50 protein-coding genes and 1 pseudogene (2 of these 51 cut by a window edge) are annotated in these 57,671 nt (G+C 59.0%); 16 read left to right on the top strand and 35 right to left on the bottom strand.

The window, feature by feature from the left end; all coding sequences use genetic code 11:
• From DLM86_RS24520 to DLM86_RS24505, 4 genes are all read right to left on the bottom strand, one after another.
• Window positions 1–178 carry the start of a response regulator gene (locus DLM86_RS24520; RefSeq protein WP_110842702.1) on the bottom strand. 1,415 nt of this gene lie to the left of the window's left edge, so only the first 178 of its 1,593 coding nucleotides appear in the window; its start codon is at window positions 176–178; its stop codon lies beyond the left edge, outside the window.
• Between the two features lie 120 nt (window positions 179–298).
• A complete protein-coding gene (locus DLM86_RS24515) occupies window positions 299–1,198 on the bottom strand; it encodes a carbohydrate ABC transporter permease (protein WP_110842701.1) in 900 nt (299 codons plus the stop codon).
• A complete protein-coding gene (locus DLM86_RS24510; RefSeq protein WP_110842700.1) occupies window positions 1,198–2,160 on the bottom strand; it encodes an ABC transporter permease in 963 nt (320 codons plus the stop codon). Before DLM86_RS24510 ends, DLM86_RS24515 begins: the two co-directional genes overlap by 1 nt.
• Before the next feature lie 218 nt (window positions 2,161–2,378).
• Window positions 2,379–6,623, bottom strand: a complete 4,245-nt coding sequence (locus tag DLM86_RS24505; RefSeq protein WP_158289648.1) for an Ig-like domain-containing protein — start codon at window positions 6,621–6,623, stop codon at window positions 2,379–2,381.
• 218 nt (window positions 6,624–6,841) lie between these two features.
• On the opposite strand from DLM86_RS24505, the gene DLM86_RS24500 reads away from it, so the two are divergent.
• The gene (locus DLM86_RS24500) at window positions 6,842–7,924 is read left to right on the top strand and encodes a DNA alkylation repair protein (protein ID WP_110842698.1); all 1,083 of its coding nucleotides are present in this window, start codon (window positions 6,842–6,844) and stop codon (window positions 7,922–7,924) included.
• 37 nt (window positions 7,925–7,961) lie between these two features.
• On the opposite strand, the gene DLM86_RS24495 is transcribed toward DLM86_RS24500, so the two are convergent.
• Window positions 7,962–9,188, bottom strand: a complete 1,227-nt coding sequence (locus DLM86_RS24495; RefSeq protein WP_110842697.1) for an amidohydrolase — start codon at window positions 9,186–9,188, stop codon at window positions 7,962–7,964.
• A gap of 136 nt (window positions 9,189–9,324) precedes the next feature.
• Entirely contained in the window at window positions 9,325–10,125 is an 801-nt protein-coding gene (locus DLM86_RS24490) for a class I SAM-dependent methyltransferase (RefSeq protein WP_245954896.1), read from the bottom strand.
• Between the two features lie 366 nt (window positions 10,126–10,491).
• On the opposite strand from DLM86_RS24490, the gene DLM86_RS24485 reads away from it, so the two are divergent.
• Entirely contained in the window at window positions 10,492–11,070 is a 579-nt protein-coding gene (locus DLM86_RS24485) for a sigma-70 family RNA polymerase sigma factor (RefSeq protein ID WP_110842695.1), read from the top strand.
• Window positions 11,060–12,103 (top strand): hypothetical protein, encoded by a 1,044-nt coding sequence (locus tag DLM86_RS24480; protein ID WP_211326583.1) that lies wholly within the window; start codon window positions 11,060–11,062, stop codon window positions 12,101–12,103. The genes DLM86_RS24485 and DLM86_RS24480 overlap by 11 nt, the downstream gene beginning before the upstream one ends.
• A gap of 106 nt (window positions 12,104–12,209) precedes the next feature.
• On the opposite strand, the pseudogene DLM86_RS32840 reads toward DLM86_RS24480, so the two are convergent.
• The 3 genes and pseudogenes from DLM86_RS32840 to DLM86_RS24465 form a co-directional block, all read right to left on the bottom strand.
• Window positions 12,210–12,470: pseudogene (locus DLM86_RS32840) on the bottom strand (cytochrome P450); the annotation flags it as partial.
• A gap of 184 nt (window positions 12,471–12,654) precedes the next feature.
• On the bottom strand, window positions 12,655–13,437 hold the full coding sequence (locus DLM86_RS24470; protein ID WP_245954878.1) for a TetR/AcrR family transcriptional regulator: 783 nt from the start codon (window positions 13,435–13,437) through the stop codon (window positions 12,655–12,657).
• A gap of 58 nt (window positions 13,438–13,495) precedes the next feature.
• Window positions 13,496–14,155, bottom strand: a complete 660-nt coding sequence (locus DLM86_RS24465; RefSeq protein WP_110842692.1) for an SDR family NAD(P)-dependent oxidoreductase — start codon at window positions 14,153–14,155, stop codon at window positions 13,496–13,498.
• 263 nt (window positions 14,156–14,418) lie between these two features.
• On the opposite strand from DLM86_RS24465, the gene DLM86_RS24460 reads away from it, so the two are divergent.
• Window positions 14,419–14,973: a hypothetical protein gene (locus tag DLM86_RS24460; protein WP_146250286.1), complete on the top strand. Its 555-nt coding sequence runs from the start codon at window positions 14,419–14,421 to the stop codon at window positions 14,971–14,973.
• On the opposite strand, the gene DLM86_RS24455 is transcribed toward DLM86_RS24460, so the two are convergent.
• The 8 genes from DLM86_RS24455 to DLM86_RS32835 form a co-directional block, all read right to left on the bottom strand.
• Window positions 14,959–15,663, bottom strand: a complete 705-nt coding sequence (locus tag DLM86_RS24455) for an HAD family hydrolase (RefSeq protein ID WP_110842690.1) — start codon at window positions 15,661–15,663, stop codon at window positions 14,959–14,961. The genes DLM86_RS24460 and DLM86_RS24455 overlap by 15 nt on opposite strands.
• 116 nt (window positions 15,664–15,779) lie before the next feature.
• Window positions 15,780–16,307 carry a GNAT family N-acetyltransferase gene (locus DLM86_RS32200; RefSeq protein ID WP_158289647.1) on the bottom strand — a complete coding sequence of 176 codons (528 nt, stop codon included), beginning with the start codon at window positions 16,305–16,307 and terminating at the stop codon, window positions 15,780–15,782.
• A 59-nt stretch (window positions 16,308–16,366) separates the two neighbouring features.
• Complete coding sequence (locus DLM86_RS24445) at window positions 16,367–18,175, bottom strand: VOC family protein (protein ID WP_110842689.1); 1,809 nt, start codon at window positions 18,173–18,175, stop codon at window positions 16,367–16,369.
• A 414-nt stretch (window positions 18,176–18,589) separates the two neighbouring features.
• Complete coding sequence (locus DLM86_RS24440; protein ID WP_110842688.1) at window positions 18,590–19,156, bottom strand: discoidin domain-containing protein; 567 nt, start codon at window positions 19,154–19,156, stop codon at window positions 18,590–18,592.
• Between the two features lie 15 nt (window positions 19,157–19,171).
• Window positions 19,172–22,072 carry a M60 family metallopeptidase gene (locus DLM86_RS24435; RefSeq protein ID WP_158289646.1) on the bottom strand — a complete coding sequence of 967 codons (2,901 nt, stop codon included), beginning with the start codon at window positions 22,070–22,072 and terminating at the stop codon, window positions 19,172–19,174.
• A 105-nt stretch (window positions 22,073–22,177) separates the two neighbouring features.
• Window positions 22,178–23,506: an ABC transporter substrate-binding protein gene (locus DLM86_RS24430; protein WP_158289645.1), complete on the bottom strand. Its 1,329-nt coding sequence runs from the start codon at window positions 23,504–23,506 to the stop codon at window positions 22,178–22,180.
• A gap of 385 nt (window positions 23,507–23,891) precedes the next feature.
• Entirely contained in the window at window positions 23,892–25,661 is a 1,770-nt protein-coding gene (locus DLM86_RS24420) for a family 20 glycosylhydrolase (protein WP_110842684.1), read from the bottom strand.
• A 92-nt stretch (window positions 25,662–25,753) separates the two neighbouring features.
• Entirely contained in the window at window positions 25,754–26,221 is a 468-nt protein-coding gene (locus tag DLM86_RS32835) for a glycoside hydrolase family protein (protein ID WP_245954877.1), read from the bottom strand.
• A 702-nt stretch (window positions 26,222–26,923) separates the two neighbouring features.
• On the opposite strand from DLM86_RS32835, the gene DLM86_RS24410 reads away from it, so the two are divergent.
• Both DLM86_RS24410 and DLM86_RS24405 read left to right on the top strand, forming a co-directional pair.
• Window positions 26,924–27,790, top strand: coding sequence for a helix-turn-helix domain-containing protein (locus tag DLM86_RS24410; RefSeq protein ID WP_110842683.1), 867 nt, complete (start codon window positions 26,924–26,926; stop codon window positions 27,788–27,790).
• A 36-nt stretch (window positions 27,791–27,826) separates the two neighbouring features.
• On the top strand, window positions 27,827–28,648 hold the full coding sequence (locus DLM86_RS24405) for an AraC family transcriptional regulator (protein ID WP_110842682.1): 822 nt from the start codon (window positions 27,827–27,829) through the stop codon (window positions 28,646–28,648).
• A 984-nt stretch (window positions 28,649–29,632) separates the two neighbouring features.
• On the opposite strand, the gene DLM86_RS24400 is transcribed toward DLM86_RS24405, so the two are convergent.
• Window positions 29,633–30,601 (bottom strand): sugar phosphate isomerase/epimerase family protein, encoded by a 969-nt coding sequence (locus tag DLM86_RS24400; RefSeq protein ID WP_110842681.1) that lies wholly within the window; start codon window positions 30,599–30,601, stop codon window positions 29,633–29,635.
• Between the two features lie 69 nt (window positions 30,602–30,670).
• Window positions 30,671–31,759, bottom strand: a complete 1,089-nt coding sequence (locus tag DLM86_RS24395) for a Gfo/Idh/MocA family protein (protein WP_110842680.1) — start codon at window positions 31,757–31,759, stop codon at window positions 30,671–30,673.
• Window positions 31,760–32,152: 393 nt separating this feature from the next.
• On the opposite strand from DLM86_RS24395, the gene DLM86_RS24385 reads away from it, so the two are divergent.
• From DLM86_RS24385 to DLM86_RS24375, 3 genes are read left to right on the top strand one after another with little or no spacing between them, the layout of a single operon-like run.
• Window positions 32,153–32,800: a hypothetical protein gene (locus DLM86_RS24385; RefSeq protein WP_110842678.1), complete on the top strand. Its 648-nt coding sequence runs from the start codon at window positions 32,153–32,155 to the stop codon at window positions 32,798–32,800.
• The gene (locus DLM86_RS24380) at window positions 32,790–33,311 is read left to right on the top strand and encodes an accessory gene regulator ArgB-like protein (RefSeq protein ID WP_110842677.1); all 522 of its coding nucleotides are present in this window, start codon (window positions 32,790–32,792) and stop codon (window positions 33,309–33,311) included. Before DLM86_RS24385 ends, DLM86_RS24380 begins: the two co-directional genes overlap by 11 nt.
• Window positions 33,312–33,314: 3 nt before the next feature.
• Entirely contained in the window at window positions 33,315–33,437 is a 123-nt protein-coding gene (locus DLM86_RS24375) for a cyclic lactone autoinducer peptide (protein ID WP_110842676.1), read from the top strand.
• Window positions 33,438–33,595: 158 nt separating this feature from the next.
• Here DLM86_RS24375 and DLM86_RS24370 read toward each other — a convergent pair whose 3' ends face one another.
• On the bottom strand, window positions 33,596–34,783 hold the full coding sequence (locus DLM86_RS24370) for an N-acetylmuramoyl-L-alanine amidase family protein (RefSeq protein ID WP_110842675.1): 1,188 nt from the start codon (window positions 34,781–34,783) through the stop codon (window positions 33,596–33,598).
• A 193-nt stretch (window positions 34,784–34,976) separates the two neighbouring features.
• Here DLM86_RS24370 and DLM86_RS24365 point away from each other — a divergent pair, with 193 nt between their 5' ends.
• The gene (locus tag DLM86_RS24365) at window positions 34,977–36,455 is read left to right on the top strand and encodes a sodium:solute symporter family protein (protein WP_110842674.1); all 1,479 of its coding nucleotides are present in this window, start codon (window positions 34,977–34,979) and stop codon (window positions 36,453–36,455) included.
• A gap of 109 nt (window positions 36,456–36,564) precedes the next feature.
• Entirely contained in the window at window positions 36,565–37,503 is a 939-nt protein-coding gene (gene glsA / locus DLM86_RS24360) for a glutaminase A (protein ID WP_110842673.1), read from the top strand.
• Between the two features lie 67 nt (window positions 37,504–37,570).
• On the opposite strand, the gene DLM86_RS24355 is transcribed toward glsA, so the two are convergent.
• Together DLM86_RS24355 and DLM86_RS32195 are read right to left on the bottom strand one after the other, a co-directional pair.
• Window positions 37,571–38,335 (bottom strand): hypothetical protein, encoded by a 765-nt coding sequence (locus DLM86_RS24355; protein ID WP_110842672.1) that lies wholly within the window; start codon window positions 38,333–38,335, stop codon window positions 37,571–37,573.
• A 217-nt stretch (window positions 38,336–38,552) separates the two neighbouring features.
• Complete coding sequence (locus DLM86_RS32195; protein WP_158289644.1) at window positions 38,553–38,711, bottom strand: hypothetical protein; 159 nt, start codon at window positions 38,709–38,711, stop codon at window positions 38,553–38,555.
• 776 nt (window positions 38,712–39,487) lie between these two features.
• Here DLM86_RS32195 and DLM86_RS33040 point away from each other — a divergent pair.
• Window positions 39,488–39,619 (top strand): hypothetical protein, encoded by a 132-nt coding sequence (locus DLM86_RS33040; protein ID WP_281272186.1) that lies wholly within the window; start codon window positions 39,488–39,490, stop codon window positions 39,617–39,619.
• Between the two features lie 94 nt (window positions 39,620–39,713).
• Here the strand turns inward: DLM86_RS33040 and DLM86_RS24350 are convergent, their stop codons facing one another.
• From DLM86_RS24350 to DLM86_RS24325, 6 genes are all read right to left on the bottom strand, one after another.
• Complete coding sequence (locus tag DLM86_RS24350; protein WP_110842779.1) at window positions 39,714–40,625, bottom strand: DMT family transporter; 912 nt, start codon at window positions 40,623–40,625, stop codon at window positions 39,714–39,716.
• A gap of 177 nt (window positions 40,626–40,802) precedes the next feature.
• A complete protein-coding gene (locus tag DLM86_RS24345; RefSeq protein WP_110842778.1) occupies window positions 40,803–42,236 on the bottom strand; it encodes a nicotinate phosphoribosyltransferase in 1,434 nt (477 codons plus the stop codon).
• A gap of 22 nt (window positions 42,237–42,258) precedes the next feature.
• On the bottom strand, window positions 42,259–42,816 hold the full coding sequence (locus tag DLM86_RS24340; protein ID WP_110842671.1) for a cysteine hydrolase family protein: 558 nt from the start codon (window positions 42,814–42,816) through the stop codon (window positions 42,259–42,261).
• A gap of 76 nt (window positions 42,817–42,892) precedes the next feature.
• On the bottom strand, window positions 42,893–43,672 hold the full coding sequence (locus DLM86_RS24335; protein ID WP_110842670.1) for an NUDIX domain-containing protein: 780 nt from the start codon (window positions 43,670–43,672) through the stop codon (window positions 42,893–42,895).
• A gap of 178 nt (window positions 43,673–43,850) precedes the next feature.
• Window positions 43,851–44,243 (bottom strand): DUF3221 domain-containing protein, encoded by a 393-nt coding sequence (locus tag DLM86_RS24330; protein WP_110842669.1) that lies wholly within the window; start codon window positions 44,241–44,243, stop codon window positions 43,851–43,853.
• Window positions 44,244–44,326: 83 nt separating this feature from the next.
• On the bottom strand, window positions 44,327–46,918 hold the full coding sequence (locus tag DLM86_RS24325; RefSeq protein ID WP_110842668.1) for a winged helix-turn-helix domain-containing protein: 2,592 nt from the start codon (window positions 46,916–46,918) through the stop codon (window positions 44,327–44,329).
• A 200-nt stretch (window positions 46,919–47,118) separates the two neighbouring features.
• On the opposite strand from DLM86_RS24325, the gene DLM86_RS24320 reads away from it, so the two are divergent.
• Window positions 47,119–47,652: a 5' nucleotidase, NT5C type gene (locus DLM86_RS24320; protein ID WP_110842667.1), complete on the top strand. Its 534-nt coding sequence runs from the start codon at window positions 47,119–47,121 to the stop codon at window positions 47,650–47,652.
• Window positions 47,653–47,782: 130 nt separating this feature from the next.
• Here the strand turns inward: DLM86_RS24320 and DLM86_RS24315 are convergent, their stop codons facing one another.
• Window positions 47,783–49,231 (bottom strand): M23 family metallopeptidase, encoded by a 1,449-nt coding sequence (locus tag DLM86_RS24315; protein WP_110842666.1) that lies wholly within the window; start codon window positions 49,229–49,231, stop codon window positions 47,783–47,785.
• A gap of 267 nt (window positions 49,232–49,498) precedes the next feature.
• On the bottom strand, window positions 49,499–50,185 hold the full coding sequence (locus DLM86_RS24310; protein WP_146250285.1) for a hypothetical protein: 687 nt from the start codon (window positions 50,183–50,185) through the stop codon (window positions 49,499–49,501).
• A gap of 411 nt (window positions 50,186–50,596) precedes the next feature.
• Here DLM86_RS24310 and DLM86_RS24305 point away from each other — a divergent pair, with 411 nt between their 5' ends.
• Window positions 50,597–50,989 (top strand): Rossmann-fold NAD(P)-binding domain-containing protein, encoded by a 393-nt coding sequence (locus DLM86_RS24305; RefSeq protein ID WP_245954874.1) that lies wholly within the window; start codon window positions 50,597–50,599, stop codon window positions 50,987–50,989.
• Between the two features lie 245 nt (window positions 50,990–51,234).
• Here DLM86_RS24305 and DLM86_RS24300 read toward each other — a convergent pair whose 3' ends face one another.
• The 4 genes from DLM86_RS24300 to DLM86_RS24285 form a co-directional block, all read right to left on the bottom strand.
• Complete coding sequence (locus DLM86_RS24300) at window positions 51,235–52,464, bottom strand: serine hydrolase domain-containing protein (RefSeq protein WP_110842776.1); 1,230 nt, start codon at window positions 52,462–52,464, stop codon at window positions 51,235–51,237.
• A gap of 122 nt (window positions 52,465–52,586) precedes the next feature.
• A complete protein-coding gene (locus DLM86_RS24295) occupies window positions 52,587–53,252 on the bottom strand; it encodes a TetR/AcrR family transcriptional regulator (protein WP_110842664.1) in 666 nt (221 codons plus the stop codon).
• A 192-nt stretch (window positions 53,253–53,444) separates the two neighbouring features.
• Window positions 53,445–53,891 carry a DUF2269 family protein gene (locus DLM86_RS24290; RefSeq protein WP_110842663.1) on the bottom strand — a complete coding sequence of 149 codons (447 nt, stop codon included), beginning with the start codon at window positions 53,889–53,891 and terminating at the stop codon, window positions 53,445–53,447.
• Between the two features lie 22 nt (window positions 53,892–53,913).
• Complete coding sequence (locus DLM86_RS24285; RefSeq protein ID WP_245954894.1) at window positions 53,914–54,633, bottom strand: NAD(P)-dependent oxidoreductase; 720 nt, start codon at window positions 54,631–54,633, stop codon at window positions 53,914–53,916.
• 148 nt (window positions 54,634–54,781) lie between these two features.
• On the opposite strand from DLM86_RS24285, the gene DLM86_RS24280 reads away from it, so the two are divergent.
• Complete coding sequence (locus DLM86_RS24280; RefSeq protein ID WP_110842661.1) at window positions 54,782–55,150, top strand: winged helix-turn-helix transcriptional regulator; 369 nt, start codon at window positions 54,782–54,784, stop codon at window positions 55,148–55,150.
• Between the two features lie 94 nt (window positions 55,151–55,244).
• On the opposite strand, the gene DLM86_RS24275 is transcribed toward DLM86_RS24280, so the two are convergent.
• Complete coding sequence (locus DLM86_RS24275; protein WP_110842660.1) at window positions 55,245–56,039, bottom strand: helix-turn-helix domain-containing protein; 795 nt, start codon at window positions 56,037–56,039, stop codon at window positions 55,245–55,247.
• A gap of 125 nt (window positions 56,040–56,164) precedes the next feature.
• Here DLM86_RS24275 and DLM86_RS24270 point away from each other — a divergent pair, with 125 nt between their 5' ends.
• Window positions 56,165–57,671, top strand: partial view of an FAD-dependent oxidoreductase gene (locus tag DLM86_RS24270; protein WP_211326581.1) — the 5' portion only. Its footprint extends 308 nt past the window's final position; only the first 1,507 of its 1,815 coding nucleotides appear in the window; the start codon lies at window positions 56,165–56,167; its stop codon lies beyond the right edge, outside the window.

Below are 57,671 nucleotides of genomic sequence, written 5' to 3'. Positions count from 1 at the left end.
GCGGCATCCGGACGTCGGTCAGGACGATGTCCGGCCGGCACCGCTCGAATGCGGCCAGCGCCTCGACGCCGTCGGCGGCTTCCGCCGCCACCTCGATGCCGAGCCGGTCCCAATCGACGAACTCCTTGAGCCCGCCGCGCGTCATTCCCTCGTCGTCCACCAGCAAGATCTTGATCATCGGGTCCACTCCTATACGGTCGGTTGGTTCTATTCTAGCAAAAAGAGCCCGCGCGAGGCACGTTTCCCGGCTGGAAAAACGTCCCTGGCGCAAGGCTTGGCGCGAGCGTCCCGGCGCCGGTCACCCTTTGACCGACCCGACGAGAACGCCTTTGACGAAATATTTTTGCAGAAACGGATACACGCACAAAATCGGCACCGTCGCCGTAATGACCGATGCGGCCTGCACCGCCTCCGGCGTCTGGTTCAAATCGCGGCTGACGTCGATTTCCCCGGACTGCTTCAGCACGTCGTCCGTCGCGGCGATCAGCTCCTTCAAGTACAGCTGGAGCGGCTTCAGCGCCGGGTCGGTCACGTACACCATCGCGCTGAAGTACCCGTTCCACAGCGTCACCGCGTAGAACAGGCCGACGGTGGCCAGCACCGGCATCGACAGCGGCAGGACGATGCCGAACAGCACCCGCACGTTCGAGGCGCCGTCCAGCTTGGCCGATTCCTCCAAGCTTTCCGGCAAGCCCTCGAAATAATTTTTGACGATGAGCATGTTGAAGACGCTGATCATACCGGTAATAAACAGCGACCACACGGTGTTGACGAGCCCCAGCTTCTGCATCAGCAGGTAAGTCGGGATCAAGCCGCCGTTGAACAGCATCGTGAAGATGAAGACGAGCAGCAGCGGCTTGCGGTACGCAAGCCCCGGCTTGGACAGCGGGTAGGCCGATACGACCGTCAGCAGCATGCTGCACAGCGTGCCGACGAGGGTGACGAACACCGTTATTTTGATCGAGTTGATGAACTGCTTGTTGCCGAGGACGAGCTCGTACGTGCCGGTCTGGAAGTCGATCGGATAGACCGTGACGAGCCCGGAGACGACGGCGGCTTCGCTGCTGAGCGACTTGGCGACGATGTTCAGAAACGGGAACAGCGTCGCTAAGCCCAGCAGCGTGAAAAACGCGTAATTGGCGACGGAGAACAGACGCTCGCCGAACGATTCGCGAATGCGGGCATGCGACCGGGCCATTACCAGATGCTCCTTCCCAGATACGTTTTGCAAAACCAATTGCCGGTCACGATCAGCGCGAAGGCGACGACCGACTCGAACAGGCCGACGGCGGTCGAGAAGCTGTAATCGGACGCGCCCAGACCGACGCGGTATACGTAAGAGCCGATGACGTCGGCGACGTTGTAGACGACCGGGTTGTACATGACGAGAACTTGCTCGGTCCCGGCCTCCAGCATGTTGCCCAGTCTCAGAATGAGCATCAGCACGATCGTCGAGGCGATGCCCGGTACGGTGACGTGCACGATTTGGCGGAACCGGTTCGCGCCGTCCATCCGGGCCGCTTCATACAGCTGCGGGTCGATCGAGGCGATCGCGGCCAAGTAGACGATCGTCCCCCAGCCGACCTCCTTCCACCCTTCGGTGCCGACCAGGACGGAGCGGAACACGTTCTCGTCGAGGAAAAACGCGATCGGCTCCCCGCCCATTCGCTCGATGACCGTATTGACGAGCCCTCCGTTGACGGACAGCAAATTGATGAACAGGCCGCTGACGATAACCCATGAGATGAAGTGGGGCAAATAGATGACGGACTGCACGATCCGCTTGAACGCCATCCGCCGCAGCTCGTTCAGCAGCACCGCGATGACGATCGGCAGCGGGAACAAAAAGACGAGCTTGTACACGCTGATCAAGATCGTGTTCGTCAAGACGTCGATAAATTGCTCGGTGTGCACGAGCCGTTCGAAATGCTTCAGGCCGACCCACGGACTGCCCGAGATGCCCCGGAATATGCTGAAATCCTGAAACGAGATGAGCAGGCCGTACATCGGGGTATATTTGAATACGAGCAAAAAAGCGAGCCCCGGCAGGAGCAGCGCGTACAAATCCCAGTCCTTCCGCATCTTTCTCCACGTTTCGCCTCCGCGAACGGTGCGGGCCGGTTTGCTCTTCGCCGCCGCCGGCTTGGATGCCATTTCCATGCAAGCGCCTTCCTTTCTCCGCCTCGTCGTTGCCGGGCGTTGTCTGTTTCCATTGTGCGCGGAAACGGTCGCGCGGGGTATACTGCATTCTTACGATTATCAAGAAAATATTAAGGGTTTGCGGCGCCTCCGGATTCGCTCAAGAAAAGAAGACCGCCGGGGCGCGTTCGCCCTGGCGGTCCGCTTACGGGTGTCCTGCTTCCGAAGCGCCGTTCCGGTCACTCCAGCACATCGCGAGCCAGCCGGCCGAGAAGCTCGGCGTGCTCGGCCGCGACGGACTTGCCGGTCTGGGCCGAAAGCTGCTGGAGGAACGCGTTCAGCTGCCCCCGCGCGGCATTCGCCCTGCCTTCCGCGGACGAGCGGGCGGCCTGCTCCAGCTTGACGGCCAGCGCGTCGGCCACCCCTTCCTGCGTCACGAAACCGCGCAGAAGGCGCAGGAGGCCGGGAAGATCCGCGTACACGGTGAACTCGGCCGTCCCCGTACCGACGTTGCCGGCGCGGTCGACCGCTTCGGCCGTAAGCGACTGATGGCCGATGTACCGGTAGGCCGGCCCTTCCAGCGACGTACAGGTGCTCGAGGCGACGCCCGACAGCTCGTCGACGGCGGAGCACGCAATCGCGATCCGTTCGTCCAGCGCGTACGTGCCGGCATTGCCCGAGTAGACGACGAGCGGCGCCGTCGTATCGACGATCGTCCGGGCTTGCGCGTCCTCCGGCCGGCTCGGCGGCCGTTCTTCGCGGCCGGCGGCGTCGACCGCGCGGACGGCGAACAAGTAAGCTCCGTCCGCCGGCGCCGTAAAGGAGACGGGCGAGGACGTACGGACGTCCCCGAACGCGCTCCATCCGACGCCGCCGTCCGTGCTGTAGTAAAGCTTCACGCCGCCCAATCCTTCCGGCGGACCGCCGCTCCAGCTCACGTCGAACGTTCGCTTATTGCCGAATTCGGCCAACGGCAGCGCCTCGGCCGAGACGACATACACGTCGAACGAGACGTCGGCGGTCCGCTCCCCGTCGCCGACCGTCAGCGTGACGGTCGCGCGTCCCGTCGCTCCGGGCGCCGGCGTCACCCGAACGGTTCGGGCGGCGCCTTCGCCGGAAAGCGCGATGCCGGACACCGGCACGACGGCCGGATTCGACGAGGCGGCCGCGATCGTCAATCGGTCCGGCGTCTCCTTGTCGCCGACCGTGAACGCGATCGGGTCGGTCGGCGTGTCCTTCACCGTATACTGCGCGGCGATCGGCGTTATGGTCGGGGCCGTGTTGACCGGCTGCTCGATCCGCTTGTACAGCCGGATATCGTCGTAATAAGCGGTCGCGACCCATGCCGTGGAGCAGAGCAGGATGATGCGGGCATACGCCGCTTGGGCCGGCGCTTTGCCGTACACCGTCGAATCGAGCCACCGGCCCCGAGGCGTCTCGATCGTCGTCGACTGCGTCCTCTCGGCGGGCAGCTCTTTGTGCTGCGCGTCATAATAGCGCAGCCAGAACACCGTCCGGCTGCTCGAGAACGACGGCGGCGGATTGCCGAGAAAGACGCCGGCATGCGCCTCGTAGGTCGCGCCCGGCTCGACCGGAATATAGGCCGAGGCGATGCCGGCCGAGTTCGACGTGCTGCGGTCGACCACCTTGAAGCTTCTCGAGCCGGATCGCGCCTGCTCCTCCGATACGCCGAGCGAAGCGACGTCTTCCTTATAGCTGTAGATCGTCCAGTCCGCGGCGGTGCCGTCCGGGCCGATCTGCTCGAAGCCGGCGTTCGGCACGTTCACCTGCACCTTCGTCGGATCTTCCGGCCCTTCGGCGCGAACCGTCAGCCGAACCGACGCCGTCCGGCCGTTGTACGTCGCCGTAACGATCGCCTCGCCCGGCTTCATCCCCCTTGCGGATGCGCCGTCCAGCGCGACGACGTCCGCGGGAGACGCGGCGAAGGACGCCTTCGTTCCGACCGGTACCGTCACCGGGCCGTAGACCGCCGTCGCGGTCAAGGGGGCCGTCTCGCCGACGAGCAAGGTCGTCTTGCCCGCCGCCAGCGTCAGTCCGTCGAATGCATGAACGGTTACGGCCGGGACGGGGATCGTCACGCCCTCCTGCCCGCCCTGCGGGTCGGCGACGAGCGCGTACCTATGCGCGCCGACGGCGGGGCTCGGAAGGACGACCGTTACCGGCACCGGCCCTTGGCCGACGAACCGGGCGACCGTCTCCTCCCCTTCCGTCACGCGTACGGCAAGCCCTTCCTTCGCCCGAACCGTCAACGTTACGTCGGAGCCTTCCGGAACGTTCGCGGGCGCTTTCGGGGAGAGCAGCGTCACGGCTTCGTCCGACGGACCGGACAGGAGCGGAAGCTTGGCGAACCGGGTGCCGTACGCCACGTAGACGTTGTCGTGAAGATCAAGCGCGAACAGCGTGGAACCGACGTTAAACGCTCGATGCTCCAGCGTGTACGGGTCGACGATCGTAAGCCGTCCGCCCAAATTGGCGTACAAGTATCCGTTTTGTCCCCATGCGAGTTGGGCCGGGCGCCATCTTCCGTAGTTCGTCAAGTCGGGATAGACGTTCTTTTGCTTTCTCAGCTCGTACGTATCCGGGTCGAAGGCGAACAGGACGCCGTTCGCCGCCCCCCAGACGAGGCCGTCCGGGCCGATGGTCAAGCCGCCGATCAACGGGACGGCGCCGCCGAGGCCGTCGGCCTGCGGCTCCCATTCGCGAAGCTTCGTCTTCGTCGCCATGTCCCAGACGAACAGCTTCGCCTTGGACGCGGCCGGTTCGCCGCCGAGCCCGCCGTGAATCGAGGTGGAGCCGTAGACGAGCCCGTTCCGGTACGCCAATCCGGTAATGCTTTGGCCGGCGACGATATTCCGGAACACCTCGTAAACCGGCCGCCCGCTTTGCGCCGAAGCCGCCGGATCGTAGACGGTCAAGGCGCCGCCGGACGTCGAGTATCCCGGAATCGTGCCGATCAGCAGCTTGCCCGCCGCTTCGCGGAGCACGAACGGCCGATCCTGCTCCTCGCCGATCTCGAACAGCTTGGCCGGCCCCGACGTCTCGGGCAGCGGCTCCTTCGTATTCCAGCCGAATATTTCGGCCTTCGGGTAGACGCCGTAATAGAGCGTGTCGCCGACCGAACCGATCCCTTCCGCCTGGCCGAGCGCGAACGTCCGAAACGTATCCGACGCCGGATCGTATTGCGCCGCCTTCGTCCCCATGTAGCTGCTCATGTACAGCTTGCCGTCGGGCCCCCGCTCCAGCGCCTGGATGTTGTTCGCCTGCCCTTCCACGAGCGTCCGCATCGCGAAGCTTTTGCCGTTCGGCGGGTCGTACAGCACGACTTTGCCGTCGTAGGAGATCGTCACCATCGACGTCCCCGGGAAATCCGGTACGTTCGCCACGTTCATCCAGGCGCTGCTGCGGATCGAGCCGTCGAACGGCATGACCGGGCGCTCCTCGAGCGTCGACGTATCGATTTCCCACATGAATTTGTCTTTTTTGCTCGTATACACTTTGCCGTTATGCTCGGGCGTCACCGCCAGCAAGCCGCGCACGTTCTCGATCGTCTTGTCTCGCCACTGCCGGCGGTCGAGGTCGTATACGTGCATCGTGAACGGACCGTTGAAAAAAGCGAACAGCTGGCTGCCGACGACCGTCATGCCGTACACCGCGCCCATTCGGTCGTAGCGTCCGCCGTACGCGGGGTCGCTCGGCGAGCCCGGCAGCTCGATGCGCTCCGCCGTACGGGCCGTCGGGTCGATCCTCCAGACGCGGCCGTTCGTCGAGCCCGTTCCGGCATAGACGTACCCATTGTAATACGCAAGGGACCGGACGTAATCCTCCGGCTTTCCGTCGTCCCCCGGCGCGGTGCCGTCGTCGACTTTGCCGCCGAGTACATCGGTCGCGGCCAGCGTCTTCGCGTCGATGCGGAAAACCCGGCCGCCGACCGATGCGGAGTAAATGCCGCCGTACACGTTGCCGTTCTCGTCGGCGGCGAGCGCCCAGATCGACTCCGTCCCCGGCAGCGGCACGCCGAGGTTCGTCACCGTCTTCGTCACCGGCGAATAGACGAACATGTTCTTCGAAGCCCCGATAAAGACGCGGCCGTCCGGGGTGCGCACATGCGCCCATGCGCTGGAGGTCCCTTCCAGCGGATAAGATCCCAGCAGCTGCCCGCGATCGATATCGATCACGTTGAACACCGCCCACTGCTCCGACGAAGCGCTGCCGGAAACGGTCGTGTAGACGACGTTCGCTCCGTCCTCCTGTCCGTAAGCCGCATCGATCGTCTGCGGCGTCTGGATCGGGGAGCCGAGATCGATCGGCTCCCCGTATTCGGGAAACGCGCCGGATACGGCCTGAACGGCCGCCCCGGACGCACGTTCGGCGGAAGCGCGGGGCGTGCCGCCTCCCCCCAGCATTCCTTGGCTCGCAAGCATGACGGCCAGTACGCCGCCCAGCATGGATCGCAATCGCATCATTCATGCCTCCTTCATTCATTGTTGAATTCTTGTTTGAAAGCGCATACACAATGTACTTTACCATTGCCGCTCCTTTCTGTATTTGTCCGGAATCGCTTCTTTTGTTGTCTTCATTCGTCTAGGCGCTCCGAACGATGACAAAGGGTTGTCAGCGTTTCGTGGTACACTGGTAACCGGAACGGAAAATCGGCACGCGAAGGAAAGGAATGGACACGAGGATGGCGGAGCTTTTAAAAGACGTGTATAACGAATCGTTTTTCGACAGGCTGATCGGGAAGCTGGCGGCGGCTTATCCGGATTTCCCCGGAGAGTCGTTTTTGGCGCTCGTCCATGCCGACGGCTGGGAATCGCTGGCGCTGAAAGCGCGAATGCGGCGAATCGCCGAATCGCTCGCCGCCACGCTTCCGCCGGATTACCGCGAGGCGCTTGCCATCGTGAAGCGGGCGGCGGCCGGAGCCCGCGGGTTCGAATATATGCTGTTCCCCGATTTCGTCGAGCTGCGAGGGCTGGACGATCCGGAGGCGTCGGTCCCGGCGCTGGCGGAGCTGACGTCGGGCTCGAGCGCCGAATTCGCCGTTCGGCCGTTCATTCGCCGGTACCCCTCCCTGATGATGCCGCAGCTGAAGCGATGGGCGGCCGATCCGGACGAGCACGTCCGCCGTCTCGCCAGCGAAGGCTGCCGTCCCCGGCTGCCGTGGTCGTTCGCGCTCGACGAGTTCAAGCGCGATCCGGCCCCCGTCCTCGAGGTGCTCGAGCTGCTGAAGGAGGACGAGTCCGAGTACGTGCGGCGAAGCGTGGCGAACAACTTGAACGATATCGCCAAAGATCATCCCGCCCTCGTCCTGGACGTCGCCCGGCGCTGGTACGGCCGCCATCCGCACACCGACTGGATCGTACGGCACGGCTGCCGCACGCTGCTGAAGCGGTGCGATCCGGAGGCGCTTCGCTTCTTCGGACTGGCGCCGGCCGAGCGGGTGGCCGTCGAGGGGCTGACGCTGTCCGCGGAGGAGGTGCCGATCGGCGGCGAGCTGACCGTCTCGTTCGCGGTCGTCCACGACGGCGACGAGCCCGTCAAGCTGCGCATCGAGTACGGCGTCGATTTCGTCAAGGCGAACGGGCGTCCGTCCCGCAAGCTGTTCAAGCTGTCGGAGAAGGAGTACGCTCCGGGCGCGACGGCGCTCCGATTTCGGCATAAGTTCGCGCAGCTGACGACGCGCAAGCATTACCCCGGCGAGCACCGCGTCGCCATCATCGTCAACGGCGCGGAGACGGCGTCCTTGCCGTTTCGTCTCCGAAGCTGACGAAACGGCGAAAAGCCGCCCCGCGGGCGGCTTTTCGTCAAAACGTGCCGGAGACGAGAGCGCCGCGAACCAGCACCGCTTGCCGTTTCGCCCTTCTCGCCACCGCCTCGGCGGAGCAGCTCGCTTGAACGAGCACGGCGCTGGCTTCGTCCCCGACGGACGGCCATGCCCGTTCCCCATGCCGGCTGAGCGGCGTTACGCCCCCCGTAATAAAACGCAGCGCTTGGGACAGCGACAGCTCGTCCGTATATCCATAAAGCTCGGCGAACCGCCCGGCTTTCTCCAAATTGTCCCCGATCCCGAACGGCGACCAATGGTCGGTCAAGCTGTCCGTCGCAAGCTCGACGTTCACTCCTTTTTCGTGCAGCATCGGCAGCGGCATGCTCGACCGGCCGATCGGCACCGTCGAAGCGATCCACATGCCCAGCTCGGCCAATCGTTCGGCCATCTCCTCGGCTTCCCCCGCGTCGGCGCCCGCAAACCAGAACGCATGGCTGACCGTTACTTTCCCCCGGAGCCCGGCCTCCTCGGTCCAATCCGCCAAAACGGCAAGCGTCCGCTTCCCGGCTTCGCCCCGGTCGTGCAGATGAATGTCGATGCCGGCTCCGGCTTCGACCGCGATGTCCACCATCGCCGCGAGCGACTTCTCGACGTTGCCGTCGACCGTATGCGGATCGACCCCGCCGACCAGCGAAGCGCCTTCGCGCATCGCTTGCCTGACCAGCTCCACCGAGCCGGAACGCAGCAAGCCGTGCTGGGGGAAAGCGACGATTTCGCCGGACACTCGGCCGGCGAACGTATCCAGCGCCTGCCTGGTCGCCTCCAGCCGTTTCAACCCGCTGACCGGCTCGACGTTGCAGTGCGTGCGCACGCGCGTGGAACCGAACCCGAGAAGCAGCGCGAGAATGGACTCCGCCCGCTCCCGGGCCGTCGGCAGCAGCTTCGGCAGCAGCTCCCGTTCCTCCTCGATTCGTTCGAATAGGGTCGCGGCGCGCTTGACGGCCTTCCACGGTCCGCCGTAGTACGTTTTGTCGAGATGAATGTGCGCCTCCTTGAACGACGGCAGCAGCAGTAATCGTTTCGCCCCGTACCGGGGAAGGTCGGCCGGAGGCTGACCATCGCCGGGGACGATGTCCGCGATGCGCCCGCGTTCGATTCGGAGATGGTACAGCCCCGTTTTCGTCCCGACGACCATCCCGTCCTCCTCTTCATACCCTTCCTCCAGAAGAACGTCGGTCAGCCAATAAGCGTCGTTCGATGTCATGGCGCTCGCCTCCTTTGCTTCGAAGCAGACTCGTAATCCGTGCTTCCCTATCCTATTATCGCTCCGATCGAGCCGCAACGGAATATTTCCGCCAGCTTTTTGGAATGGCCTTTTATTTACGATCGAGCTGGCGATCCTATCGTTTTCTCGCTTTGACTACAAAAGTGACGGGAAGCATCCTGGCTTTTTCGGCAAAATCGCTGCGGCCTTCCCGCGATTGCATCATTTCTTCATCGGATTGCTCGATCATTTCCTCGATGACAAATCCCGCCTTGGCCAACGCATTCACATAGGTCGATAGCTTACGGTCCGATAACGTTAGCTCCCCTTCTTGAAGAGTGACCGAATACCAGGATTCATCGAAATAGCTTTTTTTAAAAACAAGCTTATCACCCTCTGCAGCAACACATTTATGGATGGGGTGAGACCAACTGAAAATGAACACGCCGTTTTTTCTCAGGTAAGAAGCGATCCGGCAAAACGTACCCTCCAAGTCGGTAGTCCAGCCTATGGCATAGATGGAATAAACGAAGTCAAAATAGTCCATGGGCAGGCCGCATTCTTCTTCCATGGGAGAACGGATCAAGCGGGCCGTAAGACCGCACGCCTTCAAATGGCGCGCCGCCTTTTCGATTTGTTTTTCCGATAGATCGACGGCCCATAACTCAGCTGCTTGGCGTTCCCCCAAATATTGCAACGACCGACCGTTTCCGCAGCCTATCTCCAGCACCTTTTTCCCCGAGACGTCGCCAAAAAGCCGGCATTTTTCTTCCGAGACAAATGCTCCATAATGAGGAAGCACGATTGCTCCCAAGAAGTCGTTTCCGTTCGTATCCCAATAGAAGCCGTTTGTTTCATAAATTGAATTCTTGTCCATGTCGACCGATACGGCGCAGCCCACCTCGCCAGCGCCTATAATGTTCGGTTTCCCCTTCATGACCATATCGACGTCCTCTCCCCAATTGAATAGGAGTTCACACGCATATCCCGAATTGCGACCTCCCAATAACACCTATCTTACACGAACGCTCCGCGCTATTAACCCCTCAAACGTACCATTTTCCGATGCGCATAACCAACTAGAATCATTGGTCCGGCGCCCATTCCACCTCGCTGGGCCGTCTCGTCCCGCGCCATGATACCGGCTGGCGGATTCCATCGTCAAATAAGAGTATCCGGCCTTTTCCTCTTCCGGGCACCGATCGTTTTGATTTCCCGCTATAAAAAATGGAAAAGGACCGAACCTTTTTCGGACAGAGAAACAATAAGGGGTGTAAGCTGCTTACTCGGGAGGGCCCTCTGCATGCAAAGTAGTGAATCGATGTATCACCTGCTCGAACAAATGAAGGATGGTGATAAACAGGCGTTCCATGCGATATACGAGACCACTTACCGGGACATCTACCGGACAGTCGCCTTTCTGGTGGATCATCAGCAGGACCGGGAAGATGTCATGAACGAGATTTACATGCAAATGTGGACGTCGCTGGCCAACTACGATATGAACCGTCCTTTCCAGTTCTGGCTGCACGGCCTGGCCATCCGTCAAATCCAGAGATTTCGGGTCAAGAGCTGGCGGAGATTCCGGATTTTTGAGCGCATCCGCCTCTTCTCTCGGGAGGAGCATCACTGGGATCATCCCGCCGTAATGACGGAGGGGACGAACCGGGAGATCGCGCAAGCCATCCGAAGCTTGACCGACAAACAGCGAACGGTGATTATTTTCCGCTTTTTTCACGACTATACGCTGGAGGAAATTGCGGCCTTGCTCGATATTCCGTTGGGGACCGTCAAGTCCCGATATCATGCCGGCCTCCAGGCGCTTCGAAAACAATTGTGGAATCTCCCGTTGGAAAGGATGGAAAACAACAATGCCTATTGAACGCAGCATCCGTGAACATCTGCACAAAGAGGCGGAAACGATGGAATGCCCGCCGGCCGTTTCCGAGCGAATCGAACGATCCTACACTCAATATGTGCAGCAGATGCAACGAAAAAGGAGCGAGAACACGATGAAAAAACGGATTATGGGCGGTATCGTCGCCGCCGCGATTATGATTCCGACCGCCGCGTTTGCGGCCCCTTCCCTGATGGAATTGCTCGCCAGAACACCATGGACAGCCGAACAAGTCAAGGTCGATGAGGTTGGCAAAGCGACACTCGAGAAGCTGTACAGCGCCTTTCCCGAAACGAAGTCGTTTGAAATTATCGATGCAAGCAGCGTCCAAGGTGTCCAAACCAGCATCATCCTTCGGGAAAAAGGGGGAACCGGCAAAACGATTACCCTCCATGCAAACCGCACGACGGGTGCGATCGAGCACGTGGTCCAAGAGAACTGGGAGCCCGCGGAGAAGCCGCTGATCGCCTTAACCGGCCAGGAAATCAAGTCGAAGGCGGACGATCTCATCGACCGGTTGTACGGCGGCATCGAAGATTACGAGTTCGCCATGGAGCGAATGGAGAACCCGCAGCAACAAACGGTTATGTTGAATTACACCAAAAAAGGATCGAAGGCACCGTACTATCAAGCGTTCGTTCAAGGCAATACGATCAGTGTGACTCTGATCGGAGGCGAGACCGCCTCTTCCGGCATGCAAGTGGAAGGCTTCTTCACGGCGAAGGGCAAGCCCGATTATTTCGCCGATTCGTTCCTAAATGATGAAAACTTGTTTGCTTTGCTGAACATGAGCCCGATTGAACTGAAGGAAGAATTGGCTAAAGGCAAATCCGTTGCAGAGGTTGCGGCGGCGAAAAACGTCTCCAAGCGGCAGCTGATCGAAGTCATTGCCAAAACGCAGGTTGCTTTGCAAGTTCAAGGCGACAACCAGGGCGATTACGAACAGCTGCTGAAGGCGATCGAACCGAAAGTCGTACAAGTCATTGAATACAAAACGGAGCCGACGCCGAACAACTAACATCGGTTGAAAAGCGGAAGCCAATGTGATAGAGACAAACTCCCCGTGCCGTGGCGGCTTGTGATTGCCATGCGGACCGGGGAGTTGTGTTCTGTTCGATTATCGGTCAGAAAGCGACGGGCAGACTGACGAGCGAGCGCAGCCCGCTGAAATGATAGGTCAGCCGGTCCGGCTCGACATCCAACCGAAGCCCGGGCAGCCGCCGCAGCAGCGTGCCGAATGCGATCTGCCCCTCCAGCCTGGCGAGCGGAGCTCCCAAGCATAGATGAATGCCGTGGCCGAAGGCCAGGTGCTCCCGCTCCTCGCGGGTGATGTCCAACACCTCGGGATGGGGAACGTGCCGCGGATCGAGGTTCGCTCCGCCGAGTTGCGATCCACGCGCCCCCCATCCCGAAGAAATCGTCCAGGCGGTACAGCGGCTCCTGCCGCTCGGCGAGCCGCTTGCAGAACCCGATGAAATCCCGCATCGTATCCGGCGAGACCAGATCGCTGCTCGTTATCTTCTGCATGGTCGTGCCCCTTTCCGCCCCTGTGCGGGGCCCTTCTATCGCCTACTTCGCCGCAATGCCGTTTCGCAGCATGTCGAAGTAACGCTTCATTTCGGCAAGCAGGCTTTCGGCATAATCATCGCTTACGGCGCTCATGTCAGCGACCTCGGTCGCGAATTTCGTCTCGAAGCGCTTCGAGACGATCATGATCAGCTCGAACGCGGACTTGCGGTCCACCCCGTCCCGGAGCGGCTCCTTCTCGAATAGCTTCTCCAGCACTTCATTGCGCTCGGTGCTGACTTGGCCGTACTTCTCCTCGATGTCTTGCTTCAACTCGTCCGGCGTCGAATAGAACGCCTCGTACACCAGCCGGGATTCGTACGGATGCTTCCGAAAGTACTCGAGCTTGTCGTGGACCAGCTGCCCGATCGCTTCGAAGAAGTCCGCATGCTCCGACACGAAGTCGAACCGCACCTCGAACCGCACCTTCGCGAAGCAGCGCTCCAGCAAGCGGAAGTACAGCTTCTTCTTGCTGCCGAAATGATGAAACAACAACGCCTTGGAAATTCCGGCGGCCTCCGCCAGCATCTCCGTCGATGTGTTCTTGTAGCCGTGTCGCGCGAACTCGGCTAGACAAGCTTCCAGGATATCCTCTCTCTCGTAGAGCTGCAGAGGCAAACCCGTCACTCCCTTTCCGTTTTTACTGACCAATTGGTTAGCAATATCATACCCAATGCTGACCACTCGGTCAATATGATTGTAAAAAAAATTATGCAGCTTGACGATTTGCAGCCGGGGCGGATTCGATAACGCCTTGAACATTTTGACCAAATGTTCGTCATCCATCGTATGCGCCTCCCGCCCTCGGATAATAGTTCAACCATGTTTTAATTGATAAGCTCCATTATCGTTCCCTAAACAAATATTCCCTCTGGTCCTTTTTGATATATAATTCCCAATACACATTGGCTATCCGATCCGGATCGTAATACGTCCCCTTTTTGACATGATCAGCGATTAGAACCTGACCTACATAAATTCCGTATGGAGACAATGTCTCGGCCAGTGAAAGCGCAAGCGAGCGGATTCCGGCTTTGCCAATGGATAAAGAGGCATAATGCGGATTCGGAGTCAGCGCAATACCGCCCCCTGTGAAAAAAAGCGTCCCCTGCTTACGTTCAACCATATCCGGAATTACTTGTTGAGCGCTGGTCAACGCACCGACAGTGTTCACCTTAAAATCTTCAATAAGCTGCTGTTCGCTTAACGAAAGAGGATCTCCCGGTACGATGTGCGCCGCATTATATACCATAACATCCGTAACTCCATATTCGTTTCTTATCTGTTTAAAGGCTGTTTTTAAAGAATCCGGATCTGATGCATCTGCAGAAATTCCGTGCGCTTCAATATGTACCTGCTGAAGATCTTCCAAGCTGCGTTCCAGTGACGGTTTGGTTCTTGAAATAAGAACCGCACGGAAGCCATTGCTTCCGAATTTCTTAGCTATGCCGGCGCTTACCCCCGGTCCGGAACCGACGATGACTAACAAAGGTTTATGGCTCATCCTTAATCGCGCCTTTCTTATAAAAATTTTGGTATTTCTATATTTCTAATAATATAGAAATAAAGGGGAATCGTCAACAACTACGCCTCGGTTATGCGGCGTAGTTGTTTATTGCTCTATCCTGCACGATAGCTTGATCGTAAAGCGAAATCTTTCAAGGCGTATTCCCTTCAACGCCGTTCGAAACGGGGGTGGTCCCGGCGGGAAAGAGGTGATAAACTATTCGAAGCGACCCATTATTTGCCATAACGGAGGATCAAACCATGAGTCTGACCCAGCCCGACCCGCTTCACCCCCGACCTGAAGAAAAGACGGAGCCCTCCGATCGCCCTATCGGCGTTACGATGTTGGCGGTTTTTTATGCGCTTAGCGGTGTCAGCACGATCGTCATCCAAGGCGTTTGGTTGAAACGGTTTGCCGAATTGTCCGAGCTGCTCGGCTTCCCCGCCTTCCTGCTCAACGCCACGCTGCTCGTGATGGGGATGGTCGCATTGGCGGCCGCCGTCGGGATGTGGCTCGGGAAAAGGTGGGGCTGGTGGCTCTCCCTCTTCTACATCGGTTACGGCATCGTGCGCAATGGGAACGCGCTGTTGTCCATACCGGGTATTGAGGAAGCGTATGGCGTATCCGCCGACGGCGCGACGTTGAAATACGCGATTCGCGCCGCGGGGTACGCGCTCGTGCTTCTCTACTTTTACGGCGACGCCGTGACAGGCTATTTTTTCGGAATCGCCCGCGTCCCTAAGCTGAAATCCGCCGTCATCGTCTTCGGTTCGCTCATCGCGCTGTTCGCCGTCATGACGTTAACGTTCGCCTGACAGCACGCCCCGGATGTCGCCGATTCGCTCGATGACGTAATCCGGCTCGTACCCCCGGTCCAACGTCACCCGTTTCCGGTTGTAGAAGCAAAAATCGATGCCCGCATTGCGCGCGCCGGCGTAATCGTCCTGCAGCGAATCGCCCACGAACAGCACCTCCGACCGGTCCAGGCCGAGCTCGCGCAGGGCGACCTCGAAAATCGTCCGGTCCGGCTTCCACAAGCCGACCTCGTCGGAGACGACGAACGCGTCGAACAGATGGTCGATGCCGCCGCTCGCCGTCCGCCGGCGCTGCGCCTCGCCGATTCCGTTCGAGACGACGGCCAGCTTGCGGCTGCCGTGCAGGTCGGCCAGCAGCTCCGGCGCCCCCTCCTCGAAATGGCAAATGGCGCAAAAGTGCTCCCAATACGTCCGGGCCAGCGCCTCCGCTTCCCCCTTGTCCCGCTCCAGCTTCTCGAGCGTATCGCGAAACGAATATTCCAGCACTTGATGAATCGTCAGCTTGCGGACGACGCGCTCGCTCCAATACGTCCAATTGATCGGGTCGAACGTCGCCCGGAACGCCTCCCACGTGAACCGTTCCCACTGCTCAAACCCGTGACGCCCGCCGGTCATGAGCAGCGAGTCCGACTCGCAGCGGTCGTAGTCCAGCAGCGTATTGTCCAGATCGAAGATGATCGCTTTATACAAAGTCTTACTCCTCCCCCGTCATCGCGCCGGAATGCTCCCTGCGCATTTCCAGCTATTATACAGGAGCGGGGGGCGGCTGTCATGCCGGAAATCATCGCTTCGCGCACGTTCAACGCTTAGGCGCGCTCTTCGCCGGCGGAGGGAGCGGCCGTACCGAGCCGCTTCTCGAACGCGACCCGGTACGGCTCGAAGCCGTACTTGCGGTGCAGCGACTGCGAGGCCGTATTGTCCATGCCCGTCTCCGAGCGGAGCAGGTTCGCCCCCAGCCCGGTTGCCGTCCGTTCGATCCGCTCGAGCAGCCGCATGCCGAGCCCCTGCCGCCGGCATTCGGGCGCCACCCAGAAATCGGCGATCTCCGCGATCGTGAGCCCGTAGTCCGGCACGTCCGCGAAGACGACCCATATGTAACCGATCGGCCGGCCCTCTTCATCCTCCGCCCATTCGGCGATCGTACGCGGGTCGTTCAACGTCTCGGCAAAATGGGCCAAAAATTGCTCCGTCTGCGACGTCGACAGCCATTTCTCGCGATACTCCGCATAAGGCAGCTCCCGCGCCCACGACGTGTCGCAGGCGTAGTTGACCTCGCAGTGGAGCTCCAGCAGCCGCCGCCGATCGTGCTGCGGGTCGATTCGTCGGTAATGCATACGATCCCCCCTTGTCCCCGGTATAATGGATTTTCGGAGTGAAAAGACGTATTCCTTCTTTAGAAGCTCGATACGTTGAACCGGTTGCCGTCCGGATCGTAGAAATGGAATGCAGCCAAGCCCTTCGGAGAAAAACCGCCGATGTCGGATACGTCCACGCCGGCTTCCCGCAATCCCCGGTGATACGCCATAAACGACTCGCGGCCGTGGATAAAGCAATACGGCCGGACGGCGCCGTCCGTTTTCTCCGCAAAGGCACTCTCGGGCAAACGTTCCAGCACCCACAGCGACCGTTCTCCGGGACGGTGGTTCACGCCCAGGCTCATCGTCACGTACCCTTCGTTTATGCAGCTTTGTTCGATTACCATGCCGGTATGGCGGCGGTACCAGTGGATCGATCGCTCCAAATCCGTCACGCCGACTCGCGTCCACGACGGCGTGAACGTGTCGCCGGTCAAGGAGACGTCCTCCTGCGCGGTCAGCCTGACGCCCTCGAGCGTCGCCCAAAAGTCGAAGTAGCGGTGCCCGCCCGGACCGGCGTAGATCGGCGACACGCGGACGCCCGACTGGACGAGCCGTTCGCGCGTCCGCTCGAAGTCGCCGATACGCCAGCACCAGCGCACGTTCGGATCGACCGTGCCCCGCTCGGCATAATGGTGGGGCAGACGGGTCGCGGTCAGCGCCGAGACGAGCCAAGTTCCGTGCCCCATATGCGTCATTCGTCCTTCCGACGCTCTCGGGTCCGGCTTCCATTGTTCCTTTTGGCGGACCTGCCATCCCATGTGATCGACGAACCAGTCGATCGCCCGTTCATGATGGTCGAACAGCAGGTCGATGGCCCCCCCGTCGTAGAAGAGTGGCGGGACGTGCAGCGTCGAATCGGCGACTCGCTTTCCGGGAGCGCCCTCCCGGGTCCGTTCGGCGGCCGGCGCTTCGTCCCGGTGGATCACGATCCGGTTCCCGTCCGGGTCCCGCACGACGAAGGAAATCCCGCCCTCGGCCATTTCCTCCGGAGTCGTCGCCAGATCGGCCCCGAGCTCGCGCAGCCGCGCATAGGCGCCCTCCAAATCGGCGACCTTCCAATAAAACATGGCGTTCGGGTTGCCGTTAGGCGCCGCCCCGATGTTATCCAGCAGCACGGTAACGCCCCCGACGTTCAAGCTGTAGATCGTCGGCTCCTCGAGCCGGGCGGCCGGATCCAGCGGCAAACCGAGCACGGCGCAGTACCACTCGGCCGCCCTTCTCATATCGCGGACGGGCACGAATACGGCACCGAATCGCATACCCGCTCCGGCTTGCCCTTGCGCCCGTTCCCGTCCCGGCTTCGCCCGTACGGGAAAATAGACGTCGATCTCCGAGGACGGGTCGAACGGACCGCGGAACCCGGCGCCATAATGTTGGAAGGCGTACGGAGCCGCCGGCTCGTAGCCCGAATCCGGCAGCCACGACCGGTAAAAATAGTCGAACGCGCCGGGCAGCGAATCGACAGTACCCCGATGCCGGAATACGACGTACAGGAGCGCCGGGAAATCCAGCTCGGCCATGCCTGCCGGCACCGGCTCTCCGGCGCTTGCCTCCACCCCTGCGATCCAGCCGTAACGACCGCTTTCCTCCGGAAATTCGGACAGGTCGAGCACGCCGTAAAACTCCGGCTCGTTCAAGCGTCCGGCCACTTCGCTCGCCCGGCCGGCCAAAAACGAGTTCATGAGCCTGAAGACGGCACCCGTGGCGGCATCCTCCTCTCGCGTCGTGCGGATCCGCTCGCCGACGATACGTAACGGAGGCTTCGTCTCGAGCCGGATCTCGTAGCGGCTTCCTCCGGCATCGGCATTCGTCGTCGAAATCGATAGCGGCGCTTTCTCGTACATCGATCATCTCTCCTTTTTCGCATAGGATTGCCATGAGCATACCCGAACCGTCACGAGCTCGTTTCGCGAATCTTGCTATGTTCGTCCGGCGCGCACCGGACGGAAGGCGCGAACGCCTTGCCGGTTCGGGCCGTCCGTCTCCATCCCCCGATAAGACTGTCCTTGACATGCGTCGAGCGACGTTATCTTATAGAACGAGTTTTACGGCTTAAACGATACGGCGGAACGGCGAATTTTCCGTTCTCGGTTAAAACAGGAACGAGAGCCGGTAACGAAACGTTTGTTCCGTCGCCGACTCTCGTCGTCCAACAACCACGATTTCGAACATTCGGGAAAAAGAAAGAGCTGCCTGAAAGTAGTCCTTGAACGGCAGCTCCCCCCCGAAAGATTTTCCCGTCTGCAACTCCAAGCTTGTTACGAGGACGGTACAACCTGAACTTCGGCAATATTCAAAGCGCCCGGGCCGACCAACTGAATTCTAACGTAACGGCCGGTGCCGCCCACCGATACCGTGCTCGGGTTTCCCGCTCTCCCCGGTTGATAAAAGGATGAAACTCCGGGCTGTTCAAGCGCTTCGGCCAGCAGCGGACTTTCGATAGGCGCATCGGATACGAGAACATAATAGTTGCTAACCCGATCCGAACAGCAATCGGTTCGGTTCCATAGGAGTATCTTCTCGATCGGTTGGCTGCCGCCCAGATCGACCTGCCACCACGGCTGGGCCTCATCTTTCGTATGGGTGACCGAGCCCGCGGCCCAGGCGCCGTTCGTTATGCCGTCCACCGCACGTCCGGCTTCTCCTTCATAGTCGGTGCTGGACTGAGTCGCCGGCTTGCCGAGCGCAAGATTGCCCGATGGCGCAGTTTCCCCGGAAACCGTGCCGTATGGATTATCGCTAGCCGCTAATAAGGAAGACGTCATAAATAAAACCGTCAAAGCCATGGCACCGAGAATAGCTGCCTTTTTTATCCTTTCTTTCATTCCGACTCCCTCCCTCTACTCGTTCGGAATTACCTGGACTTCGGCAAGATTTAAAGCATTACGGCCGGTCAATTGAATTTTGACGTAGCGGCCGGTCTTGCCGACGGATACTTTTGTCGGACTCCCGGCGGTTTCGGTCTGAAGCGAAGACCAAACTCCCGGCTGTGCGAGCGTACCCGCGAGCGAATGGCTCGCAAACGGCAAGTCGGAAACGAACACGTAGTAGTTGGTCAGTCGGCTTTTGCAGCAGCTATCCGTCCGATTCCATATGGCGATCTCGCCGATTGCCTTCGATTCGCCAAGATCGACCTGCCACCACGGCTGCGATTCTACATTCGTGTGCGTAACGGAATTTCCGGACCACGCCCCGCTTGTGATACCGTCGACAGCGCGAGATGCTATTCCTTCATAAGCCGTACTGGATTGATCCGCCGGTTTGCCGAGGGCCAGATTCGGGCGTTCGGGCTCGGTCGGGAATTCGGTCAGCTTCCAAATCGGATGTTGCGGCGCCGGCAAGTTCAATGCTTCTACCCCGACTCTCGCTTCCGGCGAATATTTCAATGCCCATTTATCAAAAAACTCCAACAGGTTTTCCCCCGCCAGCTTCGATGCCGTCAAGACGAACGTATCGATCTTTTGCTGGTCGCTGCCCGGCAGCTGCCCCGCCGGCATGTCTCGGTAGTACGTAAACAGCTTCGTGTAGAGGTCCCAGCCGTAAGCCATCTGCAGCTGCTTCCAGAAGACCATATTTCCCGGAACCGAATGGCTGTACGATTTATTCGCGGCCGTACTGTTCAGCCATTCGAACGCTTTGTCGTAATCGCTTTTTTGCAAGCTTTTGCCCGTATAGCGCTCCAGCATGTACATCCCGAAAAGGTTGCATGTCGCTTCCCCGATTCCGTTCCATGTCCAAGGCGACTGCTGATAATTGTGGCCCAGCTCATGCCATAATCCCCATACCGTCGTGAAAATTTCGTTGGCATCAAGCATGCGCTGGACATAGCTGTCGTTATGCATCATGATCGGCGTGCCGGCGTGCATGTACCCCGCGCTGATTTGTTTATCCACTACATAGCGGTAGCGGAGCTCATGGCCCGTATGCGGAACAGGCTTGTCGGGTCCGAGTCCGATCAATTCGTCATAGTGCTCCACGATCGTATCCCACCTGCGCATCAGCTGTTCCGGGTTATCCAGATTGCGGATGGCGGATGACGGCACGGTCAGCACGATACGGTTCGACTGCAGCTCGGCGAACGGGGCCGGCGCGTGCCGAATCGCTTCCCATTGCTCGGGCGTCGTTTTGCCAAGATCGTAAAAGGGCGCCTCGACAGCACCGCTGATCGTTACGGTAACTTTCGTATTCTCCTTGATCTTCGTCGGAATCAGATAGATCAGTCCGCCGTACGGGCTGCCGATGCGATTCAAGCCAGGCACGAGCTTTTGTTTGTGTGCGATAATCGGTGCGCGTTCCCATGTCGTCTTGCTCATCAGGTTGTCGGTATGGGCACCGACCTGCACCTCCAAATCGGTTGTCCCCTCCGGCACTTCCAGTGTAACAACGCCTCCCGCGGGAGCGTACAATCCCGTACTCGTCCATTGAACCGGAACGTGGGCGCGTAAATAATCGGGTTTGAAGTAATCGAAGTTTACTTCGATATCCCTATCGTTTACGGTCGGCGCATCGTTCGCAACCGCTCCCGGCCACACGGCGTGATAAGGGGAGACGGTGCCGTTCGGTTCAAGAGAAGCCGTACTGAAAACGTAGTTCAATAAGATCGAACGATAAAGCAATGCCGATTTGTTGATGGGCAGCGGGGTCGTTTGTTGCACCGCCGCCATCTCGTTTCTCATCGTCTCGTAGAGAGGAGCCGCAGAAGTAATCGAAGATATCGTTTCACCGACGATTTGCGTCAATTGGGCAAGCTTTGCACCGGCGTCCGCCCCGGGGGCCCCGATCTCCAATTGATCGGCGGTAATCGTGCCGTTCTCCAGCGCCTTGGCTTGATCGATCATGCGCAAGGAGTGGTAATGATTGGCTTTATCGAAGGGCGTTGCCGGAACGATACTGTCTTCACTGGCGGCGATTCCGGTAGATAGAGCAATACCTGCGCGATTCAGAAACTTTTGCAGCGCAAAATCGTTGTTCAGCTTCGTCGGTTTTCCGTAATCCAGCGTCCAGCCTTGAAGCGCCACGACTACGGCCCCGCCTTCTCGCACATATTGATCAAGCGCTTCCATTTCATCGTCCGTCATTCTCCAGTCGACATGAGCAACCGCAATCTTTTGCGGCTTCAGCGCGGTATCGGTCCAGCTGCCGAGCTTGACAACCTCGATCGGTAACGACGGATCGACCGTGTAATAGGACTTTGTCGTCGCCAACCGGATCTTCTTCCCGCTTCCCGCCAATGCGTCCTCATAACGATTCGTCTTGTCGTTGCCCAAGCCGTTGTTCGTATGGGATTCGTCGGTCAGCCATAGCAACATGTTGCGAGCCAATGTGCTTCTGCCATCGGAGTACGTTTTGCCCAGATTAAAATAGTTCTCGTTGCCGGCAACCACGATGCGCCCTTGGCCATACCGGCTGGCCGCGATCATCGGGGACCGTTTCGGATGGGCGGCGATCGGGAAAGCGGACTCCCCGATTGCGAGAACGCCGCCGGTGTACAAGCTTTTGAATGTCGGAATGCCCGATAAATCGCGGTATAGAATGTCAAAGTCTTGTTGAAGCACGTCCGGGGGCGTCAATGTCGGTCCGTAGGTTGCCTGAGTGACGCTTCCGTATGCGGAAGCGGTCACGGTGTCGGATTGCAAGGAGCCGGATCGATCGCCGGCGGCAAATGCGGGCAGACTGAACAAGGAAGCGGTCAAAGCGGAAATGCATACCATAGTCGTGAACTTGGCGTACCATTGCTTCATTTCAAACCTCTCCTTCATTCCTATTCCCTAGATGCCGCATCCTGTTGAAATGCTTGAATACCTTCACATCCCCCCCTTCAACGAAGCGCTTGCCCCGGGATAGCTTTACTTCCCTTGCTTTTTCGCTTCGATCTCCTTCGCTGCGGCTTCCGCGGCTTCCCTTAACGCGCTGTTGACATCGCTTTCGCCGTTTACGATTTTCGAAAAAGCCGTATAGGCCTTGGAAATCGCGATGCCGCTCAACTGGTCTTTCGGCGTGATCGCCGCCGCTTTATCCGGTGAATACGGTTTTGTGCTCTTGCCTTGAAAGCTCGGTTGATCCTGGGCGAAAGCCGCCCGGATATCCGGACTTTTCAAGCTCGTGACGGTTCCTTGTCTGGACATTTTCATTTGGTACTCGTCCGAGAGCAGGTAGGCGATGATCTCGAACGCCTGATCTTTATGTGTGCTTGTCGCGGCAACGCTCATATAGCTCGGCGCAAATTGGGGGGCTGCGCCCATTGCCTCTTTGAAGAACGGCATCGATACGCTGCCCCATTCGAACTCTCCGGGATAAGCGACCAGATCCGTGCCGTAATAAGCGTACATGGCGGCTCTTTGTTCCTTTTTGAACAAAGCGGAATGTTTGCTCAGCAAATCTTTCGCATGTTCCTTATCGGCAAGTTGAAAAAACCTCGCAAAATTGTTGACGACCGATTTGAACTTGTCGTCCTCGATCAATACCCGGTTCGTCTTCGGATCGTAGGCCGCGGCCGATAGCTGATTGTTGTTCAGCATATGGGATATCGAAGTCACGAGACCGAAATATTGGACGCCGCCCTCTTGCCGGGTCATAGTTTTGGCCAGCTCGTACACTTCATCCCACGTCATGCCTTCTTTCGGATACGAGACACCGAATTTGTCGAAAAGGCTCTTGTTGTATAACAGGGTGAAGATGCCCGTACCGGTCGGGAGCCCGTATATCCCGCCGTTGGAAAAGTCTCGAATGAAGTCGACCAGCGACGGCTCCAACCGGTTGATATCGAAACCGTGCGTTTTGATCAGAGACGACATATCGAACTGAAGGCCGAATTGCGTCAGCTCCGAGATGGTGGACGTGCTTGTTCCGATAATATCGATCGGTTGCCCTGCCGCGATCAAATCGGCGGTTTGCGTTCCTTTGGCATACGGAATAAACTTCACTTTGACATGAGGGAATTTGGCCTGTATGTCGTTGCCGGTTTCTTTCATAAATTGCTCTTCCGTTCGGCCGGTTTGCGGCGTTATGAATACGATTTCGACCGGATCTTTGCCGGCCGGAGGGGTTGTGCCGGGTCCGGACTCTTTTGTGCCGTCCGCTGCTCCGCCGGCTCCGCCGCAGGCCGATAAAAGCGCGGTCGACAGCCCGACCGCAAGCAAAAGCGAAGCAAGCCTTCCTTTTTTCAACGTCTTCATATGCATTCTCCTTTGCTCTTTACTCGATTCCGTGCCAGGAAAACGGTTCCGCGCCCCACGCCTTTTCCTGAACGCTGTACCGACGGAACCGTTCCGGTCCGTTCGACCATTCGTGTTGCCGATCCACAAACCAGTTCGAATAGTAGGGACGAAGGAATATGTCGTGCAAATGTACGAACATCGGCAAGGGTCGGTCGGATTGCGCCAAGTGCCGGAAAAACGCGGCTAACTCCGTCATGTTCCGCTTCGTCGCTTCCAAACGGAGCAAGGTCGCGGTCTCCAACCCGAAGTGCCGATGCGCTTCCCGCAAATACGACTCGACGACGGGAAAATCATCGAGATGGGAAAGCAGCGAAGAAGCGGCGAGGTCCATCAAATCGGAAAATTACCGGCGATTCTCGTATTGAATCCGGGCCGCCGCATCGTAATAGCCGTATACGGCTTCGGTCATTTTAAACCGGCGCAGCAAATGCTCGTGCATGAGCAGCGGCGCGGACTGAAGGGAAATATAGGGATCGCGGCAACCGCTAATCGCTTCCTCTACACGGTTCCAAAGAGACCGGGCGAAGCGAACTCCTTCTTCGTAATTCGCCAAATTGTGATTAGTTAATATGGGGCTGTAGCACTTCCACATCATGAGCACGTTGTCCGTGTGATACAAGCATTTGCGGATATCTACGCCGTTCAGGGGAGTAAGCGGTTTCAAAACAGGCCCTTCCCGATCGCCGAGAGCATGCCAATATTCGACTAACGCATTCGTGGCGAACCCGTACCGCTGCAAGCTGTATGCCCGTTCGAAGTCTTCGGCGAACGAAATAGGTTTACGGTCGTTTTCCGTCCCCGACCAAAGCAAGCATCCGCTGACGGAAGTCAATACGTTTACTTGCTCCTCATGCAGCCCGTACATGTTGCACCAGGCGGTCGTTACCCCTCCGAGAGCGCCGTAAGTTATCGCATCCCGGTATAAAGCCGTCAATTTCCGGTGTTGGTCGCAATCGACCGAGCTGGAATACACCAAATTGGTCGAACCGCAAGCGATCGTCTCGAATCCCGCGTCTCGAAACATCCGCAACGTATGCGGAGAACCGCCCCGGTAATGCCAGTCGTATATGATCGTTCCCTCGGCGAGTGCATCGATCGCGTACTGCCGTTCTTCGTCGGATGATGGGCCGTAATGTTTGATCAGCATGTCTCCCCAAAGACCGGCTTTTCTCCCTCTTTGATTCAACGTCTTTTTGATGCGGGAGAAGTAATCGGCGTAATGCCCAAGCTTCCCCTTCTCCTCAACATTTGCCCGACAGGCCGGGCATTCGCCCAAGTTGGACACTTCGTCTCCGCCTATGCAAATGATTTCGGAGCTGAAGCAATCCATCGTATCCGTCAACATCGCATCGACAAGCGCACGAACTTCGGGCGAGCTGGCACATAACGTATACGTGCTTGCCGTGCGGAAATCTTTATCCGGTCCGCATTCGATCAAATGATGATACTTCTGCAAGGCTAAAATGTCGCCGCAATGGCCGAGGACGTTCAAGGAAGGAATGAGCCGGATGTTGTACGATTTGCACAACGCATCGAGCTCCCGCGCATCCTCGGCGGTCATCGCCCCGGGGCCTCCCAAATGGGGAACGGATGGAAAATCGAAATACGATTCCAAATACAAATAAAGCGCGTTCATTTTCCAGCCGGCCAAGATCGGGACAAGGTGCTTGAAATAAGCGGAGCGGTACTCCGTCAATCCTTGAGCCAACGGAATCTGCACGCCGCGATGCCGAAGCGCCGGCGCGTCTCCGATTCGCAGCAACGGCAGACGTTTCCCGAACTGGCGTATGAGTTGCTTTAACGTCATCGCCCCGTAAAAATGTCCGGCCGGATCACAGGCCCATATGTCGATGCCTTCGGCTGCAATGACAAGCGCATATCCTTCGGCCGCTTGTACGAAATCGTTCAAGCCTAGAGGCGGCGCATCGTCGCTCGAACGGAACCGAATGCAGCCGCCATCCGGCGTCCATACGGCCTGCAACTCTTTTGAAGCCGTCGCATATAAGGGCGAGCCGGTCTTCGCTTGAATGGAAAGATCGTCCGGCAATTCATAGTGTCCCCCGCCCGTTTCCACTTGTTGAGGAACGGGAATCAATTGAAGGTTGTCCGCCATCGTCGAAAGTTCCCCCTTCGATCGTTGTTTGCATTACGATTCGTGTGGGCCGCATCAGCTTATAAGCATCCAAGCATCCCCCCCCTTCAAAGTCACGATCGGATTGGAATGACCATGTTCCACGTATTCGAAGCATTCGCGAACCCGCCGGAACCGTCGGCCGTCGCCGCAAACAGATGGGTAGGCTTGCCGTTCCGGATCAAGAGGAAAGGCCGCTCGAGACAGCCCATCGTGCGAACCGTCCCATCCTCCCATCGGACGGTTCGGGAATAAGCTTTCGGGTTTTCCTTCCATTCCCACCGAATGCCGTCTTTCGAGCATGCATGGATACCGCCGTGCAATTCCCCGCAAATCGAGCCGTTCATATCCTTGGCGATCATCTCGTAACCCGAAGAAGATACCCATATGAACGGGTCCTCCAGTTGAACGCCCTTCGATGCGAATAGCGGTTCGTCTTCCAATACCTTATAAGGCCCGTCATAGCGATCGGCGGATGCGACCCCGAGCGTAAATCCGCCCGGTTCGATCCCCCTATAACGTCTCGCTTTGTAGATGAGCAATACCGAACCGTCCCTATTCACCGCCGGCGCCGGATTCGAAGTCAGGAAGCTATCGAATTTTTCCGCGCGCGTCGGAAGAATGGGATGATCCATTCGCCTCCATGGACCGTAAATGCTGATGGAGGTTGCCAAGCCTACCCGTTTATTCGAACGCGATACGATACAACGAGGATCTGCGAGCCCGAACGATTCACCCGGCTTCACGCTTGGAAAAGGATGAGTCGAGCCGGTATAAAATAAAAGATAAGTATCGCCATGCTTCGTAATATGCGGATTATGAGTCATGCGGCCGTCCCAATGCTCCGCACCTCTTGCCGGCAGAACGACTTCCTGAAATTCATAAGGTCCTTCGGGACAGTCCGAAACGGCGCGCACGATTTCCGATTGATCCAGCCAGCCGGGGTGCATCGGTAAATATTTCGGCCAGCGGGAAGCAAACATGTGGAATCGCCCGTCCTCGCCGACGATTACCGAACCGCACCATACCCAGTAATCTTTCATTTTGAATCCGCCATGTATCGGAGCCGGTAATAATTGATCCATCAAACAGTCCGTTTTTGCCATATCCAACACTCCCTGTTGCCGTTCCCTTGTTGGACGATTGCCCATACGTTACTATAAATAATAACGATCCGACATTTCCTGTGAAAGAGATTTCACCGTCTACCGATAGCACATTTCCGTCTAAAGGAGGAACCGGGATTGGAATGTTTGGAGTTGCCCATCCCCCCGCTGCCGCAACTCATTACGGCAGGACATACCGTATGGAAGCCGGGCAGACAGCATTTTACGCGTTCATTTTCGGTATATGACGTTTTGCTGGTAAAAAGGGGGGCCGTCTATATCACGGAGGAGCATACCGCTTACGAAGTAAAAGGAGGGCACATTCTCGTTTTGGAGCCGAACGTGCTCCATTGGGGACATGCACCCTGCACGGAGGACACGGAGATCTATTGGATTCATTTTACCCATCCGTCGCCGCAGCGCCGGTTGTCGTCCAACCAGGTCCCCTGGTCGTTTTTATACAGAAGAGGTACGGATATTGATTATGTGCCTGTAGCGCAGCACATGTATTTACCCAAGTTCGGGCCGCTCAGGCAAACGATGCTGTGGCCGATCCTCGATCAGATCGTGGAGCTGCACAGAGGTTCCACCATGAAAAATGCTCTGTTGGTGCAGGCGCTGCTTGCCAATCTATTCGTCGAGCTGCAATCGATCGTTTACGCGGAATCCACAACGCGTTCAAACGAATTGGTGTCACGCGTTGAGGCGTACTTGCATGAACGGTATATGGAGCCTTACGATGCCCAAGATATGAAGCACGCCCTTCATTACGAGGCCGACTATTTGTCACGCTGCCTAAAAAAGCACACCGGCATGAGTGCGCTTCAATACTTGAACCATATCCGTATTCACAAAGTGAAGATGCTGCTAGAAACGACCCCTTTAGCTTTACAGGAAATCGCCGCACAGACGGGATTTGCCGACTCCAATTACATGATCCGGCAGTTTCGCAAAAAAACGGGGTTAACGCCGCAGCAGTATCGTCAATCCCGTAATCGTCGATGAATCGGTAAAAGGACAATCATTGAACCGGAGGATGCCATGGACCGACCTTCCTGCGAAGTGCTTGCCGCGGGCTATTCGTATCATACGAAGCCGTTTCACGTCGCCTCCACGCGGGGGCTGCGCAACTATTTGATCCGTTTCCAGGTGGAGGGCTGCTGCCGCGTGCTGATCGACGGCGAAGCGAAGCTGATCGTCCCCGGCGACCTGCTGCTGTACAAGCCGAAGGACCGGTACGACCTGCGCATCGAGGAGGAGCTGCAGCCGAACGGGGAGCGCGAGGTGTCGAGCGGGGACTACTATTTCTTTTGCCGCGGCTCATGGCTGGACGAATGGTGGAATCGGTCGGCGAAGCCGAGACGGGTTCGGCTTCCGATCAACGAAGACGTGCTGCACCTGTGCCGGCAGACGATATTGGAGCAGCGTCGGGGCAAAGGGACGGCCAAGGAAATGGCCGAATATTATTTGCGGCTTCTGTGCCTAACGATCGAACGGGCGACGCAGGAGCAGCATTCGGCTTCGGGCAAGGGGAAGTCGTTTCTCGCTTACGAAATGAAACGATATATCGAGGAGCACGCCCTCTCCCCGCTCAAAATCGAAGACGTCGCCGGCCACGTCGGCCTCAGCGTCTCGCGCGCCGTTCATCTGTTCAAGTCGATGTTCGGCCAGACGATCATGCAGTACGTGCAGCAGATCCGGCTGTCCGTCGCCCGCGAGCGCATCCTGTTCAGCAAAATGTCGCTCGAGCAAATCGCCGAGACGTCCGGCTTCAACAGCTACACGTACTTTTACCGCGTCTTCCGCGCCCGGTATGGGGTCAGCCCGAAGGAATACCGTACCGGGGAGCTGCAGCTCGACTGACGAGCGGGAGGGGATTAGCGAAATGTCTGAAGCGGCAAGGCTATTCCGTTCGGAATGGAACGGACTCCCCACACCCGCCCCTCCCCCACGCGAAACCGCTTCTCCGGGCATTCTTCCGGGGAGGCGGTCTTTTTTTCCCCGCGCAAGTTGGACAAAAGGGACATCCATGAATACGCTTAGTGCCATGGAGAAAGGAAATGGCCTTGCACGCGAGTTTTGGCTTTGAGTTTCCACCATCCGCAGGTTTACGGGGGTTCCCCCGAAAGTAGTCGGAATCCACTTCGAAGGCCTGCTTCACTTTTGGGGGATTAGTGAGATGTCTGAAGCGGCAAGGCTATTCCTTTCGGAAGGGCACGGACTCCCCTCCACCCGCCCCTCCCCCACGCGAAACCGCTTCTCCGTGCATTCTCGGGGAGGCGGTCTTTTTTTCCCCGCGCAAGTTGGACAAAAGGGACATCCATGAATACGCTTAGTGCCATGGAGAAAGGAAATGGCCTTGCACGCGAGTTTTGGCTTTGAGTTTCCACCATCCGCAGGTTTACGGGGGTTCCCCCGAAAGTAGTCGGAATCCACTTCGAAGGCCTGCTTCACTTTTGGGGGATTAGTGAGATGTCTGAAGCGGCAAGGCTATTCCTTTCGGAAGGGCACGGACTTCCCTCCACCCGCCCCTTCCCCACGCGAAACCGCTTCTCCGAGCATTCTTCCGGGGAGGCGGTCTTTTTTCCTCGCGCAAGTTGGACAAAAGGGACATCCATGAATACACTTAGTGCCATGGAGAAAGGAAATGGCCTTGCACGCGAGTTTTGGCTTTGAGTTTCCACCATCCGCAGGCCCATTCCATCCGGGAAACTCAAAACAAGATGTTCGAAGCGGCAAGGCTATTCCTTTCGGAAGGGCACGGACTCCCCCCTTTTTGTCCAACTTGCCCCCTCCTCCGAACAAACAAAAACCGCCTCCCCGAACATTCGGAGAAGCGGTTGCGCGTCACACCCACCACATTTGACCCAGCGGCTCCTTCAGCAGCACTTGCTGCAAGTTGTTCACCGCTTTCGTAAATCCTTCGTCGACCGACATCAGGCCGTCCTCGTGTTCGATGCTGACGACGTAGTCGTAGCCGACGAGACGAAGCGCGCTCAAAATGTCCGCCCATGTCTTCAGATCGTGGCCGAAGCCGACGGTGCGGAACTGCCAAGCGCGGTCGAGCATGAGCGAATACGACTGCATGTCGGTCACGCCGTGCTTGTTGACGTTGATCGGATCGATCGTCGTATCCTTCGCATGGAAGTGATGGATCGCGCCGGCGCGGCCCAGGACGTGCACCGCTTGAACCGGATCGATCCCCTGCCACCACATGTGGCTCGGGTCGAGGTTTGCGCCGATCGCCTCGCCCGCCGCTTCGCGCAGCCGAAGCAGCGTAGCCGGGCTATGCACCGAGAAGCCGCCGTGCAGCTCGAGACCGATTTTCACGTTTCGGTCGGCCGCGTACTTCCCCCATTCGGTCCAGTACGGGATGACCTTCTGCTCCCACTGCCAAGCCAAAATCTCTTGGAAGTCGTTCGGCCACGGCGCGACCGGCCAGTTCGGATATTTCGCATCCTCATGGTCGCCCGGGCAGCCGGAGAACGTGTTGACGACCGGCACCTCGAGACGCTGCGCCAAGTCGATCGTTTTCACGATCGCCTCGTGGAACTCCTTCGCGACTTGCTTTTGCGGATGAAGCGGGTTGCCGTGGCAGCTCAAGGCGCTGATCGTCAGGCCGCGGGATTCGACGGCCTGCTTGAACGCCTTCAGCTTGGACGCGTCGCCGAGCAGCGTATCCGGATCGCAGTGCGCGTTGCCCGGGTAGCCGCCTGTACCGATCTCCACCGCCTCCAGCCCTTTGGACGCGATGTAGTCGAGAGCCTCCTCGAACGGACGGCCGGCGAACAATACCGTAAAGACGCCCAGTTTCATCGTATAGTCCTCCTTTCCGTTGCCTTCGTATAGAATGCCGTATCGAAGGCGGAACGATGCGTCCGCCGATTATTGATTCAAGTAAACCGTCTTGCCGGTGCGGCCGGATTCGTACAGCGCCTCGAGAATTTCCGTAACGACGAGCGCTTGCTCCGCCTTCACGAACGGCTCGGTATCGTTCAGAACCGCTTCGACCCACAGGCGCGCCTCCAAATCGGCATCGCTTTCCTTCTTGCCGTCGTAGAACGCGACCCCGCCGGTGTCGGTTTTCACCTTCGTGTCGAACAGACGGCTGTACTGCTCGCCGTTGATGCGCAGCCCGTCTTCCATGTCCGCGCCGCCTTCGGTTCCGCACAGAACCGTTCTCGCTTCGCCGACCTGCAGCGTGTTGAGCGCCCAGCTCGACTCGAGCACGATCGTAGCGCCGTTCTCCATCTTGATGAAGCCGAACGCCGAATCCTCGACCGTAAACTTCTTCGGATCCCACGGGCCCCAGGCGTTGGCCGCATTTTCTTTTTGGCCGAGCTTATGGAAGACGGAACCGGTTACGCTGACCGGCTTGTAGTTGTCCATCATCCACAGCGTCAAGTCGAGCGCGTGCGTACCGATATCGATGAGCGGACCTCCGCCTTGCTTCTCCTCGTCGAGGAAGACGCCCCAAGTCGGAACCGCGCGCCGGCGAATCGCAAGCGCCTTCGCGTAGTACACTTCGCCCAATTGGCCGCTCTCGCAAATTTGCTTCAAATGCAGGCTGTCCGGACGGTACCGGTTGTTGTAGCCGATCGTAAGCTTCTTGCCGGTCGCTTTGGCCGTAGCCACCATGCGGCGGGCGTCGGCGGCCGTCTTGGCCATCGGCTTCTCGCACATGACGTGCTTGCCGGATTCCATGGCGGCGATCGAAATTTCGGCGTGGGAGTCGTTCGGCGTGCAGACGTGGACGACGTCGATCGTTTTGTCCGCCAGCAGCTCGCGATAGTCCGTGTACACCTTCGCGCCTTCGGCGCCGTACTGCTTCGCCGCTTTTTGGGCGCGTTCCTCCACGATATCGCAAAATGCGACCATTTCCACTTGCGCGAGCTTGGACAGCGACGGCATATGCTTGCCGTTGGCGATTCCGCCGGTGCCGATAATGCCGACTCTCAATTTTCCGTTTGCCATGAAAGGTGCCCTCCTACTATTCGCTTTCACGATGGATTAGTATACGCTTCAAGTTCCAGTTCTATGTAATCATAAAGCGTTTTCCTTGAACATGAAGTATATGACAAAAAGATGAACTATTTGGCTACGATTATCGGATCCGCCGAATTGCACTGTCGAAAGGACCCGCATCCGACAAGGGTTTGGTTCGATTCCTTCCGCCACGGCTTCGTCGCCATTCGTCAAAATTTCACGAAATTCGTTCCCGTTTGGGAGATCGGAACGAACGGAGACGAAAACCGGAAACGCTTCGTCAAGAAGATTCTATTTTCGCCTTTATCCCTCTATCTTTGTATAGTATAATGGAAGCGATACCACCACAGCATAGATAGAAACGAATGGAGAAGTTCGCACATGGAAGTGTTGTCGTTTGTTCTGGTTTCGATGTTGGAATGGTTTGCCCTCATCCTGTTGACCTTTACGATGTTCAAGCTCGATATCCGCGACTACGTCGGGCAAATCGTCTTCAGCTCGTTTCTGCTCGCTCTAGTCTCTTACGTCTTGATCGTTACCCTCGATTTGCTAGTGTTCGCGACGTTTTTGCAGCCGCCGATCGTTTTCATCTTTTATTGGCAAATGTTCCGGATTCCGGTCTTTTACGCCGGACTTATCATGACCAACGGCTATTTGGCCTACATTCTGCTCACGACGATCGTCTACAATACGGTTCAGCTGTTCGGCCTCATTCTAAAGCCGGACACGCTGTCGAATTTTTCGGCTCAGGCGCTTACGGCATTTGTCGCGATGCTGGCGGCATGGCTCATACATAAATTTCGTGTCGGGTATACGTTCGTCCCTTACGGGGATCGCGCGAACGTAAGATTGAACAAAATCAATATGAGGCTGCTCCTGTTCACGGTCGTAGGCTACGTCGTCATGACCAGCTTCAACTTCCTGTACTTTCTCGGCAATTACAAGCAGCTCGTCCTCGTCCCGGTCATTCTTTCGTTGGGAGTTTTACAATACTGGGTATTGAAGAGGGAGATATCGAATGAGCATTGACGCTTTGGCGGAACGGATCGCGGTATCGATCAAAAAAGCGAACGAGCGGGAGACGGTCAGCGTGCCGGTCATGAAGTTCGCGCTCATTATCTTGATCAATATTGTGATCCCCGTTATCGCAGCGCTGCTGATCGGACTGATCACCGGCAAGCTTGCGGAAACGGCACTCTCGATCGTCGCGTTCGTCCTGATTCGCATGATGTCGGGCGGCTACCACTTTCGCTCCCCGGTGCCGTGCATGACGGCCATGGTCGTCTTCACGGCGCTCCCTCCTCACGTCGTCCTTCCCGACGCCTGGACCGCGATCCTTACCGGCATTTCCGTAGTCCTTTTCGCTTTGCTAGCGCCCTCCAATTTGCGGGGTTACCATACAATGCCGGAACGGTTTTATCCGTATTTGAAAGTAGCTTCCGTATTTGCGGTGTGCGGCAATTTCGCAGTAGGCTCTTCCATCCTGGCGCTAGTCTTTTTCATTCAAGGCGTAACGCTATTCAAGTGGAGGGAGGTGTAACCGATGACCAAAACGACGGCAAAACTCGCTTCCGACGTATTGAGCAAGGTCGCGAACTTTTTCGTAATCTCCGCATCGCCTGTCACCCATCGTCCCGAAATCCCGCAAGAATTGAAAAAGCAATAGGTTCCTAAAAAAGAAGAGGCTGGCGGATACGCGAAACAGCCCTCCATCAAGCAACAGGTTGAAACGGAAACCTGCTGGCTGACAGGAGAGCCTATCGACGGGCCGCCGGTCTTTTTTTTTGCGTCCGGCCTTCCGCTCCGCTTCTTCATCCCGCTCGCCTACGGCACTTGCAGCCAGCCGTCCCCGAGCCACGTGCGCACGTGAAGCCACTCTCCCCACGACTCGAACGCTTCTACGGTTTGCGGCGAAAGCGTTCCCCACACCGGCTCGCCCTCGTCCGGATACCGGTAAAACGGAACGGTCGCGGACAACGCGACGCTCCGCTCCTCACTCCGTACGCCTCCGACAAGCGCACGAGGCGCACGGATCCAGTTCGACCCGAGCCACGTGTCGATCCGGTACCACTCTCCCGCCTTCTCGCGCGCCAGGACGGATTGCGGGGACAAGTACGCGCCGACCGGAACGAATCCGCTCCCCGACCGGTCGTACAAATCGGCGTCCTCGACCAGCGTCAGCGTCTCCTCGAACGGCTGCGGATTCCAAAGCGGCTTGCCGGCGACGTCCGTTATGTACCGCTCCACCCCGGCGGCGATGCCTTCCGCCAGCTTGTCTTGGTAGTCGGCGGTCGACAGCAGACGGTCTTCGTCCGGGTTCGTCATGAAGCCGAGCTCGATCAGCACGTTCGGCACGACCGACCAATTGAAGCCGGACAAGTCGCTTCGCGCCGTCGTCCCCCGCGAATGGGCGCCCGAGCTCGCCGTCATCTCCTCCAGCACGATGGCCGCCGCCGCCTTGCTGCGCGCGAACTGCTCCGCCGTCGCCGACGACGTCGACGCGGGGTACAGCACCGACGCGCCCCTCGTCTTGGACGAGGCGTCCCCGTCGGCGTGAATGCGCACGAACAAGTCGGCTCCGGCCTCGTTCGCGACGGCCGCACGCTCCTTGTTGCTAATATCGACATCGTGCGCCGTACGGGTCATGACGACCGTAAAGCCGCGCGCCTCGAGCTTGTCGCGCAGCCGCTCCGACACTTCGAGCGTCAGCACGTATTCCGGCTTGCCGGTCACGACGCCCCGGGTACCCGACGAAACCTTCGGCTTCGTCTCGGTCGAGCCGGGGCCGATCGGCTCCAGTTCGTTGTTGCCCTTCTCCTGATGGCCCGCGTCGATGCAGACGACGGGAGGCGTCCTACCGTCTGCGTCTGCCGCAGCCGCAGCCGCAGCCGAATGTTCCGTCGCCGCTATCGAGACGAGCGCCGCCGCCAGCAAGGCCGCCGTCCCGATTCTCGCGATCGTGCCGCTTCTTCGCCTCGCCTCATGTCCCTCATTCGCTGCTTGTCTCTCCATAGAAATCGGAGCCTCGCTTCCCTTTTCGAATCGCCTGCTTTCTCTCCCGATTGTAGAGGAAACGGGAGCCGTTTGCCATCCCCCGGCGTTCCAAGCATAGCACCCCAATCAAATAAGCATGTCATGATTGCCCGGGATCGCAATATGCTCTAATAAAACCGTTTTCATAACGGGACGAAAAGGAGAGGATCGCATGCACGCGCTCGATTGGGTTGTCATGGGGCTCTACTTCCTTCTGATGGTCGGCATCGGCGTCTGGTCGTACCGTCAAGTGAAAGGCACGAGCGATTTTTTCGCCGCCGGCGGGCGAATGCCTTGGTGGCTCGCGGGCATCTCGCACCATATGTCCGGGTACAGCGCCGCCGTCTTCGTCGCTTACGCGGGCGTCGCTTACAAATACGGCTTCACGCTGTACATTTGGTGGGCCGTCCCCGTCGCCGTCGCCGTCTTCTTCGGGGCCCGGTGGATCGCCCCCCGCTGGTCCCGGCTGCGCCTGCGTCTCGGCATCGAATCGCCGACCGAATATTTGGAGAAGCGGTACAACGTGCCGACGCAGCAGCTGATGGCGTGGAGCGGCGTCCTGCTGAAGCTGTTCGACGTCGGCGCGAAATGGGCGGCGATCGCCGTCATCCTGAACGTGTTCGCGGACGTGCCGCTGACGACCGGCATTATCGTGTCCGGCGCCATCTCGCTGTTCTACATTACGATCGGAGGCTTGTGGGCCGACGCGCTGACCGACTTCGCCCAGTTCGTCGTCCAGCTCGTCGCGGGGCTCGCCATGTTCGTCATCGTGCTCGTCAAGCTGGGCGGCATCGGCTCGATCGTCGACATATGGGACCGGCTCCCTCCTACCCATAACGACGCGCTCGCCGGACCGTACACGCTCGGCTTCGTGCTCGCCTACCTGCTGATCGATTTCCTCAGCTACAACGGCGGCACGTGGAACCTCGCGCAGCGGTATATCGCCGCCCCGAACAGCAGGGAGGCGCGCAAGGCCGCTTACTTATCGTCCGCCCTTTACTTGATATGGCCGCTTATTCTGTTTTTCCCGATGTGGGCCGCGCCGATCTTCTATCCGTCGCTCTCCGACCCGAATCAGTCGTACTCGATCATGGCGATGGAGCTGCTGCCGCCCGGCTTGATCGGGCTCGTCCTCGCCTCGATGTTCGCGCATACGATGGCGATGACGACGTCGGACGCGAACGCCATTACGGCCGTCGTCACGCGCGACATCCTGCCGAAGCTGTTCGCCCGCTTCCGCGACCGGAACGGCAAGGCGTCGCTCTTGGCGGCCCGCGTCACGATCGTCGTCTTCACGACGCTGACGCTCGTCGTCGCGATCAATCAGCAAAATTTCGGCGGCATCCTGAGCCTGCTTATTACATGGTTCGGCGCGCTCGTCGGGCCGATCTCGATTCCGATGCTTCTCGGCCTGCTGCCCGCGTTCAAGCGAAGCGGCTCCGCCGCCGCGATCGTATCGTGGGCCGGCGGCCTGCTGACGTTCGGCTACGTGAAATACGTCATGGAGGCCGCCTCGACCGCCACGCTCGTCGCATCGCCGGTCGTCGTCTCGGCGGTGCTGTTCGTCGGCATCGGCCTGCTTCGCGGGAAAGACCGCGTCCGGCCCGACGTCGCCGAGCTCGTCGATTCGCTCGGCGAAGATGCGAGGTAGCGATCGGAGCGGCTCGCGGACACCCGTTTCGGACTTGCGCGATCGTGATGTATAATGAGGACAATCATATCCGATATTCGATCCGCATCCGCGAAGGAGACAACCCGACATGACGACCGATTTCCGCGACTTGTCCGAACGGCTGCCCGGCTGGGTGGAGGCGTACCGCGCCTACGCCGCCGAAGGCGGCGTCGCCACGTACATCCCCGAGCTCGCCCACGCTCCGCAGCGGGCGCTCGGCATTACGCTGCACCACCGTTCCGGCACGACCGTATCGGCGGGGGACGCCGACCTGCCCTTTACGCTGCAAAGCATTTCGAAGGTGTTCACGCTGCTGCTCGCCCTCATGGACCGCGGCGAGCGGGCCGTATTCGAGAAGGTCGGGATGGAGCCGACCGGAGACGTGTTCAACTCGATGCTGAAGCTGGAGCTCGTCCAGCCCGGCAAGCCGTTCAATCCGCTCATCAACGCCGGAGCGATCGTCGTCTCGTCGCTTCTGCTCGGCGATTCGCCGGAGGAGAAGTCGCAGCGCATTCTCCGTTTCGTCCGCGAGCTGGCCGGCGACGACGGCCCGGCGTTCAACGAAGACGTCTACCGCTCCGAGGCGGAGACGGCGAACCGGAACCGGTCGCTCGCTTATTTTCTGAAGGACAACAAGGTGCTGGACGAGGACGTCGAGCCGACGCTCGACGTCTACTTCCGGCAATGCGCGATCGAGGTGACGTGCGCGCAGGTCGCCCGCATGGGACTCGTTCTTGCGAACGACGGCGTCGATCCGGCCACCGGACGGGAGCTCGTGCCGAGACGGTTCGTGCGCATAGCCAAATCGTTCATGGTCACGTGCGGCATGTACAACGCGTCCGGCGAGTTCGCCATTCAAGTCGGCATCCCGGCCAAAAGCGGCGTCTCGGGCGGCATATTGGCGCTCGTCCCGGGCGAGCTCGGCATCGGACTGATCGGCCCGGCGCTGAACGACAAGGGCAACAGCATCGCCGGCGTCCACCTGCTGAAGCTGCTATCCGAACGATACGATTGGAGCCTCTTTTGACGAAGAGCATCCCCGGGCGGGGATGCTCTTTCGTTTTACGCCATACGTGCAGACGCACGGACGCGCCTCATGTCGTCCACTGGTCGTGGACGATGCCGACCAGATACAGCTTGTCGCCGGTCTTCTCGAAGACGAGCCGCAAGCTTTTCCAGTCGAGCCCTTCGTTCTTTTGGTCGAAGCCGGTAAAATGATACTCGACGTATGAGCATCGGTCGGCCGGGTACACGTCGGATACATTGTTGTTCAACGTGTTTTTGCCGATCGGCGCATTGACGGACGTCTTGTGGGGCTCGGCGAAATCGGCGTCGTAGACGAATTTGGCATAGTAGTCGGCGAACGTCAGCTTGATCGGCTCGCCGGAGCCGTCGAACGTGCCCCACTCGTAGACCGTTTTGTCCGCCGGCAGCTTCTCGACTTCGGCCGGCTTGAACACCCGGTCGCTCTTGACGTCGATATGGCCGTAAGGCGAAAATCGGACACCCTTGTCGGGATGAACGATCGCGGCCAGCTTCTTCATGTCTTTCGCCTTCAGCGCTTGGACGGCCGCTTTCGCCTGCGTTTCGACGGTAGGCGCCGCCGGCTGCTCGGGCGGCTTCGCCGCGGGCTGTCCGCCCGGCGCTTGGTCGCCGGGCTTGGCCCCCGAGCTTCCGCCCGTCTGTGCCCCCGTACCGGCTCCGGACGGCGGCGCACCGGCGGGCGGCTTCTCCTGCCCCGCAGGCGGCTTCTCCGCCGGGGAATCGGCGGTGTCCCGCCCGCCGTCGTCCGAGCAGGCGGCGGCCGCCAATAGCGCCAGCAGCGCAATGGCAATGGCGCCGAATCGAATTCGTGTCATCGTAGCATTCCTCCCGTGCGGCGGCTTGGCGGACCGAGTCGTTCCCGCCGGTCTGCCGCCGTCGTTATCCTTTAGACGGCCGGACCTCCCGCAAGGTTGCCGGAGCCCATTCCCAAGTTTTCCCCAACCGTCCGCGGATTAAAAGGAAAAGGACGTCCTGCGACGTCCTTTTCGGCACCCTTATAATAGCTCCTCGCGGAGCCCGCTCTCATGTTCGTTATCGGGCGACGACGCGACGTCCCCGGGTTCTTCCTTCCAGCTCGTCCGGAGCCGCCTTTTGCTGTTTCGGCGATTCGCACTCGGTGAAAGGCTTCATTCCCATCTGCATCGTAATGACCCGGATATCCAGGCAGATCTTCACTCCAGACGCGTTCATTCCAAGCGTTACCTCCGTTCACGAATTCATTCCCTGTACTTAGTTATCGCATGAATCGGGGTTGGAATGCTGTCAAAGCTTGTCGGGCTCGTTTATAAATTTTCATATAAATTTAGACTAAGATTGTATAAAAAGGTGTGCGGCAAGCACTACGAAACGCCCAAGTCCCCCTCGAAAGAAGTATCGGGACTCGGACCGTTCGAGACCTGCGCACTAGGACCGACTAGGCCTCTTGTCTAATGATGCGGTTTGCGCGGGGGTTTGTCCGGACAAACTACCCTGTTTTCGGATTTGCCGAATCGATCGCGAACGTTCCGACAAAGCCGTTCTCGAAATTTGTCGGTCCATCGCCGCAAATCTACCGGATTCGCCATAACGTTTCTTCGCCCGACACGACGGGAAGCTTCCCTCCGATGCGCCTTCCTTTACGTCTTTTCGGAGCGTTTCCAGCCGCCGCGACCGGTACTAAATAACCAATTTTTCCCGTTCGGCTCTAGGCCGGTCGGGCAACCGCTTTCATCGGCCCGATTGGCAAAAATATAGCCGCAAATTCGCCGTCGGAAGCAGCTATCGAGACAGAAAAGGGAAATCCTTCCAGACCCTTGACTCGTCTAAAGGATAGGTTCGACGAAAAGAGGGAGAATACCGGAACGCGATGGACGCTTGGAAAAGGGTCGATTATGCCGGACGGACGATTGCCAAAGCAAGCGAACGTCTCGTACTAGGGGAATGGGCCGATGCGGGCGAGCTCTTGCAGATGAAGATCAAAAGTCATTTTGGGAGAAGCTACGATCGAAGAGTGGGACCGCTACGTGCGGGAGATGACCGACTCCGAGCCGTACAAGGCGATGATGGCGAAATGGAACGAACTGCCCGGAACGAAGCCGGGAGGAAAGGAACCGAGTTGACGTTTACGAGAGCGGACGGATCGGATGCGGGTTCGGGGCGCGGCGGATGCCGTGCCCCTTTTTTACATGGATAACGGTCATCGTACTTATCGCTTCAGCCCGGCAGTCCGGCTCCCTCTTGTCCGCCCTGCGGGCGAGGCCGGTTCACGAAATAAATGCTCAAGAGGATGAGGACAAGACCCGCCAGCAAGGAAACGGTAAACGGCTCGTGCAGAAACAGCGTTCCCGCGGAAATGGCCACAAGCGGGATGAGAAAGGTGTACGAGGCCATCTTGCCCGCCTCCCCGCCGTCCATCAGCTTATAAAAGACCAGCCAGCCTATGGCGATGACGAATATGGAAATGAAAAGAAAAGCCCCTGTGAAAGAAGGCGCCCAACGAACCTCGCCCCAGCTTTCCGTCCAGCTGCCCAGTGCCGTCATGAACGCGCCGCCGACCATCAACTGAAGCGAGACGAGCCAGATCGGATCCACCCTCGGTCCGTTCTTTTTGACGTATATCGTGCCGAGCGCCCAGCTGAGCGCGGACCCGAGCGCAAGCATAATGCCCGCGGCCGAAACGTGACCGGACAAATCGCTCGAGCCGCCGCAGATGACGGCTACGCCTACGAATCCCAGCACGAGCCCCGCCATTTTGAGACCGTTCATCGACTCCCCCAGCCACATCCAGGAGAATATACCGACCAGTACCGGTTGAAGAAATACGATCGCGGCGAACAGCCCCGAAGGCAGATACTCCAATCCGGCGGTTTGCAGCCCGTAATACAGCACGACGTTCACCAGGGCCGAAACCGAATAAACCGGCCATGTCGCATGGAATCGCAAGCGGCCGGCTCTGGCAATCGCGACCGGCAGCAACAGGAGGCCGCCCAGCAAAGTGCGCGTGCCCGAGAAAAGCAGGGGAGGCATAAACGCCAGTGCGTATTTGGATAGGGGCCAGTTGATTCCCCAAACGAGGACCAGAAACGAGATCATCCACGCCGTGCGTCCGGCGGACATTTTTTTCACATTCATACCTTCTTGCTCTTTGAAATGGACGAACAGGTGTTATGATACGCTTCTTGCGGATGGGCTTCAATGTAAATAAATGGACATACGGCAATATCCATATCGCCGCCATGACGGAAGCCGAAAAAGCCCGGGAGGAACGGACATCCTCCCGGGCGGTACGGCCGGCCGCTTCGACTAACGATGCTTCGCGATCAGCCCCATCTTCGTCTCCCACACGTCCTCGCTCAAATCGACCGGATACGGCTCCGGGTTCAGCTTGCGCAAATATTGCTCCCAAAACAAGTCCATCTGCCGGCGATGGTACGCGCGAATGTCGTCCAAGCTTGGCAGCGGGCAGACGAGCCGGCCGTTCTCGAACACGGGCACCAGCAGCTCGACCGCCTCGTAATCGGTGACGTACTTGTGCAAGTACGTGTGGACCGGGTCGAACAGCTTGAGCCGCCCCGCCTCCTTCACCCGTTCGTGCGGAAACGCGATGTAGTCTCCCTCCGACTTGCCGTCGCTGCCGACGATCCGGTACACCGTCTTCAAGCCCGGCGTCGTAATTTTCTCGGGATTGCCCGATATTTTAATAACCGGCACGTACGTGTCGCCTTCCTTGCGCGCGACGAGCTTGTAGACGCCCCCGAGCGACGGATTGTCCGCCGCCGTAATGAGCTGCGTGCCGATGCCCCACGCGTCGATGCGGGCCCCCTGCGCTTTCAGGTCGAACATGACGTTTTCGTCCAGATCGTTGCTCGCCGTAATCGTGACGTAGCCGAGCCCCGCCTCGTCGAGCATGTTCCTCGCCTGAATCGACAAGTACGCCAAGTCGCCGCTGTCGAGCCGGATTCCTTTCAGCCGGTGTCCTTTCGCCTCGAGCGCCTTCCCGACCTTGATCGCGTTCGGCACGCCCGAGCGGAGCGTATCGTACGTATCGACGAGCAGCACGCACCGGTCCGGGTGCACCTCGGCGAACGCCTCGAATGCCGCAAGCTCCGACTCGAAGTCCATCACCCATGCGTGCGCATGCGTCCCGACGGTCGGGATGCCGAACTTCCGGCCCGACTCCATGTTGCTCGTGCCGTCGAAGCCCGCGATATAGGCCGCCCGCGATCCCCATATGGCGGCGTCGGCTTCCTGGGCGCGGCGGGTGCCGAATTCGAACAGCGTATCGTTCGGCGCGACCCGCTTGATCCGCGACGCCTTCGTCGCAATCAGCGTCTGGTAGTTCATGAAGTTGAGCAGCGCCGTCTCGATGAGCTGCGCTTCGAAGATGCGGGCTTCGACCCGGATGATCGGCTCGTTCGGGAAGACGACCGTTCCTTCGGGTACGGTGCGCAGCGAGCCGGTGAAGGCGAACCGCTTCAGCTCGTCGAGAAACCCTTCCTCGTAGCCCTCCGGCTGCGCTCGCAGGTAAGCGATATGCTCCTCGCCGAAGCGGAGCGATTCGACGTAATGGACGATGCGCTCCAGCCCCGCGAATACGGCGTATCCGTTGTTGAACGGATTTTTGCGGAAATAGGCGTCGAATACGCGCACCTCGTTATGCCGATTCAGCTTCCAATGGGCGTACATCATGTTGATCTGGTATTTATCGGTATGCAGCGTCAAGTTTCCGTCTTCCATCGTCGTCATCCTCTCCGGCTCGTTAAACGCGTATGGGCTGTCCCCCGCTCACAATCGTCGCCCCGAGCGAGTTTTGGAAATGGCCGAGCGCCCAATCGTGGCCCGGCGGGTTGAACGTCGCGACGGCGTCCGCATGGACGACGATGCGAAGTCCTTTGTTGTACGCGTCCACGGCGGTATGCAGCACGCAAATGTCGGTGCACACCCCGACGAGATGCACTTCCGCAATGCCACGTTCCCGCAGCTTCAGCTCCAAATCGGTGCCGCAAAATGCGCTGTACCGCGTCTTATCCATCCAGTATATCCCGTCGCGTCGGCGGTTATAGACGTCGTCGAGCTTGCCGTACAAGCGGCGGCCTTCCGTCCCGCGGATGTTATGCGGCGGAAACAGCTTGCTCTCCGGGTGGAGCGCGTCGTTCTCCTCGTGCAGGTCGACGGCCATGACGACGTAGTCGCCGCTCGCCGCGAACGTCTCCGTCAGCTCCGCGATGCGGTCCTCGATGTCGATCGCCGGCTGTCCGCACGGCAGCTTCCCTACGACGAAATCGACGGTATAATCGATGACGATCAATGCTTTCATATGGAACGCCTCCTCGGTGAAATCGGATGTGCGCTCGCCGGGAATCGGGCCGTCCGCGGACGTTGTCCCGGTACGCTTATCCGTAAATCGAAAGCTTCGGCTCGCAGCCGGTAAACCGGTACAGCTGGGCGGCCCGCTGCGAATACCGATTGGACCGCTTCAAGGCGCCGTTTTCGTCCCGCGCCGGCTCCAAAATGCCTTCGCGGCTTTGGGTCGACGTCATTTTGCGGATGAAGTTGGGCTCCTCGAAATCCGGCACCACCGTCCGGATGACCTGGTACAGCTCCCCGATCGTAAATTCGGCCGGCAGAAACTGCTTCGCGATCGTCGTCGTCAGCATCTTCACCCGCACTTTCTCCAGCGCGTCCCGTACGATGTCCCCATGGTCGAACGCCAGATCCATCGCCAGCGCCTCGCTTACCGGGAACAGCCGCACGTCCGCCGCATCGTCCTGCGCCCGGCGCCCGGCCAAATACCGCTCGTTCACGAGAGCGAGGAAGGCGTGGGAGATGATCCATCCGCGCGGGTCCCGCTTCGGCTTGCTGTACACGTTGAAATATTCGAGATGGACGTCCGCCACGCCGGTTTCTTCGAGCAGCTCGCGCTTCGCGCAGTCGTACACGCTCTCGTCCTCGTCGCAAAAGCCGCCGGGCAGCGCCCACTGCCCCTCGAACGGCCACCGCTTCCGCCGGATGAGCAGCAGCTGCAGCTCCCGGGCGGGCATCGTTTTTTTGCCCGGCGCCTTCTCCTCCGACGTGATCGTGAAGATGACGATGTCGCTCGGCGCGCCGTCGGGCGTCCGGTAGTTGCTCGCCGTATAGTTGGATTCGTTCTCGAGTTCGTTGTTCGGCTCCATATCGTCTCCTTATACTGTATGATTGATATTATCATATTGACACATTAAAATACCGGTGTCAAGCCGTTGCCCGCGTCAAGGCTGTCCGCTTCCGAATCCCCGCCGGCGCAAATAAAAACGGCCGTCCCGGCCGGCGGATTGCCGGGCGGAACGGCCGCGCGATGACGCGGCAGCGGGCTTACGAGCCCGGATCGCTTTCCAAGATGACGACTTGCTCGGCTTCTGCTTGAACGGGATACGATTCCGCCACGGGATTGTCGCCGAACGAAACTTCGACACGCTGGCCTTTGTGCAGATCGTTCATCGAAGCTTTTTCTTTTTTGCCGTTTTTGACCGCATAGACGCTCGTCGACGGCTTTACCCGGATGCTCGCTTTGTCGAACTTCGTATCGGGCTCGAGCTTGCCCTCGACGAACAGTCCTTTTTCCTTGCCGCCGCTCACGTCGTTGACCGATTGGACGACGCCGCGGATCGATACGTCCAGCCCCTTCCCGCTTCCCTGACTAGCGCCGCAGCCTGCGGCGACGAACAAGATGCCGAGGAGTAAAGCGGCGGATACGGTTTTCTTCATCCGAATTCCTCCCTTCGCGTCGTGCGGGATTGCTTAATAGACGCATCCCGTGACGGAAAGGTTACAGGCCGGAAGCAAGCCGTTCAGACGAACAGCCGCAGCTCCTGCGCCTTCAGCAGCGCCTGCGTCCGCGAGGAGACGCCGAGCTTGCCGTAGATGCGGGACAAGTATACCTTTACCGTTCCTTCGGTTAAATTCAATTCCTTCGCGATCTGCTTGTTGGAGGCGCCTTGGCGAAGCCGGTCGAGCAGAGCCGTCTCGCTGGGGGTGAGCGGCTCGACCAGCGAAGCGGAAGCCGTTGGAGCCGGCTTGCGCCCGGGGAACCGTTCGATCAGCGATCGCGCGTACCCGAGTGCCGCCGTCTCGGTGTCCGATGCCGCGGCGTCTTGACGATGCCGGACGTACTGGAGCAGCAGCTCGGCCATCCGCTCTCCCTCGTCCAGAAACAGCCGGACGTATCCGCAAGGCCGCGCGATCTTCAACGCGTCGTCCAAGCCGCGCAGCGCGCCCGTCCGGTTGCCCCGCCGTTGGTCCGTCAGCGCCTGCAGGACGGCGATCTCCGCCATGCTCGACAAACACCGTTCCCGGATGCTGGGCGGCTTGAGCAGCTCGAGCAGACGGTACGCTTCGTCTTCCCGCCCCTGCCGCTCGAGCAGGCGCGCCAGCGTCAAGTACCCGAACGCTTTGTCGAACGCAGGCTTATCGCCCGGCGACAGCCGGAGCAGCGCCATCCGCTCCTCCGCCCGTTCCGGATCGCCCTCGATCAGATCGAGCCGGGCGAGAAACGTCTGCAGCGGATCGGTCCAGCCGAACTCGTCCCAAGCCTTGACCGTCTCGATCGCCTCCTCGATCGCCTCGCGGGCCAGCAGCGCGCGGCCCTCCGCCAAGCGCAGCCGGGCGTACGTCAGCCGGCTCGGCACGAACAGCCCCGCAACGCGCCGGTCCCGGCCGACCCGCTCCGTCCGGGCGAGCAGCGCCTCGCTCTCCTCCAGCCGGTTCCATTCGTAATATCCTTCGGCTAACGATTGGAGCACGTACTGGGTAATGAGGGCGTCGCCCCATCCTCTGGCATCCAGCATGCCGATAAAACGCAAGGCGATCGCTTCCACCTCGGCGGACAGCGCCCCCTTCAGTCCGAACTCGGTACGCCGCACGAGCGGCTCGGACCGGTTGTAGTTGAAGTTATAGAACACGGCGCTTTCGGGCAGCATGTCCGGGATGCGGTCCGCATAGCCGTACCATTCCGCGAATCGGCCGCCGGCGAAAGCCAAGTTCGCGCGGACGAAGAACAAGCCGCTTGCCAGCTGCTCCCGCTCGTCCGCCGGTGCGGCCGCCGCCGCTTCCTCCAAGCTTGCGAGCAGCGATTCGGCCCGGTCGAACCCGCCTGTCACGACGAGCAAAAACGCGTACAGCAGCGCCAGCTGCGGCGAAAGCCGCGCCGGATCGCCCGGCAGCGCGCCGAACCGGCGCAGCAGCGTCGAGAACTCGCCTCGCTCCAGCGCCGTCCCGATATGCGCCCCGAGCAAACGCTCGGCGAGCGCATACTCTTCCGCCGCGATCGCGTGGTCGATCGCCTCGTCGAGCAGCCCCCGTTCCGCGAAGAGGCGGGCGGCTTTGCCGTGCAGACGTTTCCACCGGGCTTTGTCGCCGCGCTTCAGCTCGTTTTGCAAAAATTCGGCGAACAGATGATGGTACCGGTACCATTCGCCGAAATCGTCGAGCGGGACGAGAAATAAATTCAAGCTTCTCGCCTTCTCGAGCAGCTCCGCGCTGTCCGAACGCCCCGTAAACGCATCGCACAACGCGGCGTCCATCCGCTGCAAAATCGACGTATGGAGTACGAACTCGCGCAGCTCCGGCGCCAGCTCCCGGAACGCCTCCTGCAGCAAATATTCGGACAGCTTCGGGTGATAGCCCGAAAACCTCTCGATAAACGCGTCGACGCTCCGGTGCTGCCGCAGCACGATTGCCACGAGCTGCAAGCCGGCGATCCAGCCTTCGGTGCTGGCCAGCAGCTTCCCGATCTGCTCGCGGGTAAGCGGCAAGCCCGCCGTATGCCGGTAAAACCGGGCCGCCTCCTCCGCGTTGAACAGAAGCTGCAGCGCCCCGACGTCGGCCCGCTCGCCTCTTGCGCTCCATTTGGAGGCCGGGAACGGAAGCCCGGTTCGGCTCGCGATCGCCACGCGAACGTTGTCGGGCAAATAATCAATCATATAGGAAAGGCTGTCGTGGACAGCTTGCTCGGCGATGACATGATAATCGTCCAGCACGAGGACGATCGGCTCGGCGAACGTCGCCAGCTCGTTCAGCAGCGCATCGATGACCGTCGGTACGGATACGTTCGGAAACGCCTGCAGAAGCGGCATGACGCGCCCCGCCGCGATCGTCGGGAGTACTGCGCGCAGCGCCTGAATCGCGTACCGCCAAAACCGGGCCGGGTCGTTGTCCGTCGGGTCGAGCGATACCCATGCAAGATGCGCTTGCTCCCGGCGGGCCCATTGAGCGAGCAGCGTCGTCTTGCCGAAGCCGGCCGGCGCGCAGACGGACAATAGCCGGCAACGGTCGGCGAGCGTCGGCAGCGTTTCGAGAACGGTATCCCGCTCCACTTCGTTGCGCGTCGAAGCGGGCGGTTGAACTTTCGTATGCAGCATGACGGGATCGGACGGTTGCAGCATATGGCCTCCCTGTTCGCTTGCCGGATTGGGGTCGTGCCTCCATTATACCCGAATTAACGCTAGCGGGTATCGGTTCGGCATTCGTTTTGCTCCAACGCTGGCCGCTGCATTTTCCGTCCGATTCCCATTGACCCGCATGACGATTACCGCTAGCATGGAAGCGTAGAGAGAAACCGATAGAGCCGGATAGGAGCGTGCATATGGAAACCGCCAAGCAACGAATCGCGATCGACATGGACGAGGTTGTGGCCGATACGCTCGGCAAGCTGCTTCATTGCTATAACCGGGATTACGAGGATACGGTGACGATCGAAGACCTGCACGGCAAGAAGCTTCGCCAAGTCGCCAAATGCGGGCAGGAGCTGTACCGCTACTTCGACGACCCGACGTTTTTCCGTGACTTGGCCGTCATGCCGGACAGCCAGGACGTCATCCGGGAGCTGCAGACGCGCTACGAAATTTTCATTGCCTCGGCCGCCATGGAGGTTCCCGCTTCGTTCGCCGCCAAGTACGAATGGCTGAAAGAGCATTTTCCGTTCATTCCCGATACGCATATCGTCTTTTGCGGAGACAAAAGCATCATCAACGCGGACTACTTGATCGACGACCACACGTACCAGTTCGCCCGCTTCCGCGGCCAGGGCATTCTGTACACGGCGTCGCACAACTTGGAGGAGACCCGCTACCCGCGCGTGAACAATTGGCGCGACGTGGCGGACATGTTTCTGAAATAAGACAAGCCCGATGTCTCCCGCATGAAGGGAGCCGGTTAGCGGACGTCTCGTTACGCAAGTCGTAGCAGCCGATTCGCCCGCAATGCAAAAGAGCGCCATCGCAGGGATGGCGCTTTTCGCGTTCGGTTTACTACGGCTTGGCGCTTCCCCAGCGGAACGGCGTCGACCCGAAAAACAAATTCGGGTTCACCGGCACGTTGTGCGCCCAGAACGTAAAGTGCAGATGCGGCCCGGTGGAAAACCCGGTCGTCCCGACCAGTCCGATCACGTCGCCCCGCTTCACCCGGGCGCCCGTCTTCACCCGGAGCTCGGACAAATGCGCGTACTGCGAGAATAACCCCATGCCGTGATCGATGTAGATCGAGTTGCCGGTCAAATACAAGCTGTCGGCCAACGCGACGATGCCGTCGTTCGTCGCATGGATCGGGGTTCCTTCCTTGGCGGCGAGATCGATGGCGGTATGCGTGCTGTCCAGCTTGCCGTTCACGTAACGGGTATACCCGTAAGGCGTCGTCAAAATGCCTTCGACCGGCTGCCTAAATTCGGAGGCGAATAAAAATTCGGGCTCCGATCGGGAGCGTGCCGCGTCGATTTTTTTCTGGTCCGCTTGGATGCGTTCCGTTTCGCGCTTCATGCTCTCCATTTGCTTCGATACGGTCAGACGCTGGGTTTCGAACGTTTTCGCTTTGACGGTCAGCGTCCGGTCGCCGATCGCGTAGTCCCCGGGCTTCACCTGCATCGAAATCGGCAAATACGTGTAGTACCCGGCTCCGAACGGCTGCAGCTTGTACGTCTTCCCCTGCCACGCCACTTCGCCGGGCTCGCCGCGCCGCACGAGGACGACGTCGCCCGGCGACGCCTGCTCCGGCTGCACGCTCCAGCCGGCTTGCCGGGCTTGCGCGGCGCCTGCCGCCGCATACATCGCCGCCTCCTCTTGCGCTTGGCGCAAACGAATCTCCTCCGCTTGCAGCGCCTCCCCCGCTTCCGCCGGCATCCCGAGCCGCCACGTCCGACCGCCGTCGGTCGTAAGCAGCAGCGGCGGCACGTCCGGGCTTTCCAAGCCGGACACCAGCGCCCAGCCGACCCGGTCGGTGATGAACTGCGACTGCTTTACCGGATACGGCTTCGTTTCGTAGACGGCCGACTCCGGCTTCGGCGGTCCGCCCGGACCGAAGTCCCAGGCAGCCGCCGAATCGGGGGAGGCCGCCCCCTCCGCCGTGCCTCCCGATGCCGACTGCCCTTGCGGGACCGCCGCGGCGGACTCCTTCCATGTCGCGCCCCCATCCTCCGTCGACTTCACGACGCCGTCGGCGTAGCGCACCCATCCGCGCTCGAAGCCGGTCATCCGGAATTCGACCGCCTCGGGCTTCGGTTTGACCGCCGGCGCCGGCTCGACGGCCGCGGATCGCCCGGCCTCCTGCCCCGCACCGGGAGCTTGCAAGGCTAGCCGATCATATCCGTACCACCCGGCGACGGCGACCACGATCACGGTCAGCCCTGCAAACGCAAGCCGGTATCGGCGCGAGCGCCTCCTCGTCGCCGGCGCATCCGTGCCGCGTTTCGACTGGTCTGGCTTCATCCTGTCCCTCCATTATGTCAACGTATCGCAACTCGATTCGAATCGACCGCAGCCGGTCCTGTCTCCATCATACGATACGTCGGGGCTCAGGCGAAAGAGGTGCCGGGGCGGGAGTAATCGAGCCATGGCGGGGCGAGGTTTTGCAACACGGTCAATGCGGGGACGCTGCGAAGAAAGAAAGCACGCCGACTTTTCCGCCATGTATCGGAAAATCGACGTGCACTTCGAGGGTTCTCTGATTTTTTTGGGCGTAAGCTTCCCTGCTGCCTATTGCCGCTCCTCTCCAGCGGCGGCGACTCCCCGCATGCGCGCGACGAGGTCGCGCAGCGTATCGCGGCGCGCGTACAGCGTCTCCGCGACATCCAGCAGCCATTCCCGCTCGTACGTGCGCTCGCGGAGGCGACCGCGGTCGGCCCTCTCGCGCATTTCGGCCGTCGAAGGACGGACGGTCAATTCTCCTCCCGTCGCATCGTACGAATACGTCAGTCGCCAGCGGCCGGCCGAGACGAGCGCCAGTACCGCATCCAGCAGAGGAATGTCGGCTGCGTTCGCCCGTTCCGTCGCGAGGGAGGCGGGACGTCGGCCGTGACCGTCGCAGCTTTGCCCGGTCCGGATGCCGGCGTACGTCAACCAGCGGACGATGCCGGCGATGTAAGCGTCGAGGCATGACAGCTCGATACGGTCCGGCTCACCCGGGAAGTCGCCTCGGCCGTGGCGCGCTTTGTCCATCGCCTCGCGAAACCGCTCCTCCTCCATGCCGTCTGCGGGCGGGCGAAAGACGAGCGTACGCTCGTCGAAACAATCGCTCCATTCCATCACCGTGCATATGCGCCCGAAAAACTCGCGGTTTGCGCGATTCTCGGCCCGGAAGCCGAAACCGTTCCCTTCCCGCTCCGCCATAAAGCCGTAGCGGACGAACAATCGTTCCCAAGTCGTTATGCCTTCAGTTGTCATTTCGTCGTCCACCTCTCTTGGTTTGCGTCATCGGCATCGGAGGATCGTACAACCGGTTCGGCGTCAGTCCTCCGTCGCTTTCTTCGTCCCTCCGCCATGCTTCGTCACCCATTGGACGTTGACCCGGTCGACCAAATATTTATGCATGCTTCCCCCGCCCACACGAGAAATAATATTTCTTCCAATTCGATCCTCATTTCGACATGTTTCTGGCATTTCCCTGCTTGACTCGACAAGTCGTTAGGAGTTTGGAACTAAAGCGGAGTAGAAATGCGTAAGGAACTTTATGGAATATATGAATGGGAGGGGACGATGCACCTCGACCAAATGGGAAATTGCGGTTGACTTTTATCTAAGTTTTGAATAATAATTCGTCATTGTGAAATTTTATCCATCAAAAAGGAATGAAGCGTGCCCAACCATCTCGTCGCGCATCCTGGGACGTCGATCCTGATGGAAAGGGCGCTGCGAAGCGGCCATGTGGAGCAGGTATCCGCGTTGGCCGAGGCGGTTCCGCAGTCGGACTTCGTCTATACGGACACTTGGGTCGATATGGAGTTTTATCGGGACGAAGCGTACCGCGAGGAAACGGAACGGAGAATACGGACGATGATGCCGTTCCAAGTGAACCGGCAGACGCTGCAAGGGTATGCCCCCTACTTGATGCACGACATGCCCGTCCACCCCGGCTTCGAAATCGAGGAGGAGCTGATCGAGTCGGAACGCTCGATCGTGTACCGCCAAGCCGAGAACCGGATGTATGCGCAGATGGCGCTGATCCTCCATTTGCTCGGCCTGGGATGAACGGCTCGAAGCGACCGGAAGTATATCGCCCGTACGCCAAAAGCTGCCGGGTCTCATACCGGCAGCTTTTTGGACGAACGTTTCCGCTATTCCCGAAGCGCCAAGGCGGCGTTTTGCGGCTGCGGCATCAAACTCATCGCCCGGATTCGCGCCCTGCCTTCCCGGACAGACCAACCGCCCATTTGAGGAAATGACCAGCTTGGGAACTAGGTGCAAGTCGTGATTTACCGAGCGCGGGCTCGGTGTCAGTCTTCGATTGCCTGATACACCATGGTCCAGAAGTCGTGGATAAGATGCGCCGAATCCGGCGTGGACATCCCGACCTGAGTGAGCAGGACTCCGGCGAGCTGTTTGTCCGGGTCGGCATACGCCGAGGTACCGCTTCCGCCGTCCCAGCCGAACTGACCGATGGAAGCGTAGTCGCCGCGGTAGGTGCGTACCGCCATCCCGAAGCCCCAGCCGCCGTGCTGCCCTTGGCCGTGCGACAAATGAACGTTGTTTTTGGCCAAATCGTCCCGGAACGCTTGCTGCTCGGGCGTGAGACGGTTGGTGGTCATCAGCTGGACGGCGGGCCGGGAGAGGATCCGTTCGGTCCCGTGCATCCCTTGGTTCAGCAGCATCCGTAAAAACGCGTCATAGTCGTCGACGGTGGAGAGCAGCCCGCCGCCGCCCGCCTGGAACGCCGGGGGCCTGGTGTAGCGTCCGCCTGCGGCCTCGTCCCACACGATGAACCCTCCGGTCTGCGGATCGGGGATATAGGCGGGCGGCAGCCGGTCAATCTTGTCGGCGGGCACGTGGAAGCCGGTGTCCTTCATCCCCAGCGGATCAAGGAGTCGTTCGCGCAGGAACGTCTCGAATGTCTGACCCGCGACCCTGGCGACGAGTACGCCGAGCACCTCGTTGCTGATGTGGTACTGCCACCGCTCTCCGGGCTGGTAGCTCAGCGGGAGTGCACCCAGGCGGCGCATCCACTCATCCGGCTCGGGCAGCACCACTTGCGGCGTGTCGTAGATCCCCGCCTCGAAGATCGCGTTCTGGATCGGGGAGCCCATCAACGTCAGATCCATTCCAAGCCCGAACGTAGAGGTCAACAGGTCCCGCACGGTGATCGGCCGTCGCGCCGGCACGGTGTCGTCCAGCGGGCCGTCGGGCCGCTTCAGCACCCGCCGGTTTGCGAGTTCGGGCAGCCATTGGTCTACGGGGTCGTCCAGATGCAGCTTGCACTCGTCGAGCAGGATCATCACCGACGCGGCCCCGACCATCTTAGTAGTGGACGCCATCCGGAAGATCGTGTCCCGGCGCATCGGTGCTCCTCCGTCATGGCGCATCGTGCCGATCGCTTCGACGTGCGTCTCGCCGTTGCGGCTGACTAGAGCGACGAGCCCCGGAATCTTCCCGGAATCGACATGCCTTGCCAGCACGTCGCGCATTCTGCGCAATCCATTTTCGGAGAAGCCGCTGTTGCTTCGTTCCATCATCTTTTTCATTTCGTTTCCCTCTCTTTACTTTTTAATTGGCCGTATGGTTTTAAATGATCTACATACCAACCGATGGTATGTATTTGCTTAAAAATAAGCTGCCTTTCGGCAGTGGCAGTTTAGCGATCTTTGCTGGCTTCTCTGGCTGACAAACGAAACAGCTCCTCATAACGTTGAAACATTTGCTCATCGAACAGATCAAGTCCCAAGCCTTTCAGCATTTCATCGAAAAGCTTTACCTTGCGCAGCATCATCTCGGGCGTGGCTTGGATAACCGCTGGGTTGAGCCACAGGTTGGTGAGAATCATCAACGCTTCGCTAAGCTCCCTTGGATAGTCGGTTCGGATCGAGCCGTCCCGCATGCCTTGTTCGATGATGGGCTGAATATAGACGGGAACGGCTTTTTCGATGATATGCTCGATCTGGGCCGCCAGCAGCTTCGGATTGCGCAAAAGGTTCGGTGCCGCCGTCGCCATTTCGTTTTGCGCGGGGTTGTCGAGAGAGACTCGGGAAATCTTGCGCAGCTTCTCCAGGCCGTTCAGCTCCTTGTCGTCCCGGACGCCGGACAGCATCTCGTCAACGTCCTTGAACAAATGGTCGATAACGGCCTGCATGATCTCTTCCTTCGATTTGAAGTGATGATAGATGGCCCCTTTTGTCAGCCCGCCCAGCTCGTTGATAATATCCTGAATGGAGGTCTGCTCGTATCCTTTCTGCATGAACAGGTTAAGAGCGACGGTTAGAATCTGGTTGATCGTTTCCTCCGGATATTTGTTTCTTGCCATTCGCCCCCTCCTTTCATACATTCGGTTGGTATGTAATTAATGTATCCGATCACCCTGTTGATGTCAACCCCATCTTCAGCATATCGTATCGTTTTTTTTCAAAAACCTAACCGCCGCATTATTCCTGCGACGGTCGCGCGACGTTCCTTCCATATCCGAAGGACCGGAGTAGAGCGGCTATGACGGCGAAGCTTAAAACGGCTTGATCACCATCAGCACGATAACGGCAATCATCAGCAGCTGCGCCGCCGATTCCAGCGGCACGATCTTTTTCATCGCGCTAGACAACTCGGCAGGCACCTCATCGCCACGGCTTGCCGCCACTAGCTTCGCGAGTTTGTTCAAACGAGGCTCGATGCATGCGCCAATCGCGACCGCCAGGAGCAGCGACAACAGAATGGACGCATTCAGCCACATTTGGGACAGTCCCATGCCGGTTAAGAGCATGAGCCCGATCCCGGTCGCGATCAGTACGGCCCCGCCTATTTTGGAAAACCAGGACAGCTTGGCCGTCATATCGAAGACAAAGCGAAGCTGGCCGGCGGTTTTGGCGGACCTGCGGACGGCAGGGATGAGAAAGGCGGAGCCCATGAAGGCAATCGCCGAGAGTATATGCAGCACGAGCAGCAATCCGAACATAGGGGATCGTCTCCTTCCGCGCTCAGCTTACCGGCAGCTCGCTTCGGTAAGCGAGACCGACTCTTTTGCCTTTGAACGGCCCTGCAAGCTCGAGGTGATCTAGCATACAGTTCGCTACATCCTCGTAAGCGACATCCAGCTCCTTCAACCGGCTGAACAGGTGGCCGGCCACTTCGGCTTCGGAGAAGTCCTTGATGGTCTCCGGAACAGGCACGGGCAATATGTCCGTGCTCACATGCAAGCGAACGGACGACGGAACATCGGCCGATTCGACCATCGTCCCCGGGCACATGACGGACCAATCGAGCTTGGTCTGCCGCAGCCGTTCCAAATTCCGGTCGTGAGTTTGGTACATGGGCGGGAACCCGGGCAACCGATTACCGATCAGACCGGTATACGGAATGTCGAGCAGCCCGGCGCCTCCCATTACCCATACCCTTCCGGAAAACCGCGTATTATTCTCACATTGGCTGACGATGTTATCGACGATACGAACGAACTCTTCGCCTTGGGAGGCGTAACCGGCTGCGAGAATTGCGGCGTCTTGCTGCGAGAGCGCTTCGTAGACGCTTTCCGGATCCATGATGTCCTTCGCGATCACCCTCACTTGCCCCGCGATCCGCTCGCCTTGCTGCTCGTAAAGCTTCTCGGGATTGCGCACGAAAGCGGTCATTTCATGCCCCCTGTTAACGCCTTGGGCCAGTACCCTTCTTCCCGTATTTCCCGTTGCTCCGAACACCATAATCTTCATCGTCCACTCCCTCTTCCCGGCGATCGCCACATTTCATTGCTGGATTGACTTAAGCTTAGCACCGCCCTAAAATCTTGTTAAGAACCCACTTTCATGTAGGGTACTTACTTGAAAGTAAGCTTGGGCAGGGAGGGATTGGATGGAATCCGGCGCAGAGGCGGCAGTGGAGCGGAAATGTCCGATTGAAACGGTGATTCACGTGCTCGGCGGGAAGTGGAAGCCGATGATCTTATGGCTTTTGGTGGACTCCACCAAACGGTTCAGCGAGCTGGAGAAGCTGATTCCCGAGGTGACGCAGAAAATGCTGGCGCAGCATTTGCGGGAGCTGGAGAACGACCGGCTGGTGACGCGGACGGTTTATCCATCGGTCCCCCCGAAAGTGGAATATTCGTTAAGCGAATACGGCAAGACGCTGGTACCCGTGATGGAGGTCATGTGCGAGTGGGGCGAAACCCATCAGCGGCCGGGCTCCAAGCAGGCTGTCTTGGCACCTGCCATTCCGATGTAGATTAATATAGTGAAAAGGCAAGGAGCTGCTACAAGGCAGCTCCTTGTTACCTAATATGATATTTATTCATGTTAACGTTCCCGTCCGCCGTCCGCTAATACCGGTATTGCTTGCGGAATTCGGACGGGCTCACGCCCATCGCCTTGCGGAACACCCGGCTAAGATAAAAGCCGTTCTCGTAGCCGCATCTTCCCGCTATGACATCGAGCGTCCACTCCGTGATCAGCAGCAGCCTGCATGCCTGTTTTACCCGAATCGACGTTAGATATTGCAAAGGGTTGACGCCGTAGGCGTTTTTGAATCTGCGGATCAGCTGCACGGGCGTCATGCCGAATCGCTGCGCGACATCCCGGATTTCGATCGATTCATGGGCGTGGTTATTCAAATATAACGCGACATCGCGAATGAATTCGTCCTTTTCCAATAAAGGATCGACTTCGGGGGATTCCAGCGCTTGCTGTGCGATCATCAGCCATAAGTCCGCCAAATAATGCTGCTTCAGCTTTTGATTATCGGAGCTATAGGACATTTGTTGGTCCGCCTGCCTTAGGCAGCTGTAGTTTTCGGACAATCGCCTGATCTGCGGCAGCCTTATTTTCCGCTGCGCCAGCAGGGGCTGAAGCTTTAACGGCTCTCCTTCGGGGAGGAGGAACGTAATGGAATGAAAGCTTAAGGGCGTCAGCACGTTTCGATGAAAAGCGATCTGGGGCGGGCACACGACCACGTCTCCGAACTCGGCCACTCCGTAATTTTCTCCAATCTGGTACTCGAACGTTCCTTCCTCCACCGCAAAAAGAACCCAAGTCACGTAAATATCCTTCTCTAGTAGAAATTTGTTTTTTTTGAGCCAGTACATATGGTAGACGATTTCGGGCAAACCTGCAGGCATCTCGCTCCACCTCGTCCGACGTGAAATTTTGGATATGAGAAAGAAATTTTATGAATTCAAATACATAAATGAAAGGTCGTAATATGTAATTAAAGATATCATAGAATGCAAAGGAGTCAATGGATGTGGGGAAGAATGATTCGAAAATGTTGGATACGGACATTTTGATCGCCGGTGGAGGAATGGCGGGGGTTGCGGCGGCATTAGCCGCGGCCCGCAACGGAGCCCGGGTCATTTTATGCCAGGACCGTTCCGTTCTTGGCGGAAACGCATCGTCGGAGATTCGCATGAATATATCCGGCGCATCCACAATCGGGAAGGAGCTGGAGACGGAGCGCAGAGAAAGCGGCATCATCGAAGAAATCGCGCTCGAATGCTCGGTCAGAAATCCGCAGCGGAGCGCGAGTATGCTGGACTTGATCTTATATGAGAAATGCCGCGCCGAACCGAATTTGACCCTGCTGCTGAACACGACGGTTGTCGAAGCCGAAGTCGAGGGCTCCCGTATTCGTTCCGCTTATGCGGTGAGAGAAAGCACGGAAGATAGCTTTACGATTCGGGCTGACATTTTTGTGGATTGTACGGGCGACGGCAGGCTGGGATATGAAGCGGGGGCCTCTTTTATGACCGGCCGGGAAGCGGCCGTGGAATATAACGAATCGGGTGCAAACCTGAACAGAGACGCTTATCGTCTCGGGTCCTCCCTTTTGTTCACATCGAAGGATATGGGACGCCCAATGCCGTTTACCCCGCCGACATGGGCCCGCAAGTTTACGGAGGAAGATTTGAAGTTTAGAAACCACGACACTTGGGAGTTCGGCTATTGGTGGGTAGAATTCGGCGGTACGCTGGATACGATCAAGGATAACGAGCATATCCGCGACGAGCTGCTTGCGATCATGCTTGGGGTGTGGGACCACATCAAAAATAGCGGCAATCACCCCGATGCCGAAAATTGGGCGCTGGATTGGTTCGGCTTTCTTCCGGGCAAAAGAGAGTCCAGGCGATTTATCGGCGAGCACGTACTGACCCAAAACGATATTCAGCAGGCCGTCGACTTCGATGATGTAATCGCTTACGGCGGCTGGTCGATGGATACCCATCCGCCCAAAGGCATCGATGCGAAAGACGAGGAGCCGTGCAATCAGCCGTTTACGCCTTATCTTTACGGCATTCCGCTCCGCTCGATGATAAGCAGGAACATTTTGAATCTGATGTTCGCCGGCCGCAATGTATCGGCTACCCATATCGCGTTCTCCAGCACCAGGGTCATGGCAACTTGCGCGGTCATGGGAGAAGGGCTTGGAACGTTCGCGGCAACGGCGGTGAAGCGCAAACTTCCGCTGGAACAAGCGTGGCGCGAAAGCGGCGTCGTGAAGGAAGCTCAACAGCAGTTGCTTCGGCAGGGGGCCTTTTTGCCCGGCATGAAGCTGGAAAGAAATCTCGCGAAGCTCGCCCGAATATCCGCTTCGTCCGAGCAAATGCAAGGAAAATGCGGAAATGTAGTGGACGGGCATACTCGTGCGGTCCATGGGGAGAAGGGAGTACGTCCCGACTTGACGTCGGTCGGCACGCATCGCTGGATGTCGGAGCCGGGAGACGGCAGCCCTTGGCTGGAGTTGGAGTGGGAGG

Origin of the sequence: Paenibacillus flagellatus (genome assembly GCF_003217775.1) — a bacterium.
GTDB lineage: Bacteria > Bacillota > Bacilli > Paenibacillales > NBRC-103111 > Paenibacillus_AB > Paenibacillus_AB flagellatus.
The sequence above is the reverse complement of the archived record's forward strand: the minus strand, read 5'-3'. Positions and strand labels throughout refer to the sequence as shown.

Excerpts from the sequence above, each read along its gene's own strand:
- DLM86_RS24380 (WP_110842677.1), top strand. The coding sequence starts at position 32,790 with ATGAGCATTGACGCTTTGGCGGAACGGATCGCGGTATCGATCAAAAAA.
- DLM86_RS24430 (WP_158289645.1), bottom strand. The coding sequence starts at position 23,506 with ATGAAGACGTTGAAAAAAGGAAGGCTTGCTTCGCTTTTGCTTGCGGTC.
- DLM86_RS24480 (WP_211326583.1), top strand. The coding sequence starts at position 11,060 with ATGCCTATTGAACGCAGCATCCGTGAACATCTGCACAAAGAGGCGGAA.
- DLM86_RS24330 (WP_110842669.1), bottom strand. The coding sequence starts at position 44,243 with ATGAAGAAAACCGTATCCGCCGCTTTACTCCTCGGCATCTTGTTCGTC.
- DLM86_RS32200 (WP_158289647.1), bottom strand. The coding sequence starts at position 16,307 with ATGCATTACCGACGAATCGACCCGCAGCACGATCGGCGGCGGCTGCTG.
- DLM86_RS24460 (WP_146250286.1), top strand. The coding sequence starts at position 14,419 with ATGAGTCTGACCCAGCCCGACCCGCTTCACCCCCGACCTGAAGAAAAG.
- DLM86_RS24295 (WP_110842664.1), bottom strand. The coding sequence starts at position 53,252 with ATGGCAAGAAACAAATATCCGGAGGAAACGATCAACCAGATTCTAACC.
- DLM86_RS24505 (WP_158289648.1), bottom strand. The coding sequence starts at position 6,623 with ATGATGCGATTGCGATCCATGCTGGGCGGCGTACTGGCCGTCATGCTT.
- DLM86_RS24500 (WP_110842698.1), top strand. The coding sequence starts at position 6,842 with ATGGCGGAGCTTTTAAAAGACGTGTATAACGAATCGTTTTTCGACAGG.
- DLM86_RS24405 (WP_110842682.1), top strand. The coding sequence starts at position 27,827 with ATGGACCGACCTTCCTGCGAAGTGCTTGCCGCGGGCTATTCGTATCAT.
- DLM86_RS24495 (WP_110842697.1), bottom strand. The coding sequence starts at position 9,188 with ATGACATCGAACGACGCTTATTGGCTGACCGACGTTCTTCTGGAGGAA.
- DLM86_RS24310 (WP_146250285.1), bottom strand. The coding sequence starts at position 50,185 with ATGACAACTGAAGGCATAACGACTTGGGAACGATTGTTCGTCCGCTAC.
- DLM86_RS24470 (WP_245954878.1), bottom strand. The coding sequence starts at position 13,437 with ATGGATGACGAACATTTGGTCAAAATGTTCAAGGCGTTATCGAATCCG.
- DLM86_RS32195 (WP_158289644.1), bottom strand. The coding sequence starts at position 38,711 with ATGAACGCGTCTGGAGTGAAGATCTGCCTGGATATCCGGGTCATTACG.
- DLM86_RS24320 (WP_110842667.1), top strand. The coding sequence starts at position 47,119 with ATGGAAACCGCCAAGCAACGAATCGCGATCGACATGGACGAGGTTGTG.
- DLM86_RS24370 (WP_110842675.1), bottom strand. The coding sequence starts at position 34,783 with ATGGAGAGACAAGCAGCGAATGAGGGACATGAGGCGAGGCGAAGAAGC.
- DLM86_RS24355 (WP_110842672.1), bottom strand. The coding sequence starts at position 38,335 with ATGACACGAATTCGATTCGGCGCCATTGCCATTGCGCTGCTGGCGCTA.
- DLM86_RS24335 (WP_110842670.1), bottom strand. The coding sequence starts at position 43,672 with ATGGAGCCGAACAACGAACTCGAGAACGAATCCAACTATACGGCGAGC.
- DLM86_RS24275 (WP_110842660.1), bottom strand. The coding sequence starts at position 56,039 with ATGCCTGCAGGTTTGCCCGAAATCGTCTACCATATGTACTGGCTCAAA.
- DLM86_RS24315 (WP_110842666.1), bottom strand. The coding sequence starts at position 49,231 with ATGAAGCCAGACCAGTCGAAACGCGGCACGGATGCGCCGGCGACGAGG.
- DLM86_RS24515 (WP_110842701.1), bottom strand. The coding sequence starts at position 1,198 with ATGGCCCGGTCGCATGCCCGCATTCGCGAATCGTTCGGCGAGCGTCTG.
- DLM86_RS24445 (WP_110842689.1), bottom strand. The coding sequence starts at position 18,175 with ATGTACGAGAAAGCGCCGCTATCGATTTCGACGACGAATGCCGATGCC.
- glsA (WP_110842673.1), top strand. The coding sequence starts at position 36,565 with ATGACGACCGATTTCCGCGACTTGTCCGAACGGCTGCCCGGCTGGGTG.
- DLM86_RS24465 (WP_110842692.1), bottom strand. The coding sequence starts at position 14,155 with ATGAGCCATAAACCTTTGTTAGTCATCGTCGGTTCCGGACCGGGGGTA.
- DLM86_RS24400 (WP_110842681.1), bottom strand. The coding sequence starts at position 30,601 with ATGAAACTGGGCGTCTTTACGGTATTGTTCGCCGGCCGTCCGTTCGAG.
- DLM86_RS24290 (WP_110842663.1), bottom strand. The coding sequence starts at position 53,891 with ATGTTCGGATTGCTGCTCGTGCTGCATATACTCTCGGCGATTGCCTTC.
- DLM86_RS24375 (WP_110842676.1), top strand. The coding sequence starts at position 33,315 with ATGACCAAAACGACGGCAAAACTCGCTTCCGACGTATTGAGCAAGGTC.
- DLM86_RS24440 (WP_110842688.1), bottom strand. The coding sequence starts at position 19,156 with ATGAAAGAAAGGATAAAAAAGGCAGCTATTCTCGGTGCCATGGCTTTG.
- DLM86_RS24485 (WP_110842695.1), top strand. The coding sequence starts at position 10,492 with ATGCAAAGTAGTGAATCGATGTATCACCTGCTCGAACAAATGAAGGAT.
- DLM86_RS24490 (WP_245954896.1), bottom strand. The coding sequence starts at position 10,125 with ATGAAGGGGAAACCGAACATTATAGGCGCTGGCGAGGTGGGCTGCGCC.
- DLM86_RS24385 (WP_110842678.1), top strand. The coding sequence starts at position 32,153 with ATGGAAGTGTTGTCGTTTGTTCTGGTTTCGATGTTGGAATGGTTTGCC.
- DLM86_RS24345 (WP_110842778.1), bottom strand. The coding sequence starts at position 42,236 with ATGGAAGACGGAAACTTGACGCTGCATACCGATAAATACCAGATCAAC.
- DLM86_RS24435 (WP_158289646.1), bottom strand. The coding sequence starts at position 22,072 with ATGAAGCAATGGTACGCCAAGTTCACGACTATGGTATGCATTTCCGCT.
- DLM86_RS24420 (WP_110842684.1), bottom strand. The coding sequence starts at position 25,661 with ATGGCGGACAACCTTCAATTGATTCCCGTTCCTCAACAAGTGGAAACG.
- DLM86_RS24340 (WP_110842671.1), bottom strand. The coding sequence starts at position 42,816 with ATGAAAGCATTGATCGTCATCGATTATACCGTCGATTTCGTCGTAGGG.
- DLM86_RS24325 (WP_110842668.1), bottom strand. The coding sequence starts at position 46,918 with ATGCTGCAACCGTCCGATCCCGTCATGCTGCATACGAAAGTTCAACCG.
- DLM86_RS24510 (WP_110842700.1), bottom strand. The coding sequence starts at position 2,160 with ATGGAAATGGCATCCAAGCCGGCGGCGGCGAAGAGCAAACCGGCCCGC.
- DLM86_RS24285 (WP_245954894.1), bottom strand. The coding sequence starts at position 54,633 with ATGGTGTTCGGAGCAACGGGAAATACGGGAAGAAGGGTACTGGCCCAA.
- DLM86_RS24365 (WP_110842674.1), top strand. The coding sequence starts at position 34,977 with ATGCACGCGCTCGATTGGGTTGTCATGGGGCTCTACTTCCTTCTGATG.
- DLM86_RS24280 (WP_110842661.1), top strand. The coding sequence starts at position 54,782 with ATGGAATCCGGCGCAGAGGCGGCAGTGGAGCGGAAATGTCCGATTGAA.
- DLM86_RS24300 (WP_110842776.1), bottom strand. The coding sequence starts at position 52,464 with ATGGAACGAAGCAACAGCGGCTTCTCCGAAAATGGATTGCGCAGAATG.
- DLM86_RS24395 (WP_110842680.1), bottom strand. The coding sequence starts at position 31,759 with ATGGCAAACGGAAAATTGAGAGTCGGCATTATCGGCACCGGCGGAATC.